The following is a 56137-nucleotide window of genomic DNA, read 5'->3' as shown; positions in this document are numbered from 1 at the left end:
TGGCGGGAGTGGTTGTAGAGCGACCCGTAGCCGAGCGCCACGGCGGCGAGGTCTCCCCATGCGAAGTAGTAATCGAAGAGGCGCGTCTTATCAAGGAGTCTCTGCTCGTCCGCTCCAGTGAGCACGATCACCGGGCAGACCTCGATCACCTCGCCGGCAAAAAGATCCCTGCGGGCGAAGACTCCCCGCCCGCGGCTGTTCGATGAGCCGACATACACGGTCTCTGGAGGATAGACGGCCCTCCCCGTCCCCACAGCACTATCGGTCATGGTATCGCTGCAACGCACAGAGGTGGGCTCCCTTTGGGCAAAAAAGGATACGGCCCCTCCGCCCTGAGAGATGGAAATGCCGGCCGGATCCTCCGGAAAAAGCAACACAAAGCCACCTGCGCGGATGGAGGGGTTTGCCCCTCCCGGAGCGGAAGGAGCAAGCGAAAAGATGTTGTATTCTCACAACCCCACAGACTCATCAGGAGGAAGAAACAATCGGGGATGTCATCGTAGCACGCGACCTCTTGAAGCAATTCGAGGACCTCGTCGCGGTCGACCGTATCACCTTCCAGGTCAGGGAAGGAGAGGTCTTCGGGTTTCTCGGCCCGAACGGGGCGGGGAAGACGACGACCATGAAGATGATCCAGTGCATCTCCCCAAAGACCGGCGGCACCCTGGAGGTCCTTGGCATGGACGTGGAAACCCACCAGCGGGAGATCAAGAGCCGGCTCGGCGTGGTGCCGCAGGAGACCAATCTCGACCCGGACTTCTCGGCCTACCGGAACCTGCTGGTCTACTCCCGCTACTTCGGCATCCCGCAGCGGGAAGCGGAGAAGCGGGCGGAAGAACTCCTCGCGTTCATGCAGCTCGAGGAGAAGCGGGACGTCCTGATCGACAAACTCTCGGGCGGGATGAAACGGCGGCTGATCATCGCCCGGGCCCTGATCAACGAACCGGAACTGCTCATCCTCGACGAGCCCACCATCGGGCTCGACCCGCAGGCGCGGCACCTGATCTGGGAGAAACTCCGGAGCCTCCAGGCCGAAGGAAACACCCTCGTCCTCACCACACACTACCTGGACGAAGCGGAACGCCTCTGCGACCGGCTGGTGATCATGGACCACGGTAAGATCCTCGTCGAGGGTGCCCCGGCAGACCTCATCCGGGAGCATGCCGGAAACGACGTCGTCGAGGTCGAGCGGACGGAGAAGGTGGTCACCCGCCTCGACGAACTCGGCGTGAACTACGATCTCGCCGGCGACGTGCTCCAGATCTTCACGGACCGTCCAAACGACGTGGCACGCGAACTGCTCGAGGTCTGCCGGCACGAAGCGGCGGTGACGGTCCGCCCGGCAACCCTCGAGGACGTCTTCCTGCGGCTGACCGGCCGAAGCCTGCGGGAGTGAGCGAGCATGATCGACATCACCGCGAGGGTACAGAGCGTCTGGCGGAGGAACTGGGACGCCTTCCTCAGGACCTACCGGGTAAACTTCATCCCGCCCTTTATCGAGCCGGTCCTCTACCTTCTGGCCCTGGGATTCGGGCTCGGGACCTACATCGAGGCGGTCGACGGGATACCCTACCCCGTCTTCATCGCACCGGCCCTCGTCTCAATATCGGTGATGTACTCCGCCTTCTTCGAGTGCACCTACTCGTCGTTCGTCCGGATGTACTACCAGAAGACGTTTGATGCGATCATCGCGACGCCGGTCAGCATCGACGAGGTGATCGCCGGGGAGATGCTCTGGGGCGCCACCCGGGGGATGATCTACGCAACGCTGATGCTCCCGGTGCTCCTTCTCTTCGGCGTCGTCGCCATGCCCTCGTCCCTGCTCCTCATCCCCTTCGCCTACCTTGCAGGCCTCCTCTTTGCGGGCATCGCAATGTGCTTCACGGCGATAACGCCGAGCATCGACGCGCTGAACTACCCATCGTTCCTCTTCATCACCCCGATGTTCCTCTTCTCGGGGACGTTTTTTCCCCTTGACCTCTTACCGCAGCCGATCCAGTACTTTGCCCTCGCCGCCCTCCCGCTCACGCACGTTGTCGGCATCAATCGGGCGATCACGCTCTCGGCGTTTACGTCGGTGAACCTCTTCAGCCTCGCCTGGATCGCGGTGGCGACCGTCTTCTTCTTCGTCCTCGCGATCAGGCTGATGAGAAGGCGGCTTATCGTATGACACGTCCGTGGAGCAAATGATGTTACGGGCTATTCGCTCGAGGCGCGGACGTCTTATGCAAAAAAAGGGTTAGAATCTGGGTTTTCTGTGCTTCGGGAGGCAGTCGCGGCAGTAGACTGGCCGACCCTCCGTTGGCTTGAAAGGAACTTCGCACTCTTTGCCGCAGTCGGAACAGACCGCCTTGTGGAACTCGCGGGGACGGTCCTCAAACGAACGGGGACCCCTGCGAGGATATCTCTCTTCCATTGGAATTTCACTCACTTTTGGAAACAGTATTCATACTGGCTACTCAGAACCGGGGTTTCCTGTGCTTCGGGAGGCAGTCGAGGCAGTAGACTGGCCGACCCTCCGTTGGCTTGAAAGGAACTTCGCACTCTTTGCCGCAGTCGGAACAGACCGCCTTGTGGAACTCGCGGGGACGGTCCTCAAACGAACGGGGGCCCCTGCGGGGGTATCTCTCTTCCATATACTTCAACCATGCAGATAATCTGCACATACACAACTACCTGCCTGCATATATAGGTGCGTCTCACGATCCCATGAACGCAGAGCAGCACGGAACTCCTGCTTCCCGCCACACACCATCCAGTGCGGGCCCCCTCCCCCGGGTGCGTGCCCGGGCTTTCGGGGGAGAGAAATTCCTCTGCAGTGCGGCCATTGACCACCGCAGGGAGAACTGTGGCACAACCCTTTTATCGATACTATCCTACCGAATGATCATCCAACTATGGCACATGATACTCGATCTCTTTTGCAGCCCGGCATAACACCGATCCTGTTCCGGAAACACAACCGGGGGAGTGACCCAGCATGACCGAGGACAGCCACACAGACGAGCCCCCCGATAGCAGGCGCAAGGGAAAGCGCCGGGACAGGAAGTCTATTGGTCCAGTCCCGAACCTTGAAGAGCATGTGAAATCCGACTGGTGGAGGGGTATCTTCAACCGGCTTTACTTAAAGACCGATGGGGATGTCGTCGACGATCCGCAGATCACCGAACGAGAGATTGACCGGATAGCCCGGATCCTGCACCTTCAGCCGGACGAGAAGATCCTCGACCTCTGCTGTGGCCAGGGGAGGCACACCCTCGAACTCGTGCGCAGGGGCTACAACGCCGAAGGCCTCGACCAGTCGCACTACCTGATCCAGCGGGCCCGGTCGACCGCGAAGAAGGAGGGGCTCTCCGTCCGGTTCCGGGAGGGGGACGCCCGCCGACTCCCGTACCGCACCGACACCTACGACGTCGTCCTCGTCCTCGGGAACAGCTTCGGCTACTTCGATTCCGTCGAGGAAGACCTGCGGATCCTCACCGAGCTCCGACGTATCCTCAAACCCTGGGGGCGGGTGCTCCTGGACGTTGCCGACGGCGAGTACTTGAAAGAGCACTTCCTGGCGAGGTCGTGGGAGTGGATCGACGATACGATGTTCGTCTGCCGCGAACGGTCGCTCTCGCTCGACGAACAGCGCCTGATATCCCGGGAGGTGATCACCGACGTCGAGAAGGGCGTCGTGGCCGACCAGTTCTACGCCGAACGTCTCTACACCCCCGAAGCGCTCCGGCGGCTCCTTGAGAAGGCGGGGTTTTCCGGGATCGCCTTCCATGAGATCGCGACCGAGTCGCAACGGAACCAGGACCTCGGCATGATGGAACGCCGCCACATCGTCACCGCGGTCGTCAGGAAGGAGTGGTCGCCAGTGAAGGCGAGAGGGCAGGCGAAGACGAAACACGTCGCGGTGATGCTCGGCGACCCGGCCAGGCCCGACGCCCTGAAACCCTCCTGCGCCTTCGACGACGACGACTTCTACACCATCGACCAGATGAAGGCGGCTCTCCGGGAACTCTCCGGCTACCGGTTCACCTTCCTGTGCAAACACGACACGCTGATCCAGGACCTTCCGAAACTGAGGGGAAAGGTCGACTACGTCTTCAACCTCTGCGACGAGGGGTTCAACAACGACCCGAGGAAAGAACTCCACGTGCCGGCGCTTCTCGAGATGTTCGATATCCCGTACACGGGATCCGGGCCGCAGTCGCTCGCGTTCTGCTACGACAAATCGCTCGTGCGCGGCATCGCGAAAGAGATGGGAATCCCGGTGCCGGACGCCTGCTTCATCACCCCGGGCGACCGTACCTACGACGTCGGCATGAAACTCCCGGCGATCGTCAAGCCGAACGCAGGCGACTCCTCCTACGGCATCACGCAAAAGAGCATCGCCCACACCATCGAGGAACTCTCCGACGTCATCAGCACGCTCCGGACGACACTCGGGTACGACCGCTCGCTCCTCGTCGAGGAGTTTCTCACCGGAAAGGACATCAGCGTCGGCATCATCGGCAACCCCCCCGGATACAGCATGGTGCTGCCTGTCATCGAGGAGGATTACTCCGCGCTGCCCCCAGAACTCCCCCGCATCTGCGGCTACGAAGCGAAGTGGCTCCCTGACTCGCCGTACTGGAAGATCGTATCGAAGCCGGCGGATCTCCCCGAAGAGACCGAGAAGGTGATCGTGCGGTGCTGCCTCGCCCTCTTCGAGCGCCTGGAATGCCGCGACTACTGCCGGTTCGACTGGCGCCTGGACGAGCACGGCAACCCGAAACTCCTCGAGGTCAACCCGAACCCCGGGTGGTGCTGGGACGGCCACCTCGCAAAGATGGCGAAGTACGCGGGCCTGTCGTACCCCGAGATGCTCCGGCGTATCCTCAAAGCCGCGGAGGAGCGATTCGGCATGGAGCCGGAGAGGGATATGCGGGAGACCGGCAAGGAACCTCTTCCGTTCGACTTCAGCCGGCAGACGGCCTGACCCGTCCACTTTTTTCGGCGAGCAGGAACGGCCCGGATCCTCACGAATGCATTTATTCCAAAAGGGCTATTGTCTCCCGCAGATGGCGGTGCCGGAGAGAGATTCTGCCTTCGCGAGGTACGCCCGGGAGGCCGGAGACGCTCGCAAGAGACGTGGAGGACGAGATCGCACGCGAGGAGCAGCGGCAATCAGCCCTCCTCGCCTGCGACGGCCGGCTCCACGTCACCGGGCTCTTCATCCTCGCCGCGGTGCTCGTGAACCTTCTCTTCCTGCTCCTTCTCCCCCGGTACATGCTCTACTGGATCGCATCGAGTTTCATCCTTTACATGGTGAATCCCTTTATCCTGATGATCCCAACCGGGGGTCCGAAAACGGCCTTCCCGGACTGGACGGCGATTGTGGAGTTTCTCGGGTCGATCCGCGGTGCGGGGTGGATATCCTTTCTTGCGGCCGGAGACGCGAGGGTCTACTGGAAGGTCTTCTGGGACACCTTCTTCATCAACTGTCAGCCCCTCGCCGCTGGGTTCGGGCTGGTATTCGGCATCAACGTCATTTTCGCACTCTTCGGCGGGTACATGGCCGGGTCGCTCAGGCCCGGGGCGGCGGCACTGATCGTGCTCCAGTCCCTTGCAATCATCCTCTTCTATGCCGGCATCCTCTACGTCAGGCCCTACACGACGAGTTTCTTCCTCTCGCTCGACGGCATGTGGACGACCCTGCAGGAGAAGGTCCGGGCCGGGTGGCGGGCGGCGATGCGGGTCATCCTCCTCGTCGCCGCCCTGGGGGCCGTGAGCGGGGCCCTCGCCGTATCGGCGATGCTCCTCCCCGGGATGACGTTCTCGACGTTCCTCGCCTCGGCCGATCTCGCCCTCGGATGGGACCTCCTGCCGCTCGCAGCCGTATTCGTTTCACAGGTCGTCATCGTCAGGTACCTGCAGGGGGCGTACAGCCGGGAACTCTTCATGCAGGTCGGCGACTATAAGATCCATGTCTGGCGGGACGGAATCCTGCGCCGGCTCGCCGCATTCCCAAAAACCCCGGAGGTGATCCCGACAGAGGAGCGTCTTGCGGATCTCGTGGCAAACCTGGCGCAGATGCACGGCGACTACCGGCGGATGAAGGCATACACTTCGGAGTATCACAGCATCTTCGGTTTCTTTCCGGTCTACCTCGTCCTGCCCGACGTCGGCCTTATCCTTGACCGGAACCGTGATGCGCCGCGGAAATCCGTGCAGGAACCCGGCGGCAAGGTGCGCACGGACCCGGCCGACCGGACTTCGGGGTATGCATGAGTGCCGCCACCCCGCCGGTACCCATCAGTATATAATATCCTCTGTCGCATAGATCTTATTATATGGCCGATGAGTATCGGACCGCGACGGTCCAGGGCAGGGATGTTCCTTACGATCCGGAGCAGTTGCGCAAGATCAGCGAGCACCCCTGTTACTCCGAGAAGGCGTGCCACGCTTTTGGGCGGTGCCACGTCCCCGTCGCCCCGAAGTGCAACATCCAGTGCAACTACTGCATACGGGACTTTGACTGCGTGAACGAGAGCCGGCCGGGCGTGACGAGCAGGGTCCTCTCCCCGGAGGAGGCGCTCGATCTCGTCAGGAACGTCGTCAAGGAGTACCCCTACGTGAAGGTGGTCGGCATTGCGGGGCCGGGAGAACCGCTCGCAAACCCGGAGACGTTCGAGGCGCTCAAGCTGATCCACGAGGAGTTCCCGCACCTGATCATGTGCATCAGCACAAATGGCCTCATGCTCCCGGAATCGATTGAGGAACTCGCAAAGTACGACGTCGGGAACGTTACGGTCACGCTCAACGCCGTCGATCCTGCTGTCGGCGAGAAGATCTACTCCTGGGTCGAGTACGACGGGAAGAAGTACCACGGGCGTGAGGCGGCAGAACTCCTCCTCTCCCAGCAGATGAAGGGGATCGAGATGGCGGTTGCAAAGAAGATGTTCGTCAAGATCAACACCGTCTACATCCCCGGGATCAACGACGAGCACATCCCCGAGATCGCGAAGAAGGTCGGGGAGATGGGAGCGTTCACCTTCAACGTCATCCCGCTCATCCCGCAGTACAAGTTCGCCGGCATCACCCCCCCAACACCGAAGGAGAAGCGGGAGATGCAGGATCAGTGCGCCCCGTACATCAAGCAGATGCGCCACTGCGCACGTTGTCGGGCGGACGCGATCGGGAAACTGGGCCAGGACGTTCAGTCCTGCGTCTACCAGCAGATGAAGGATGAGAAGGTGGAATAACCTACTTTTTACCTGCCGGTGCTCCCGGCCATGACAACACTCACGCTCGGACCGGATCAGCCGTTCGACCTCGACCTGACGCTCTCCTGCGGGCAGGCGTTCCGCTGGGAGAAGGCGGACGGGTGGTGGCGGGGCGTCGCCGACGGCCGGGCCGTCCGGATACGGCAGGACGAAAACAGGCTCACGTTTGAAGGGGCGGACGCGGGGTTCGTCCGCAACTACTTCCGGCTCGACCAGGACCTTCTGGCCATTCTCTCGTCGATCAATCACGATCCGGCGATCGCTGCCGCGATCCGGGATTGCCGGGGTCTGCGTCTCGTCAGGCAATCACCGTGGGAGTGCCTGGTCTCCTACATCTGCGCCACGAACACGAATATCCCGGCGGTGAAGCGGCGGGCCGCGCTGATGGCGGAGCGCTGCGGAAGGCCGTTAGACGGGCCATTCGGCAGGGCGTATGCGTTCCCGGACCCGGAAGCGTTCGGCGCAGTCTCCCACGCGGATCTGTGGGACTGCAAACTCGGTTACCGGACGGATTACGTCTGCGAGGCAGCCGCATATGCAACAGAGCACCCGGACTGGGCGGAGCGGGTGGCCGCCCTTCCGTTCGAGGAGGCGCGGCAGGCGCTAATGCAGTTCAAGGGTGTCGGGCCGAAAGCGGCAGACTGCGTGCTGCTCTTTGCGTTCGGGTTCTTCGAGGCGTTCCCGGTCGATGTCTGGATACGCCGGATCGTGGGGGAGACCTACCTCTCCGATCTTACCGGCAAAAACTGCACCCCGGCGGAGTACGACCGGATCCGGCGGTTTGCACGGGACTACTTCGGGGAGTATGCCGGATACGCGCAGGAGTACCTCTACTGCGCCCGGGGCCCGGCACGCCGGGCGCAGTGATGCTCACTTGTTCCCGTTGCGGATACGCTCCCGGACGAGCAAGGCTCCCACAAGCAAGATGAGGATGGCGAGGCCGATGGCGACGATGGTGACGAGGGCAATGGGCACTCCGCACACCATGATCACGGGCGAGGCAATCCCGATGGCGACCTGTTTTTCGGGAGGCACAAACGTCCTGTTGTCAGAATCCTGGTGCCGGGAGAGCGGCACACTGTAGAGATGCGCCCTCGTCTCCGGGGGCATGTTCTCCAGGAATTCGGGGCAGATCCTCTCATAGTATTCCCCTACGGATGCGTTCCGCTCAAGCATCTGCTCATATATCTCGGAGTGCGACTCGTTGAACGAGTACTCGATGGCGGTCTCCCCTGCGGCCGATCCCGGCAAAAGTGCGGCAACCGCGAGCAGTGCCAGGAACAGCACGTAGCCTTGTTTCTTCATGGTCGTCATCAGAGGGGCTGGAAGTCCGGCGGCCCCCCGCAATGACCAGTGATTGGCGCCCGGGGCATAAGACCATTGTGGGGCCCCGGCCCGGCAAAGCTCGCGATAAACCCGTTATCCCGCATGCTGAGCACTTCCTCCGGCGCACCGTCGGCCACCACCCGCCCTTCCTCAATGAGGCAGATGCGGTTCCCGAGTTCCAGGGCGTCGCCAAGGTTGTGGGTGACGACGATGCAGGGGATGCCGGCGTTCCTTATCCGGTCGTGGAGTTCTTTCCGCATCGCTCCTTGAGCCCGCATATCGACGGCGGCAAGCGGTTCGTCGAGGAGGAGGATGTCCGGGTCGAGCACCAGCGCCCGTGCGAGGGCCACCCGCTGCCGCTGCCCGCCCGAGAGTCTGCCGACGTTGACGTCCGAAAGATCGGCGAGGTTCATCGCAGCAAGCTGGTTCGCCACGGAAGAGGCGATCTCCGGCCGCGGGACCTTCCGGCACCGGAGGCCGAACGCCACGTTCTCAAAGACGGTCATGTGCGGGAAGAGCGCGTAGGACTGGAAGAGGTGGCCGATCTTGCGGCTCTCGGCAGGGACGTCGATCCGCTCCTCGCTTGAGTAGAGTGTCCTCTCCCCGAGCACGATCTCCCCCGCGTCAGGCGTGAGGATGCCGGAGATCAGGTTCAGCACCGTGGACTTGCCCGCCCCGTTCTCCCCGATCAGGACGAGCGTCTCTCCCTGCCTGACCGAGAGCGTGACGTCGAGGGTAAAGTCGCGGAGGTGCCGGACGGCACGGACGGAGAGCATCAGAGTCTCCTCCGGGTCATGATCTTCACCGAAGCGATCACCCCAAACGATATCGCGACCAGGATGATCGCGAGGCTGATCGCGGCATCGAGGTCGCCCTGCATCGTCGTATAGATGGCAAGCGGCATCGTCTGCGTCCGGCCCTGGAAGTTCCCGGCAAACATGATCGTGGCGCCGAACTCCCCGAGCGCCCGGGCAAACGAGAGTATCGCACCGGAGACGAGCCCGCCCCATGCAAGCGGGATGGTGACCCGGAGGGCGACGGTCGCCGGGGTTGCCCCGAGCGTCCGCGCCGCATCCTCGTAGAGGCGGTCGACCGCCTCGAAACTCGCTCTCGCCTGCCGGATGTAGAACGGCGAGGCCACAAAGACCTGTGCGAGGATCACCGCAACTGTGGTGAAAGCGATGGAGATGCCGAAGTGGTCGAGGTACTGCCCGACCACGCCCCGGCGGCCGAAGGCCATCAGCAGCGCGATGCCCGCCACCGCCGGCGGCAGGACGATGGGAAGGTCGGTGAGCGTATCGACGATCGCTCTCCCAGGGTAGTCGTGCCGGGCATTCACCAGGGCAAGAGGCGTTCCGAAGATGACCACGATCGCCGTGCTCACCGCCGCGGTGACGAGTGAGAGGGAGAGCGCGTCGAGCACCACCGGTTCGGCGAGCGACCGGAGGAACGCCTCAGGCGATATGCGCAGGAAGAGCGAGGCGACCGGCAGCGTGACGAAGAGGAGGAAGAGGGCGACGAGGGCGGCAACGAGGGGGGTGAGACCCGCCCTCGAGACTCGCGCCAGGCCGCCTTCGCGCCGGGTCACCTCAGGACTCTGCCGGAATGGGGTCGAATCCATACTCCGTCAGGATGGCGCTGCCGTCCGGGCCCCGGACGAACGCTATGAAGGACTCCGCTTCGGTCTTGTGTAGCGACTCCGCAAGGATGCCGAGCGGATACGTGGCCATGACATTATACTCCGCCGGAACCTCGATCCGGGACACCTTCTCGAGGTCGTCCTTCGAGACGTCCGATTTGTAGACGAACGCCGCGTCCGCCTCCCCGAGCGTCAATTTGGGCACCACGGAACTCACCGCAGTCTCCTCGGAGATGACGTTGTTCATCACGGCCTCCCGGTATGCCTCGCCGTATGCGGGATCGGCAGCCATCTTATCGAGCACCTGCCGGGTGTAGTCGCCGAAGGGGACGTCTTTGGTGCCGATGACAATCTTCGTGCCCGGGTTTGCCAGGTCGGGAAGACCCGTGATCCCGGCCGGATTGTCGACCGGGACGATCAGGGCCATGCTGTTCCCGAGGAAGACCGCCACGGTATCGTCATCCATGAGCCCGCCGTCCTGGAGGGCCTTCATGTGCTTTTCGCTCGCGGAGACGAAGATATCGGGGTTCGCTCCCTGCTCGATCTGGGTGCGGAGGGCCTGCGATCCGTCGAAGACCAGGTCGATCCTGACGTTTTCGTTCTGTGCCTCGTAGGCTTTGCCGATATCCGTAAAGGCTCCCGTGAGCGACGCGGCCGTAAAGACGGTCAGAGTTGTCTCTCCCGGAGTTTCTTCTGTGGTCGTGCATCCCGCAACCAGGAGGCCGGCGATGATCACGAGGGTCAGGGCAACAAGGGTTGCCGTGGTAGGTACTTTCATACTAATGACACCTTGCTATAGAGGATTGCGGCACGGGATATTTAATTTAGCTTATTTTGGACCCAAATTAAGGATATTTGATTTACGCGCCCGGCGAGTATAAAAACATGTTGTGCTGCCGGCTGCCGGAACGGACGATAAAAGAGTTCGAGAAGGCTCTGCCGGGCGGTCGGGCGAGAACCGGCCGGCACCCCGGCTGTGCCGGTCACGCGGAGGTGGAGCGATAGGTCCGGATCAGGTACGCCGCCGCTTCACTTCATCCAGGAGCTCGCGGCGGACTCCCTCGATACGCTCGTTCACCATCCGGGCAAGGGGTTCTTCCCCGGAAACATCGTAACGTGGAGTCTCCCGGCATCGCATCTCTTCGAGCGTCCTCGCCTTCGTCAGCTCCCCGATGACGGACTGGGCCATATTCGAGTACTCGCCGCTGTCGACCTTCTCCTTCAGCCACCGGTAGAGATGGCCCGGGAGCCGCACACCCACCTGCTTGCTTGAGACGTTATCGGGAGACTCCATCTTCCTATTCAGGTATCCCGGCAGGACAATTATATTATACCGTTTTTATTTTTCCAATCAGATACCTATAGATACCGATAGGTATCATTTAAGCAGTAGGAGCCCCTATAGGGGTGCATGAGACAGAGCAAGCCGACCGGGCGGTACCTGCCCGGCGATCGCAGGCGGACCCAAAAGATATGGGAGTGTGGCATCCCGTGGAGAGACAACCGCACTGTAACCAGGGGGACGGGCGTGTGCGCGGGTTAAGCGTGGCTGAAAAGACGATGTGCCCGCCGTGCGACACCGGTGATACCGGAGTGGATGGATCTGCCCCCTGCCCATTCTGCGGGTGCCGGGACCACGTCAAGGAGATCATGACCGCCAACCCGCGGGTCCATACCGTCCATCAATGCCTCAAATGCGGCCACTGGTTCGACGACCGGGGGCCGGCATGCCCCCGGTGCGGCTCCCCGGGGGAACTCCTGGGGAATGTCGACGCTCCCGGGTGCGGCATGTATGCGCAGTACCGCTGCTGCGAGTGCGGCCACGGGTTCATATTACGAATGAATTGTGACGGAGACACCTGTCAGACCTGACGGCGTATCGGTCCCGGCCCTTCCGTTTTTCCCACCCCGGATATTGCACAGGGATTTGTATTAAAAAAAGTGGATTTACGTCCCGATCGTCCAGCTGCTCATGTAGGTTTCCTGCTCGGGCGTCAGCCGGTCGATAGAGAGGCCGAGCGCGTCGAGTTTCAGCCGCGCCACGGCCTCGTCGATGACGGACGGGACGTCGTGTACGCCGGGAGCGAGTTCGCGGCCGTGCTTCGCGATGAACTCGGCGGAGAGCGCCTGGACCGCGAAGCTCAGGTCCATGACCTCGACGGGGTGGCCCATGCCTTTCGGCGTCGCGAGGTTCACGAGCCTTCCTTCGGCAAGGACGTGAACGGCTTTGCGGCCGAGAACGTAGGTGTCGACACCGTCCCGGTGGACGACGGAGTCCGCGTGCGATTCGAGCCAGTCGACGTCGATCTCCACGTTGAAATGGCCGGCGTTCGCGAGGATTGCCCCGTCCTTCATCTTCGGGAAGTGCCGCTCCGTGAGGATGCTCGTATTGCCGGTGGTGGTGACGAAGATATCGCCGAGGCGTGCCGCGTCATCCATCGTCATGACGTCGAACCCGTCCATATGCGCCTGCAACGCTCTTCTGGGGTCGACCTCGGTCACGATGACGCGGGCGCCGAGGCTCCGGGCCTTCTGGGCAAGCCCCCGGCCGCAGTAGCCGTAGCCGGCGACGACGAACCTCTTCCCGGCGATGAGGATGTTCGTCGTGATCATGATCGACGCAAGCGAACTCTCCCCGGTGCCGTGAACGTTGTCGAAGAAGTGCTTCATCGGGGTGTCGTTGACGGCGATGACCGGGAACCTGAGCGCCCCCTCCTGTGCCATCGCGCGGAGCCGGTGGATGCCGGTCGTGGTCTCCTCGCACCCGCCGATGACCGAGTCCAGCACCTCCTGCCGCTCGGTGTGGATGCGGTGGATCAGGTCCATGCCGTCATCGACGGTGATCGCGGGATGGGCGTCGAGCACCCGGTCGATGGCCGCGTAGTACTCCTCAACGCTGGCTCCCCGGCGGGCATAGGAGTGAATCCGCTCCCGGGTATCGAGCGCCATCGCGACGTCGTCCTGGGTCGAGAGGGGGTTGCACCCCGTGATGTGCACCTCGGCGCCACCCGCGGCGAACGTCTCGACCAGCACCGCGGTCTTCGCCTCGACGTGCAGGGCCATGCCGATAGTCATCCCGGAAAACGGCTTCTCCTCGACGAAACGCTTCCGAATGGACGAGAGTACCGGCATGTACTGCCGCGCCCATGCAATTTTTAGATCTCCAGACTCCATAAAAACCACCAGACCGTTTATCCCGCCCGGATATTCTCCGGTTTGTCTGTAAAGGTGTCTTTCGTGAGTACTTAAAAGTAGGGGAGCAGCACGGGCTCCAGGGGATCCGGTTCGCCCGAGGGTATGTGCAACCTCTATTGACGGAGATCCTCCAAGGAGCCCCGGAGTGTTCAGCCATTTTCCAGTCGCAAAAATCGGAAACGGATTTCCACCGGATATCGCCATTGGGGGAGGGGCTGACGGGGAGGGGGGAGCATCCCCCCTCCCCTGTCTCCAACCCGCTCCTCCTGTGTTCGTGCTCCGGTTCCAACGAAACTTCGCAAGTCGGAAACGCTACGCGTTTTCTCCTGCTCCTGCCCTTCGGCCAGTCGCATAGGCAAACCCTCATCACCTCCGCCTCAAAACCACTACACATGGTTCTGACCAAGCGGATCATCCCCTGCCTTGACCTCAAGGACGGGCGGGTGGTCAAGGGCACGCACTTCGTCGGCCTGCGCGACGCGGGCGATCCCGTGGAACTCGCCCAGCGCTACAACGAGCAGGGCGCGGACGAGGTGGTCTTCCTCGACATCACCGCCACCAGGGAAGACCGGGGCACCATCATCGACGTCGTGCAGCGGGCGGCCGACCAGCTCTTCCTCCCGCTCACCGTCGGCGGCGGCATCCGGACCATCGAGGATATGAAGCAGATCCTCCGGGCGGGCGCGGACAAGGTGAGCATCAACTCGAGCGCCGTCGCCGACCCGAACCTGATCTCGCAGGGCGCGGAGCGATTCGGCACCCAGTGCGTCGTCGTCGCCGTCGATGTCCGGCGCAACTACGAGACGGCACCGGGAAAAACGCCCATAACACTCGCCGACGGCCAGGAGTGCTGGTACGAGGTCGTGACCCACGGCGGGAGCCGGGGCACGGGGCTTGACGCCGTCGCCTGGGCGAGAGAGGCGGAGGAGCGCGGGGCGGGCGAGATCCTGCTCACCAGCATGGAGGCCGACGGGACGAAGGAGGGGTTCGATATCCCGATCACGAGAGCGGTCTCGGAGACGGTCGGCATCCCGGTGGTCGCGAGCGGCGGCGTGGGGACGCTCGAGCACTTTTACGGGGGGTTCACGGAAGGAAAGGCCGACGCCTGCCTTGCGGCAAGCGTCTTCCACTACGGCGAGTTCACCGTCCGCCAGGTCAAGGAGTACCTGGCAGGGCGGGGTATCCCGGTACGGCTGTAAGATCGAGCGCGAACGCCGCGACCGAATGCTCGAGGTCGAACGCCCCGAGAACGGCGGGGTGGATCTCCCCGAACACCCCCACTATTTTTCCGTCGACGACGATATCCCCGCGGCGGCCGTCGAGGAACGCCGGATCGGCCGACTCGACGACCGTGTAGGAGAGCGAGAGCTCGCGGCAGAGGACGTCCGCCGCCGCGTATGCCTCGGAGAAGTCGGCCGCCGGGTGGATACTGACCGCCGCGACCTTCGGGTAGGTGACGCAGTCCTCGACCACGTCGCCCACGGTAAAGAGCCGCTGCGGGAGTTCGCGGTGCTTGTTCGCAAGAAGCATCTCCATCAGCAGGGGGAGGAGGTCGGTCCTGACCACCGTCTGCTCCTCGCTGATCGGGTGGAGCAGCCGCAGGGTTCCGGGCGCGGGCTCCCGCTGCATGTTCGCATACAGCACCCGGTCGTTTGAGAGGGTGAACGGGATCGCCTCGAGGTACCCAAGACCGGTCATCACCGACCGGACCGCTCCCGTGATGGCACTGATCGGGTGCTCCTGTGCGACCGTGGAGGTCGCCGGGAGGGCGGCATCGAAGTTCTCGATGCCGTAGGCGATCGCCACGTCCTCGAAGATATCCCAGTCGTGGAGGATGTCCGAGCGGTAGCAGGGGACGAGGATCCGGACCCTTGAAGCGCCGTCGGGCTCGGCGTCAAAGCGCATCCGGCGAAGGAGCCGCGACATCTCCTCTGCCGTGAGGGGGAGGCCGAGGAGGCGGGAGCACTCCCCGACCGAGACCACCCGCTCTGCGGGGGCGAGCGTCGGCATCTCCTCGCCCTCGACGGTGACGGTCTCGATCGTCGCCCCGGCCTCGGCGAGCGCCGTGCAGATGATGTTCACCGCCGTCATCACCGCCTTTCTGTCGGTGCCGGTGCAGTCGAGCAGGATGTTCTTCGTCGCCGCCGTGACCCGCGTCAGCTCGCCGTTGATGATCGGCGGGAAGGAGAGCACCCGGTTCTCGGCATCGACGATCAGCGGGAACTTATCGAAGTTCTCCACCAGGTGGGCGTAGTCCCGGCCCTTCGGGTGGTCGGCGAGCATCTCCTCCATCGTCATCTCCCGCTCGAAGTCCAGCGGGACGAAGGAGCGGTTCCGGGGCGAGGCGACGTAGCGGAAGGGAGGTTTGACCGTATCGAGGTCGTGGACGCCGATCGCCACCTTGCCCCGCCCGCGCCCGACCGCCCAGTGGAGGGCTTCCTGGAGTGCCATCAGGCTCTCGATCCCCTCTTCGTCGAGGGCGACGTTCCGGATCACGGCCGAGCCGAGGAACGGCCGGATATCGGCAAGGTTCGGGTCGACCGAGAAGGTGATCCCGGAGGGGCGGACGGTGTAGTTCGGAAGCCCTTCCTCGATACCGAGGAACCCGCGCATCGCCCGGGCGACACCCTCGGGCGAGTAGAGGTCGGGACGGTTCGGGAAGAACTCGACGTCCACGTGGTCTTCCTCGATCCTCTCGATGTCGGCCCCGATCATCGGAACGCGGTCGATGATCGTCTGCCGGTCGGTGCCGGCCAGCCGTTCCAGGTACCGGTAAGGTAACGTGATTATTGCCATATTACCGCCTCCCGCCGTAGGTGGGCGTATCCCGGACCCACTCGACGTCGCTCCGGTAGAGCTGCCGGAGATCCCGCAGCCCGAGCCGGAGCATCGCCACCCGGCTGATCCCGAGACCCCACGCGAGCACCGGGTGCTCGATCCCGAAGGGCTCGGTCACCTCCTGGCGGAAGATGCCCGACCCGCCGAGTTCCACCCAGCCAAGCCCGTCGACGTAGACCTCCGGCTCCACGGAGGGCTCGGTGTAGGGGAAATAGCCTGGCCGGAACCGGACCTTCTCAAAGCCCATCTTGGCGTAGAACTCCTTTAAGAAACCGAGGAGGTGGCGTAAATTGACGTCTTCGTCCATGACGATCCCCTCGAGCTGTTCGAACTCCGCGAGGTGGGTGGGATCGATCGCCTCCCGCCGGTAGACCCGGCCGATGCAGAACGCCCTGACCGGCGGCTTCGGGTGCGCGGCGAGGTGCTGGATGGAGAGGCTTGTCGTGTGCGTCCGGAGCACGCACTGCTCCGCCTTCTCGGCGCTCCAGGTGCCTCCCCATCCGGTCGAGGAGGTTCCACCGCCGTGCTCGTGCATATCGCGGACGCGCTCGTAGCCCGCCGGGAGCGGCCGGCGCTCGCCGAGGAAGAAGGTGTCCTGCATCTCCCGCGCCGGGTGGTCCTGCGGCTGGAAGAGGGCGTCGAAGTTCCAGAACGAACTCTGGACGATCCCGCCCGACATCTCCTCGAACCCCATATCGAAGAGGATGCGGCGCATCTCGTCGATGATGCGCTGGTAGGGATGCACCTTTCCGGGATAGGCGCGCCTCGGGAGTTTCGTGACGTCGTAGCGCCGGAGGGGGAGAGACTTCCACTCACCGGAGAGGATCTGCTCGCGGGTGAGCGTCCCCGCCTCTTCCCGCAGGTCGAGGCCCTGGCTGAGGAGTTCGCGGCCGCGAGGCGTGATCGAGACGGTGTAGGCGACGGTCTCCTCCTCCTCGACGAGCCCGCGTTTCGCGAGATCGGCGACTCCTCCGCCGTCGGCGATCTCGCCGTTCTCGGCGAGCCGGGCGAACGCGGCTTCGTCGGGGCCCGGGGCGGTCTTACCGGTCTTTGTCACGACCCCGTCACGGATCGCGATCCAGCCTTTTTTGCGCATCCAGCCGATGGCGATCTTTGCGAGCGGATGGCTCTGGAGATCCCGCATCGGGATTGTCTCCTCAAAACTCTCGAGCAACTGCCGCTCGGGAAGGCCCTTTCCCATGTAGGCCCGTCCCTCTTCTGTCGGGACGTACCGACGGGCGACGTGTTTTTCCACGTCCACGAGCCCCCGCTCGCCGGCAAGGTTCGCATACTGCACCACCGCCTCCCGGCGGGTATCCATCTTCTCCGCAAGCACGGCCGTATCGGCCGTCCCTATCGATCCCAGAACAACCAGGAGCTTTTTTTCGTTCAGCGTCAGTTCCACTCTCACACTTCCTCTGCAAGGTGCTCGACCGCATCCATCCTATCTCGTAAATCCTTGAGGAACGCATTCACGCGCTCCAGCGTCTCTTTCTTGCACTGCCCGCAGGTGAGTTCGCCGCTCTCGCACCGGCGGGCGAGATCGGCGAGTTCCACGTCGTCCTCGAGCATGTGGAAGAGGTTCAAGAGGTAGACCGAGCAGGCGTCCGGCTCGCCCCCGAGACGCTTCTGCTCCTCGAGCGTCATCCGCCCGCCGGTCTTCGCCGCCATGACCTTCTTCCTGACCGACTTTTCGGACTCGTAGAACCCGAACGAACTCTCGGGCGCGCTGCTCGACATCTTCCCACCCTGGAGCCCGGGCATGAAGATGTGGTAGGTCGACGAGGGGAGGTAGAACCCGAACCCGCCGTGAGCGATCTCGATCTCGCGGACGGCATCCTCGACCCGGTCCAGCGGAAGGCCCCTGACGTCCACGTGGCCCGCGTACTTCTTCGAGCCGGGGAAAGCCCGATGTACGGCCTCGAGAGCTGCTTCGGGAGCGTTCTTCGACCGGACGCTGATATGGTCGCCGCGGTCCTCGACCGTGAACTGCCTGAGTTTGTAGGCCACGTCCCGGGTGAGCCGGAGATGGGGGTCCTGGTCGAGGCCGACCGGGACGATTGTTGGTGCGGGGCCGGCGTCGAGCTGCGGGAAGAGGATGTCGGCCACCTGGGTGATGACGCTCATCGCGTGGGAGAGCGAAGTATCGGGCCCGAACCCGTAGATCGCCGTCATCTCGGAGAAGTTCACCTTCGTGGACGCCTCGAACGCGAGATCCTTCAAGCGGTCGTTCTTGCTCTGGTAGTAGGTCGTGCCCTCAAATCCCAGGGCGTAGAGGGCCTTGAGATACTCCTTCCCGTACTCGCGGCACTTCTCCCACGAGATGCCGCGGACCGCGTGCGCCTCCCGGTCGGCGACGGCGACGTAGCCGTTCCCGCCCTGCTGGACGTGCCAGACGACCTCCTTCATGACCATCAGGTGCCCGAGATGCGGGAGGCCTGAGGGCATGAACCCGGTCAGCACGTGAAACGGGGTTTTGTTCCGGATGGCGTCGGCGACCAGGCTGTAATCCCGGTGCCCGACGACGATACCCCTGCGCATAAACTGCGGTACCTCGGGAAGCCTTCGTGCGACCTCACCGATCGGCTCGATGCCGAACTCGGCAAAGAGTCTATCCACATCGACGGTCTGGTTATTCGACCACGGGTTCATTTCGGAATGCATGTGCTGTCGCTCACAGTTTTATTCGGGCGAATTCGACGTATCTGATATCGGTGTTATATATGCAGGCAAACAACATCTTCTTTTTGACGCTGTGAGCAAGCCTGACCGAGCGGGAGACGGCGCTCATCGGCGTGGAGGTTCCGGACGCAACGGCGTGGACAAGCATCTCCGAGTGGCTCTTCTTCCCGGAGTAGACGCGAAAATGGTGGCCGAACTTGTACCCTGTTCTCGGGATGTAGCCTTTCTCCCGGAGGTCTGAGAAGACCCGTTCTTTTTCACGGATCTCAACGTCCTTTCCTGCCGCCGCATCGAGGAACTGCTCTGCACTCATCGGCTCCCCGTCCCGCGTGATTGAGAGGCAGCGTTTGCGCATGAGATAGATCGACTCGACCGGGCGGAGCAGCAGCCTCTGGGAGTCCAGTCTCTTGCCGTACCAGTCCTCCTCGAGCGAGGTTCCCGGTGGCAGGTGAGCCAGCGCGTAGGTCCCGAAGAGCGAAGCCTCCATCGGTGCTTCGCACCCAGCTGGCTCCTCGACGGCAGGGAGATCCTGCACCCGCACCTCGTAGTAGGTCAGCTCGTCCTCGTCGTCCACGACCGCGAGGAGGTACTGCTTGCGCATGTTGACCGCAGCGACCACGTCCTGGCTTAACCGGTCGAAGTCGACGATGTCGCGCTCGGAAAGAACCCGGATCAGGTACCGGGACTTCCCCGCGCCGGGCTTGTGGCCGCGGCGAAAGACGCGAAAGTCCTGCGGGCCGGGCTGGATAACGTATCCCCGCTCGCGGATGTCGCGGTAGACGAGATACCTGCGGACAAAGTTCGGCTGGCCGGCAAAGAGGCCGAGCAGGGTGTCAAAGTCGAAATCCCTCACGTCGATCTTGCTCCTTTCCATAAGGTAGAGCGCCTCTTCGGGGGAGAGCCGGAGGCCGGCCCCCTCCAGCCTCCCGTAGCCACCCTGCTCGTAGAGTGTGCGTCCTTCGCCCTTAAGACGCACCCAGGTTCCGTCGAATGTCGCCAACACGTGCTAGAGCTATAGGGAGTTCACGTTCATTAATGGATTGCTGGAGATGAACCACCACGCTTTTTGCATGCCGCATCGCACCAGTGATCGATTCCATGACGAAAGGATACCGAGCTATCTGGCGCCCGGAGATGATCCTCGCAGCAATGCTCATCGTGGTGGTGCTGCCGGCAGGGGTCGTCTCTGCGAGCGAGACCTCTCCGGAGGTCGCCTGGAACGTGACGTTCACGCCGGAGAATATCAGCAAGTTCGATGCCGTTGCGCCGACCGCGGACGGCGGTTTCATTGCTCTCGGCTCCACCCTCACGCAGATGGTCGGGGGCAGGGAAGACCTGCTGCTCGTAAAGACCGATGGTCAGGGGAACGAAGAATGGACCGTGAGAATACCCGACATGGCACCGGCCTCGGTTGCAGAGACGGGGGACGGGGGGTACATCGTCGGCGCCTACACCATGTCCAGAACGGTGGTTGATCAGAGCCTCACATCCCAGGGCACCTCGTTCCTGATCAAGACAGATGCCACCGGAGATGAGGAGTGGCGACAGGTCCTCCCGGGGGAGAAGGTCTCAACCGTCCGCCCGACCGCCGACGGAGGCTACGCCGTCATCGGGTGGCTCTGGGACCCCCCCGAATCAGCGAACGATACGACGGCAGTCATCACAAAGACCGACGGTGACGCAACGCCCATCTGGAACCGGACGTTCCCCGGCATCTCCGCAAACGCAGGGTTCGTGACTGCTGACGGAGGCTACATTATCGGGGGCACGACATCGCCCTTCAACAACGACATCGGTGACGCCTTCCTCATCCGCCTCGACGCCGACGGCAACACGCTCTGGCACGAGAATTACCAGGCCCCGGTCGTCTATGACATCGAAGAGACCGATGACGGGCGGTTCGTCTACTCGGGCAACTACTGGTACGGCCTCGTCGACAGAGAAGGAGAGGAGGTCTGGCTCAGGAATATGGAGGGGCTCTCCGGGTACGCCGTCGCCCTGCAGCCCGCCGGCGGATACATGATCGCAGGCACGGATCACAGGAGTGGGGAAGGCTTCGCCCTCGGGATCGATGCAGATGGGACGATCCAGTGGAACATGACCTTCCCCGCTACGGGTATCTATGCAGCCAGCAGCGCCCCCGGTGGCTACACCCTTGCGGGCATCCGGCACCTCTCGCCCGATACCAGCGTTGCATGGCTGGCCGGCCTCGCAGAGACGACGGAACCGGCCCCAACGGCGGCACCGGGATTCGGCACAGTGGTCGCCGGGGCGGCGCTCCTCCTCCTGCTCGCGGGAAGGAAGCGGAGAGGGTAAACCCCTCACTCATTTACATTTTTTCAGGGCCCCTCCTTCCGGAAGTAGAGAAGGGCCCCCGCCCCCACGAGGATGAGGGCAAGCAGGCCGGGGATGAGGTGCGCATAGGGAAGATCCGGCACGGTTCCAGACTGCGGGCCGGTTTCGGCCGCGACCACCTGCGCCGCGCTGGCATCGGGCACTTCGATGAAGAGCGCGTATGGGTTGAAGTGAGAGGCAACGGCTGTAACACTCCGGATCTCAGGGTGGACGGTGGTCGGAACCTCCTCCCAGGCTCCCATAGACCGGTCGTACCGCTGCACCACGAGCCCGCTGCCGTTGTAGACGGCATCCCACTGCTCCTCCGTAAAGTTGAACGAGAGAGTCACCGGCGGAGAGAAGGCGGCTCCTTCCGGCCCCGCAAGCCAGGCATACCCGGTAAACGCGTATGCGCCAACGCCGGGCACCGCGGGCACGTCGGCTGCATCGAGCGACACAAGGGTCACCGCGCGAAGTGGGTTTCCGGCGGCATCGACCGCCCTGACGCCTTCCGCAATCGTGAGGGTCGCAATATCGTCGGCGGAACCGAGCAGGACGACCCGCTCCACGAGGCCAGCCTCTCCGATCTGCAGTCGGCCGGGGCCAGCGTCATCAGGGATGGTGTTCGGCACCGGAGTTGGCGTCGGGCTGGGTTTCGGCGTGTTCCAGCCCGGATCGACCCATGCAGAGCTACCGCCACCTCCTCCGCCGCCACCGCCCGACGACTTCTGCGTCGGTTTGGACGTTGGCGTAGGTGTCGGCGTCACGTTGACCGTTGGAGTCGGAGTCGGAGTCGGGGTCGGGGTCACGTTGACTGTTGGAGTCGGAGTAGGAGTCGGCGTTGGAGTAGGAGTCGGCGTTGGAGTAGGAGTCGGCGTTGGAGTAGGAGTAGGGGAATGAACGGTTATGTACCCGGGCTCTGCCGCCGTGCTGCTTCCGGCGGCATTCTCTGTGGTCAGGGTGACGTTATAGGCGCCCGCGTTCACGTAGGTGTGCTCCGGGTTCTGCTCCGAAGAAGTCCCGCCGTCGCCGAAGACCCAGGCCCACGTTTCAGGCTCACCGGCGGAGGTATCCGTGAACCTGACGGTGAGCGGCGCGGTTCCGTTCCTGGTGTCGGCCGAAAACGAGGCCTCGAGTCGCTCATAGACGGTGATGTAGCCGTACTCCGTGTGCGTCGCGCTGGCTCCCGCGTTGTCACAGGTCAGGGAGACGTTGTAAACACCGGGACGATCGTAACGGTGACGCGTGTCCCGGTGTGTCGATGTCTCGCCATCACCGAAGTCCCAGAGCCAGGCTGTCGCGTAGTTCGGGGAATCGCCGTAAAACAAGACTGTGAGGGGCGCAGGCCCCGACAATGGCACCGCCCGGAAGCTGATAACCGGCGGTTCCGGGGGACTTACATGAATGAGATCGGTCTTCGTGACGGTGTCGGACCCGAACTCGTTATGCACCGTGAGCGAGACGGTGTAGTTCCCCGGGACCTCGTAGAAGTGCCACATATACTGCGAGGTCGAGATGTTCCCGTCGCCGAAGTCCCATTCCCAGGCGTCCGGGTCGCCGGCCGACTGGTCGATGAACCGGACGATGAGCACCGCCCCTCCTTCGGTTGGGTCCGCCGAGAACTCCGCCACCGGAGCCCCTCCGCTGAAGTAGGTGAAGGCGTAGATGTCCGAACCCCCGCCACGGCCGTTCTGCCAGACGACCCGATCACCGCTGACGGCAGGATAGAGCTGTTCGATCCCGGAAGGAATGACCGGCATCTGCTTATCCTTCCCGAGAGAGAGGTCGCAGATGTAAACGTTCCAGGTCCCCTCCCGCTTGTCCTCCCAGGCGATGAGGTCTCCGTCGATCGAGGGGGAGACCTGAGCGGCAGGGTCGTCGGTGATCCTCTGCTCTCCGGCGGCAGGATTGTCGAGATCGAAGAGGTAGATGTCGGGAGCTCCATTCCGGTAGTCCTCCCAGACGATCCGGCTCCCCGATATCGACGGGTAGGTCTGCCGCCAGTTATCCTGCGTAATCGGCTGCTTATCCCCGTTCCAGATATCGTACAGCCAGATATCTCCATTCCCGGCGCTCTCCTCCCAGACGACATACCTCTCCGAGAGCGCGGGCTTCCATTCGGTCACCGGCGAGCAGGAGAGGAAGGTCTCGCTGCCGGTCTCGATAGTATAAAGGCAGATATCCGTGCTCCCGCCCCGGGCATCGTACCAGACAACATGCTCCCCGTGAACGATGGGCATCCACTGGTCGGCCGGGTCGTCGGTGAGCGCCGTCGTCACGCCGGTCGATATCTCGAAGAAGCAGATATCCGGGCTCATGTTCCGGTTCTCCTCCCAGACGACGTAATCCCCCGAGACGGACGGGTACCTCTGCCCCGTCCCCTCGCCCGCAACCCTCTGGCCTCCGCTGCCGGGGCTGCTCGAATAGTAGATCGACTTTCCGTTCCTGCCGTCCTCCCAGACGACCGTGCTCCCGTCGATATCGGGGTGCTCCTGCGATCCTCCATCGATACAGATCGAAATTATATCCCCCGGGGCCCTCTCCCCGGCCAGGGCCGGTGATGCCAGCAATCCGATAACAATGACGGTACAGGCAACAATCAGCGCTTTAGATTCAGCCATTCTTGTATCACCACGATGAGAACGCCCCCTTCGTCCCATACGATGGTGTCTGTACGCGCGCCGGGGAAACGGAACTCCCCCGCCGGCGTACAAACGGAGATCCTGTGGAATTCCGGAGAATTACCGGGACTCCTCAGGATAAAGGGTTCGCGCGTTGCAGGATAGAATTGCCAATATAAATATCTTACTATAAATGCAGGCGGACTGAGAGGGGATGCCAGATTATTATAAAAATTGTGAAATATAGTCCGCCCCGGGCGCCAGCGCAGCATACCCGGCAGCACGATCTCGCCGGAGCAACGTCCCGGGGCGATCACGCACCCGCAAGTTCACGGACCTTCGCGATATTTCCGGTATCGTCCCGCCGCTCGTCCACCGGCGTCTCACAGATCAGGGGGAGGCTCCGGACAACCGGGTGGCGGAGGATATGCCGGAACCCCTCCTCACCGATAGAACCGAGCCCGATGTGCTCGTGCCGGTCAAGCCCGCTCCCGAGATCGCCTTTGCAGTCGTTGAGATGAACGACCCGGAGGCGGGATAGATCGATCTGGTCATCGAGCTCCCCTAAGACCGCATCGACCCCTTCCGGGGTCCTGAGGTCATAGCCGGCAGCGAACGCGTGGCAGGTATCGAAACAGATTCCGACTCGTTCTTTCGCATTGATCCCGTCCATGATCCGCGAGAGGTCATCGACGGTCGTCCCCACGCTGTTCTTCTCCCCGGCGGTGTTCTCGAGGAGGAGCATCACGCCGCTCTCCCCGGCGTCTTCAAACGCCCGGTTGATGGCGGCAACGACCCGCTCCTGCCCCGCTTCCATCCCGGCGCCGCGGTGGTGCCCGAGGTGGGTCACCAGGTAAGGTATCCCGAGGAGAGAGCACCGCCGGAGTTCCCCGGCAAGCGCCGCGACCGATTTTTCGTAGATCTCGGCATCGGGCGAGGCCGGGTTCGGGAGGTAGGGCATGTGGTCGACGACCGGGGCGATGCCCGACGAACTCACCGCCGCCCTGAAGGCCTCGGCCAGGTCCGGGTCGAGATCTTTTACCTTCCAGCCGCGGGGGTTTCGGGAGAAGATCTGAAACGTATCGCAGCCCGCGTCAAGGGCCCGCCCGACCGCACGATCGATCGAACCGGCGATGGAGACGTGGCATCCTACCAGCACCATAGCGTAACTCTCGACCCCAAATCGCTTAGGCCTTCCCCCGCCCGACCTCGCGAAGCACCGCCGTCCCGAACTCCCGGGTCCCGGCGGCGCCGCCGAGGTCGCGAGTGCGGATGCCTGCGCGGAGCACCCGGTCGACGGCCTCCTCCACAACCGCCGCGGATGCGGGGTCGCCGAGGTGTTCGAGCAGCATCGCAGCGCTCCTGATGGCCGCGATCGGGTTCGCAATGTTTTTGCCTGCGATGTCGGGAGCGCTCCCGTGCACGGGCTCGAAGAGGGCGTGCCGGTCTCCGATATTGGCGCTCGGGAGTAGCCCAAGCCCCCCCACCAGGTAGGCAGCGGCGTCGGAGAGGATGTCACCGAACATGTTGGTCGTCACAACCACGTCGTAGCGGTCGGGGTGCATAAGGAGGTCGAGGCAGAGCGCGTCAATGTAGCAGAGCGTGCAGGGAACTCCCGCCCGGGTGGCCTCTGTCGTGCAGGCCTCGACGAAGAGGCAGTCCGACTTTAACACGTTCGCCTTGTTGCCGACAGTGAGGTGATGGCGGGACTTCGCGAGGGTGCAGGCGTATCGGGCTATCCGCGCACTCCCCCGCCGGGAGACGACCCGAACGGTGCAGGCACGGTCGGCCTGGGTCCACTCGATGCCGGAGTAGAGTCCTTCGGTGTTCTCCCGGACGATGACGACGTCGACCCCCTCGCCCCGGATTGGGCGGACATTCGCGTAGAGATCGAGCGCGTGGCGGATCTGGAGGAGAACGCTCCGGTAGCCGGGATCCGGCGGCGTCGTGACGGCTCCGAAGAGGACGGCGTCCGCCGACCGGAGATCGGCGATCGTCCCCTCCCCACAGGCGCTCCCGGTCCGCTCCCACCGGCCGTATCCTACCTCGACGTCGAAGAACTCGATATCCGGGCGCACGGCCGCGAGGATATCGCGGGCGACCGGAACGACTTCGTGCCCGATGCCGTCGCCTTCAACGACCGCGACCTTCACCATTCTGTCTCCTCCACGCGGTTGCGACCTGTCTTGCCGCCTCCGCGATCTCCCACGACGACGCTCCCCAGTGGACTATACCGCCGAACAGGCCGTTCCTGAGACCGATGCCGGCACGCTCGCTCCGGCAGCACCGGGCGATGAAAGGCTCGGCCGCCACAACCTCGAGGGGGCAGATGTTCTCCACGCTAACCCCTTCCCCGTAACACTCCCGCACCAGTTCCCGCGCCGTCAGGCAGCCGGCGATGCGGTCACCTGGTCGGAGCGGGTCCGCATCAAGGGTGCGGGGGAAACCGGCCGCACGGCAGGGATAAACATCGGCCTTGATCTCCCGGATATCCCGGACGTGGTGCTCGAAGACGACCTCGAGGTCGCCGAAGAGCCCGGTCCTCTCAAGGTCACCAAGCGTGGCCGAGAGGTGGGGGCGGGGCGGGGTGATATCATAGACGTGGATGCGGAGGAACCCGGAGAGGTCCGGATCGAGCACGAACGTGGTCTGCTCGCCGTGACCGGTGAATATGGTGCAACGGTACCCGGACCGCATCGCCTCCTGTACCAAGAATGTTCGATCCTGAACGTTCACGCGATCCGGGTAGCGGTAGACATCGTCGCCGGCGGCGAGCACCCGGGTCGAGAGGACGCTCCGCATCAGGCCGGTTCCGTTCGGATCGGTCTTCACCTCGATGACCTCTGTGCCGTCGGCGGTCTTCCGAACCAGGTAGCGCGAGAGGAAGTAGGCTTTATTGCCACACGGGGCGCCGTTCACGGACCCGACAAACTTGCAATGGGGAGGGAAGATCATCAGCACGACCTCCAGTAGGGGGCCAGTCCTCCGGCCCGGAGGATGGCAACCATCTTTGGGGAGAGCGGGCGGGCAGGATAGCGCTCCCCGTCCACCTCCACCCACCCGGCATCGAGGTCGAAGGCGATGCGGGCGCCGTCGGTGCAGGCGACAGAGGCCTCGATCACCGGCAGGCCGACGTTGACGGCGTTCCGGAAGAAGATTCGGGCGAACGACTCCGCGACGACCCCGACAACCCCCGCCTCGCGGAGGGCGACCACCGCCTGCTCGCGGGACGACCCGCAGCCCATGTTCCTCCCGGCGACGATGACCGAACCCCTGAGACGGCCGGCGAGCGCCGGGTCCAGATCCTCGAAGGCGTGCTCCGCCCAGACCGAGCGGTCTTTCGTCCGGAGGTAACGGCCCGCGATGATAAGGTCGGTGTCGATGTCGCGCCCGAGACAGACCGCCGGCCCAACTCCTTGCATCATGCCACCTCCGGCACGGTGATCTCCCCGGCTATGGCGCTCGCTGCGGCGGTGGCGACCGACGAAAGGTAAATTTCGCCGCCCACGCCCATCCGGTTCTTGAAGTTCCGGTTGGCGGTGGAGAGGCAGACCTCTCCCTCCCCGAGCACGCCGGCATGTGCCCCGAGGCACGGCCCGCACCCGGGCGGCGCCACCATGCACCCCGCATCCACGATATCGGCGAGGACGCCGGTGGCAATCGCCCGGGAAAGCACTGCACGCGAGGCGGGGACGACCACGGTGCGGACGGCCACTTTTTTGCCCCGGACATTGCGGGCGAACAGGGCAAGGTCTTCATAGCGGCCGTTCGTGCAGGTCCCGACGAAGACCTGGTCGAGGTGCGTGCCTGCAACCTCCTCCGCCTCCCTGACGGTGTCCACCCGGTGCGGGACCGCGACGAGAGGCACGATGCCGCCGAGATCGATATCAACGGTCCGCTCATAGCAGCAGTCCTCCGGCACCTGGGGCGAGGGCGCAACCCCGTAGTCCACGAGGTAGCGGACGGTGACCGGATCGGCGTAGAACATACCCGTCTTCGCCCCTGTCTCGACCGCCATGTTGCAGAGGGTCAGCCGCCCGTCCATGGATATTCCTGCCGCCCCGTCGCCCGCGAACTCCAGCGCCCGGTAAGTCGCTCCCTCCATCCCGAGTTTCGCAACGTAGGCGAGGGCGACATCCTTCGGTTCCGCGGCGCCGGAGAGCCTGCCGGAGAGGTTGACTGCGATCGTCTCCGGGACACGGAACCACGTGGCTCCCGACGCCCAGACCGCCGCCATATCGGTCGCGCCCACACCGGTGGCAAACGCGCCGAAGGCGCCGAGGGTGCAGGTATGGGAGTCAGCGCCCACGACAATCGTGCCGGGCAGGACGACCCCTTCGCTCATCACCTGGTGGCAGATCCCCCCGCCGGCATCCGAGAGCGCGATCCCCGACACCCGGGCATACTCGCGGAGCTCGGCCTGGAGCGTCGCCGTCGTGCCGGTATTCGCCGGCACGATGTGGTCGAAGATAAGACGCAGCCGCTCAGGGTGCGGGAGCCGCTCCACCCCCATCTCCCGAAGCGCCTCCCGTGCGAGGACGCCGGTCCCGTCATGGGCAAAGGCGATATCGACCTCCCGGTCCACGTACTCCCCCGCCGGCGCGCCGAGGATCTGCTCCGAGAGCGTGCTCACTGGACGATCCCCTCCTTTGCCGCTCGCAGAAGGGTGCAGAGCACCTCACGGGTGACGCTGCACTTCCCCTCACTCTTTTGCTTGACCTGTTCGAGCACCCACCGCGCCTCCCCGTCAGAGAGGTCGAACCCATAGGCCTTCGCGACATGCTCAAGCGCCCGCCTCCCCGTATGCTTCCCGAGGATGAACCGCCGCTCGCTGCCTACCATCTCCGGGGCGATGTACTCGTAGGTCAAGGGATCACAGAGGATAGCAGCGATGTGGATCCCGCTCTCGTGGGCGAAGGCGTTCTCGCCGACGACCGGCCGGGTACGCTCCGGGGCCACGCCTGAGCACCGGGCGACCAGGCGTGAGATATCCTGCAGGCGGGAGAGGTCGTAGCGGTCGACGCCGCCCTTCATCCGCAGGGCGACGAGCACCTGTTCAAGCGCCGCGTTGCCGGCACGCTCGCCGATGCCGTTGACGGTGGTGTGGAGCTGGAACGCCCCGGCGGCCGCGGCCGTGATGGTATTGGCCGCCGCGAACCCGAGATCGTTATGGCAGTGGATGCAGAGCGGGAGGGGGGCCGCTTCAAGGAGACGGGAGACGACCGCGTGGATCTCAAGCGGGGTGAGGCAGCCGACGGTATCTGCGAAACTGACGAGGTTCGCGCCGCGCTCGACCCCCCGGGCATACATCTCCGAGAGAAACGCCGGGTCGGTCCGCGAGGCGTCCTCGGCAGCGAACCGCACCTGGACACCGTGGTCGGCGGCGAACTCCACCATATCGAGAGCACCGTCGAGCACCTCTTCGCGGGGCTTGCGGTACTTGTGGCGGATGTGGAGGTCTGAGGTCGCAAAGAATATGCTGACCATGTCCACGTCGCAGTCGAGCGCCGCCTCGATATCGGGCTTGAGCGCCCGTGCCAGGCAGCAGACCCGTGCGTCGAGATCACTCCGGGCGATGGCCGCAACGCACTCCTTCTCCGCCGCGGAGACCACCGGGAAACCGGCCTCGATCACCTCCACGCCGATCTCGTCGAGCGATCGGGCGATCGCCATCTTCTCATCAAGGGTAAACGAGACGCCGGGAGTCTGCTCCCCGTCTCGCAGCGTTACATCACAGATCTCGATATGCCACGGTTTCATGGTTCTCACCTTCTGGGCAGGTGCCTTCGATAACCACCGTCCGGGGCCCGCCCTCAGGAGGAACAAGGGCCCGGCGAAGCGCCGCGGTGTCGTCTGCAGCGCAGATGACCGGATCCGCCCAGGCGGTGTAGCGAAGGATGTCAGGGACGGGGTGACCGCCGGTCATCCCCATCCGGTTGTTCGCAAAGACGATACAGAGGAGCGGGAGTTTGCGTTCGTAAACGTCGATGAGGGCGTTCAGGCCCGAGTGCAGGAGCGCGTAGTCGCCGGTGAGCGCGACGCCGGGACCGGTCGCAGCCACGGCAACCGACGAGCCGAGGCCGTAGGTGGCGACGCCGATGCTATAAGGAGGGTTCATCGCGAGGATCGCGCACCCGGCGTCGCAGGCCGCCCGGAGTTTGCGTTCGCGGAGGATGGCAAGGGCGGAGTGGAACGGGCAGTTCCGGCAGAACGTCCGCGAGTACCCGCGGGAGGAGAACCGTTCCGGCTCCCCGGCGGGCTCAGGCGGGGTAAGCAGCCGGTGCTCCCGGAGGAACGGGCGGCTGATCTCGGGGATCGAGGCGAGCGCGTCCGGGGCCACCGCAGGGGGCGGGTAGGCGGTGACGATGCGCGGCGTCCCTCCGGTAACGCGGTTCAGCGGCGAGGTGCGCGACCAGACAAACATCGCCGCGGTCCGGCGGTCGGCTGTCAGCGCCCGACCGGCCATCGTGAGTCCCGGATCCGCGAGGCTTCCCTCCCGACGCCGCCGGGGAACGGGGACGTCCGGCACATCCGCATCCAGGAGGTCAGGCGTGACCCTGATAATGGCAACACGGGAGAAGGTCTCCGAAGCCTCGAACGCCGCCTCGACTGCCGGGCCGAGCGTCTCGGTATCAGGTTCCAGCACCGGGACCCGGGCCACCTCGCCGTAGTAGCGGGAGTCCTGCACGACGTCCGATCCGGCCGCGCGCACATCGTCACCGGCAACGATAACGACGCCCGCCCGAAGGCCCTGAGCGGTGGCGTGCACCAGCGGGTCCGCACAGGCGTTGAGGCCGACGTGCTTGACCACCACGGCAGCCCTCCTCCCGGAGAGCGAGTCGCCGAGGGCGTACTCGAGGGCAACCTTCTCGTTTACGGTGATTCCGGCCCCGACCCGGGCGGCAACCTCCGATACCGGGTAGCCGGGGACGGTATAGCAGCGGTCTGCTGACCGGAGGAGGGCCTGTGCGAGCGCCCCGGTGCCCTTCATGTGTCCCTCCCCGGCACCAGATCGCACCCGGTACATGCCGCACACATCGTTAGCGCCCGGCAGGGGTCGAGCCCCGCCCGCCGGAGAATCTTCTTGTGAACCTCACAGAGCCTGAGAAGTCGGTCGGCGGACGGCCGGGGCATGTCCGCAAGAGACGCCGCCGGGGTGAGGGGGCGGAGGACCGGGACGACCCCGATCGCAGCGAGGTCTCCCATGATCCGCTCCAGGTCTTTGTTGGTCTCCCCGAGGCCGACGATGACGTTCGAGAAGACCCTGCCCCGCCCGAAGAGCGCGACGGAGGACGAGAGCGCCTCCCAGACTCCCTCCCAGGAGAGGCCGGGACACATCTCCGAGAAGAGTTCGGGAGTCGCTGCCTCGATGTTGAATTTTACCTCGGCGACGCCGAGAGCGTGAAGCCTTGCCGGAGTTTCGGGGCAGGGGTAGATCGAGACCCCGATGGGTAGCTCGAAGGAGCGGAGGGCTGCAACGACCTCGAGGACGTAGGCCTCCTCCTCCTCGATCGAGGAGGCGACACCGCTCGTGATCGCGATGGCGTCGATCCGGTCGGCGACGCTCTCGATCATCCGGACGATCTCGGCGATCTCCTTCCGCCGACCGGGGAGAGACGGCACCGGGCAGTAGCGGCAACGAAAGATGCATGTCCCGCTGACCGTGATGTAGGCCTGGCGGGGGCAGTGGAGGGCAGCGGGCTCAAGGCGGCCGGAGACCACGTCGTCGTCGATGAAGAGGTCTGCCTCGCCGCCCCCCCGGTGGACGACCTCGATAGAACATTTCTCATCGATGCCGGCCCGGACACGCCGACCGGTGACGGGAGAGAAAAAGAGTGAGCCGGATGTCCCGGCTGAAGGGCCGGCGGCGGAACGGGATACGTATTCATCTGCAGGCTCGCCGGAGAGGCGAACCGAACCAGCCTCAAGCAGCCGGGCTTTCAGCCGGACCCATTCCATAACGCCAGTGCCTCCTCATACCGCGTGGCAAACGGGATCGCCGCAACCGCTCCGATCGCGCCCCGGCCATCCATGATGATGGAGAGCCGCGGATCGTCGAGGGCGGCAAGGTCGCCGGGCGAGACCTCGCCCCGCTTTACGCGTCCGCCGAACTCTTCGAGCGGCGAAGGATCGAACCCCCACCAGACCGCCATTCCGGTCTCGTCCGAGAGCGTGTACTCTTCCAGGTAATCGTGGTAGTGCCGGATCAGTCCAACGGGATCGGAGGTGGCGAACTCGCAGGCAATGGCGACGCAGTTCTTGGTCCGGTAGGGGACAGGATAGAGCTGAACGATGGTGTGAGAGAGGTAGCGTGAACGGGCGTCTTCGACGGCCCGTGCGATGTTGTGGGCCAGCGTCCAGGTGGCGCCCTCCTCCGGGGTATCGGTGTCGTCGATGCCGACGATCACCCTCTCAAGCCGGGGGAGCCAGATCGTCGAGCCCGCGAGACGCCCGCCGCCGGCAGGGTCGCTCTTGCACCGGACGACACCCGCAGCTTCGGCGCGGCAGATGGATGCCCCCACGCCCCCGCCGCCGAGCCCACGGTAGGTGACGGCGATCTCGTCCCCTTCGACGGCTACACCGGCGATCCCCGCCGGAAAGACCGAGCCCTCGAGCGCGAGGTCGGCGCTGCCGGTCGAGAGGAGGTAGCGGTTGGTCGACCCCACGGTGCGGACGGAGCGGACGAGCGGGCTCTGCGCATAGTGGCGCTTGACCCACATCGCGCCGCCAGTGCAGTCGAAGAACTCGATGAGCTCAACCTGCCCGGCGCTCTCGTCGGCCACCGCCACGATCTGTGGATACCGTATCGTGTACGGGTCAGAGAGTTTCTCCATAGAGACCTGCCGCTTCAACGCCCTTGTTCCCCCAGAGAACGGCGCCCAGTGCTCCTATCCGCCCTTTCCGGCCGGTCGAGTCGATGAACCGGATACCCATCCGTGCCGCCTCCGCCTCCGCGTCGTCGACCGTCAGGAGTTCGGTCTTGACCCTTTTCGCGTAGGGTGATTCCTCAGAAAACGCAATCCCGCGGTAGACGGCGATGCCGGTATCGTTGCTGACCGCTTCGGACTCGACAAAGTCGCGGACGTATTCGAGGAGTTCGTCCACCTTTCCCGGGCGGACGGCGAAGTTCAGGGCGGACCCGACGCAGTTGGTGGTCTTCTTCGGGACCGCCGGGTTGAGCTGCACGAGGCGCATGTCCAGGTACTCGACCCCCGGGATTGTGCAGGCTTCGGCGCATTTGAGCGCGAGCACCCACGTGGCACCCTCCTCACGGGTGTCGGTGTCGTCGATCCCGATCGTTACCTTCTCATAGAGCGGCGATACAATCCGCACCCGGCAGGTCCGGGCGCCGCCGATCTTGAGATCGTCTTCGGAGGGGTACTCGGCCCGGAGCACCCCCGGCGCCTGCGGCAGGCATGCGGCGACGCCGACGCCCGCCCCTGCAATCCCGGACCAGGTCGTCACCACTTCATCCCCGACAACCTCGACCCCCTCGAGTGCCTGGCCGCCGATCTCCTGGCCGGCAGCCCCGAAGTTCGCGGGGGATACACCCAGACGGGCAACCATCGTCATCGTCGTGCCCTCGACGTGGCAGGACTGAATTGCACCTCTCGCCCGCACCCGATTCGCCGCATCCCACTCGATGGTCCCCCGGGCCCGGCAATGCTCGCGGATCTCTGCGAGACCGGCGTTCTGGTCGACCATGGTGAGGAATTTCATCGAGAACAACGGCCCGAACCGGGCCCTGACTTCATCAGGCGTGAGCGTAATCATGATGTCACCGAAATAATCGTTAACAAAATTATCGTTGATAACGATATTTAAGAGGATCGATCGTGAGGGAACGGGTGAGCCAGAGCGGGCTTTGGCAGGGGATGAGGGGGGAAGGGGGGGTTTTACACGCGGTTGAGGGGAGCCGGGGCGGGGGGTGATTGAGTGTGAGGGCGGTTCTTTCATAGTGGGGATCGACTGGGTGGTGGAAGTGCCGGGAGGGGGACCCGGGGAGCAAGCAGATTTGCATTTCAGACGATTAGTCTATCGTGTCCTCACCAGTTGCAAGCCCCACCCACGGCTTTCCAGTGGACTGCGCACCTCCGCACCTCCGGTGCTCGTGCTCCGTTCCTGCCAGAACATCGCTTATCGCCATGACTGCCCCCCTGGGGGCGGGCCGAAGGCCGGGCGAGGTGCGACGGACGGGACGTCCGGAGTTCGAGAAGACCACGGGTCTTCGAGTGGGGGCTACAGATGTCCTTTTTCCGAGAAACAGGGGAGGGGGGATGCTCCCCCCTCCCCACCTGACGGTGGTCGAACTCCGTTCCTGCGGAACGTCGTCCTCCCCGTCAGCCCCACCCCCAGTGGCGATATCCCCACGGTCCACAGTATGGGGAGATCCCGAAAAAGAACAGAATCCCAACTCGCTCCCGGGACACGGCTTCCCACCGGCTATCGCCATGACTGCCCCCGCCCCTCGGGGCGGGGGAGGAGCGCGAAGCGCGGGCGGGGTGGGGGCTACAAAGGGAGGATCTTACGCAATAGAGACAGGGGAAGGTGGAGGCCCCCTTTCGAAGAACTTCGCTTGCCCTCCGCACCCTTCGGGTGCTCGAACTCCGGTTCTTCGCACCTTCGGTGCTCACGCTCCTGCCGGGACGGCAGTCGCGCTCCGAACCGTCGCACTCCCCGTCAGCCCCTCAAAGAACTTCGTTCTTCTCATGCTCCTGCCCCCGCACCTAACGGTGCTCCAGCTCCGTTCCTCCGGAACATCGCACCTTTGGCCAGTCGCACTCCCCAATTGCGATATCCGATGGAAAGCCGTGGAAGGGCAAGTGATAGACAGAATATTCCAGGTTCTCGACAGTTGAAGGAGTTCGAAGCGTGATAGAGGGAAGTCTTCAGCAGCCCACACCGTCAACAGCACGAGCAAACACTCAGCAACCCGAGCGACCGCACCACAAAAAAAGAGATTTAGAGATACTCAGCCAGGACGTCCTTCAGTTCGAACTTGAACGGCCCAAGGCTGCCGCCGAAGTTCCCGGCGCTGATGAACTTCACGCCCGGCACCTTGGTTGCCGCACGGATGCCCTCGGCCATCGCGGTCCTGATCGAGTCCTCGTCGACGCCGTCGATGACGAGCTCGTAGATTGCCTTGACACCCTCGGGGACCTTGCTGTTCTCGACCTTGTCGCGGAGCGTCGGGCAGTAGGCCTCGTTCGTGCTTGCGCCCATGAACTTGTACTTCTTGCTCCCGACCTTCGAGCCGCTCGCGACAATGCCGCCGGGGAAGGGCGTAATGACACCACAGACACCGCTGATGGCGTCGACCGCCGCCTGGGCAGCCGTGAGAGCGGCCATCTGATTCTCCCCCATGATGAAGAAGTTGCCGCCTGCAACACCCTTGACGGCGCCGAACTCTTCCTCACCGATATACTCGCCCTCCATGATCGGGATGGCCCAGACCGTTCTGCCGCCGACCTCGCGCTTCTCCTCGTATCCGTCGCCGAAGAAGTGCAGCTTGACCGGGAGCTTCTCCGGGACCTCGGCAACGACGTCGGCGAGACCGTCGAAGACTGCCGTCGTCGGGGCGGTGAGAATGCACTCGGCGAGGCGCTCCACAACCTGTTCTTTGAGTTTCTTCTTGCTGGCACAGATCATGATCGCGTAGCCGGGGCGGCCGTCGGGGGTCTCATCGGGAGAGACGAAGCAGTCGATACCCGCCTCTGCCGGACATCCGATGGTAGAGGTGGCAAAGCCGACGGCCTCCACTGCTGCCTTGTATGCCCACTCCTCGGTGACGGCGGTGATTATGGGCCGTGCCACCCAGGTCGGGAACGCTTCTGCATAGGTATCATCAATAGTAACGCCATTCAGTTCCATGGACAGGATACACCTCGTTTGCTACAATGTTACGATGTGGACAGAATAAGGTTTCTTTTTTTCCCGGCGGCGCGACGGGCCGGCGCCAGAACGTCATAGCAGTCAGAACCGCGCGGCCTCCCTCCGGGCCCTATCCACCCACCGATACTCACCATCACAACGGGTAAACGTAAAAAGAACCGGCGAGGGAAACCAGGGACGCCTCGGGTCATTCCTGTTGCGCCTTCCTGGCGCGAAATGGCAATATATCCCGACCCTGTGGCAAGGGGTCGGGTTAATGTGTGTTCCGGGGCAGGTTCACCCGGCCGGCAGGACAGTCATGAATGCGGCACGGGGATCGCGGGCACACAATCGGGAGGGATCTCCCGGGTGAGCCAGGGCGTTCGTCACAGAGGAAGAAGAATCAAGGGATACAGAAACGGTTACCCCTCAAACCGCGCAACAGGTGAGGTGGCCCTGCCTGCGGAGTGGGAGGGATTACACCCCTCTTGCAAGGCAATCGGGCCCGCTCTCAACGCTGCCGGCCCATATTGGCCACCGATTTTCATCAAAATCCCTGATCAATAATTTAAGGTTTTCCATTTGTCGATACCCCCGGAAGTGCGTTTGGCGGCGAGATTTTGAACATCGAGTTAACATAACAACTGTTTTAATTTATAAAATTTGACGAATAATCATAGTTCTGAAATATAAGACTGCCGGATTTCAGAAAGTTTATGTATATTCTTTGACAATTCTTTTTATATCGATTTTTAATCGATCAGATCTGGTGCGTGATACCATGGCATTTGCATTGCACATCAATATGGAACGATGTACAGGCTGCAATAACTGCGTGGTGGCATGTCCGGTCGACGCTCTCGAGCTCTACACCGAAGATCCGGTGACAAAGGAGAAGATCTACAAGGTCAAAGACGGCAAAGCCGTCATCCTTGATTTCAACTCCGAGCTCTGCGCCGGTTGCGGCGTATGCGTCCAGGCATGCCCCTATGGGGTTATCAAGCTTGCAGGACCGTGGGAGAGCCGGGCGAAGGCCCGAAAAGTGGAAGCCTAGGAGTGATACTAGAATATGGCATTGTTTCCAAAGTATTCCAAAAAGCGGGAAGGACAGAACGTCGTCATGGAGCAGAGGCTCCTGAAAGCCGTTAACAACCTGATCCTTAACGCAGAGACGTGCACTGGCTGCGGCATCTGTGTCGACGCCTGCCCCGAAGAGGCAATTGTGCTCGGACCTGTCGGTGCGACACGCCGCGGGGCAATCGACTACGCAGAACCTGTCGACGTCGACCCTGAGAAGTGTTCGTACTGTGGCGTCTGTGTCATTATGTGCCCCTTCAATGCGATGACGCTCAAGGTTGACGGGGAGGAGAGGCTCCCGATCCTCGAGAAGGAGGGATTCCCCACCTACGACATGGTTACTGTAATCGACGAAGAAAAGTGCGACAGATGCACCATCTGCGAGGAAGTCTGCCCGAGAGACGCCATCAACCGTGATGTCCCCGCATTCGAAGGCAGCGACGAGGCCGGCAAACCACGCCAGGCTGCACTGCAGACCAAGACAACGTTCAACGTCGATACCGAGAAGTGTGACGTCTGCGGCATCTGCGGCGATCTCTGCCCGAGCATCACCGTCATCCGCAACGCCCCGAACCCTGAGACCGGCAAGATCGAAGGGGAGGTCAAGTGGGAAGAGGCCACCTGCGATGGGTGCATGATCTGCGTCGAGGCCTGCCCCCAGGAGTGCATCACCCTCGAACGCGAGATCATCAGCGACAAGCTGCCCGGCAAGGTCGATATCGAGCAGGACAACTGCTGCACCTGTACCTGGTGCGTCCAGACCTGCCCCCAGGAGGCAATCACCGTTGAGAAGATCTTCGAGGGAGATATCGAGATCAACCCCGAGAAGTGTCCCGGCGGCTGTTCGACCTGTGTCGAGGTCTGCCCCTGCAACGCGCTCTACCTGCCCACCCCCGTCCCTGCAAAGGAGATGAAGGGTGAGGTCGAGGCTAACATCGCCATCAACAAAGACTTCTGTATCCTCTGCGGTGCTTGCGTCAACGCCTGCCCGAGCGAGGATGCGATCATCCTGCGGCGGACGGGTATCCGGATGCAGGACAAGGAGACGGATCTCTTCAAGCAGATCAAGGAGAAGCTGCTCGCCCCGAGGACGTCGAAGGTCAAAGAGACCGCCCCCGGAGAGGTCGAGGTCAAAGTTCTGGGAGAAGCAGAAGAGGCATGAGGGATAGCCAATGGCAGTGAAGAAAGACTATAAGGACCAGAATCTCGCTGAGAAACTCCGGGACAGGAAGTACTACGCTCCTGACAGCAACCCCGAGTTCCTCAAAGAAGTTGAGAAGATCGGGCAGACGCCTGCACACATGTGCTACCAGTGCGGCACCTGCACCGGTTCGTGCCCCTCGGCACCCCGGAGTTCGTACCGTATCCGGCAGTTCATGCGCAAGGCAGTCCTCGGTCTCGAGGAAGAGTGCCTCACAGACCCAGACCTCTGGCTCTGCACGACCTGCTACAGCTGCACCGACCGGTGCCCCCGCGACCTCGCGCCGACCGACGCGATCATGGCGATGCGGAACCTGGCGTTCAAGCGCGACATCATTCCGCGCAACTTCCTCCAGACCGTCCAGCTGATCTACAAGTCGGGCCACGGTGTCCCGAACAACGACGCGAACCGCGCGGCCAGAAAGAAACTCGGCCTCGAGGAAGAGCCTGAGACGACGCACAAGTACCCCGAGTACCTGCCTGGTATCAGAAAGATCCTCGACCACTACAGGCTGAAAGAGAACGCGGACAGAATTCTCGCGGAGGGAGAGTGAAACCATGAGCGGAAACAATCACCAGTATGCATTCTTCCTCGGGTGCATCGCCCCGAACCGGTACCCCGGCATCGAGGCGGCGGCCATCAAGACCAGTGAGAGAGTCGGCATCGACCTCCTGCCCCTGAAGGGCGCAAGCTGCTGCCCGGCACCGGGTGCGTTCGGTTCGATCGACTTAAACGTCTGGTACGCGATGGCGGCCCGGAATGTCGTCCTCGCCGAACAGATGGGCATGGACATCACCCTCATCTGCAACGGGTGCTACAAGTCGATTTACGAGGTCAACGAGAAACTGAAGCACAACGACGAGCTCCGCGACGGAGTCAACGAGGTGCTCAAAGAGATCGACATGGAGTTCAAAGGGACCGTCGACGTCTGGCACCTCGCCGAGCTCTACTACGACCCCAAGATCGTGGGCATCGACAAGATTGCCGAGAGCGTTACGCGCCCCCTGACCGGCGCCAAGATCGCCGTCCACTACGGCTGCCACCTGATGAAGCCCGGCAAGGAGCGGCACTTTGGTGACACCGAGAACCCGATGTGGATCGAAGAACTCGTCGCCGCACTCGGCGCCGAGCCGGTCCAGTACCGCAACAAGATGCAGTGCTGCGGTGCCGGCGGCGGTGTCCGTGGGTACGACCTGACACACGCACTCGATATCACGAACGAGAAGATGATCAACCTGCAGGAAGTGGGCGCGGATGCGCTGACCGAGGTCTGTCCGTTCTGCCAGCTCCAGTACGACAGAGGACAGGTCGAGATCCAGGATAAATTCGGCATCACCTGGGGCCTCCCGGTCCTGCACTACAACGAACTCCTGGGACTGGCTCAGGGCATGAGCCCGGACGAGCTTGCACTCGACCTTCATGCCATCGATGTTGAGCCGTTCCTGAAGAAGATCCTGTGAGGTGCAAATACATGGCAGAAGTCAAAAAGAACGAAGAGCCAAGAATTGGCGTTTTTGTGTGCCACTGTGGTACCAATATTGCGGGCTCCATCGACGTTAAGGAGGTAATGGAGTACGCCAGGACGCTCCCGAACGTCATCGTCGCCGATGACTACCAGTACATGTGCTCGACCCCCGGCCAGAACAAGATCGCGGAGGCAATCGACGAGCAGAAACTAACCGGAGTCGTCGTGGCGGCCTGTTCTCCCCGTCTGCACGAGCCCACGTTCCGCAACGCGACCAAAGCGGGCGGCTTGAACCCCTTCCGGTTCGAGATGGCAAACATCCGCGAGCAGAACTCGTGGGTGCACATGCACCAGCCCGGAGAGGCCACTGCAAAGGCAAAGGACGCAGTCCGGATCGCCGTAGCAAAGGCTTCCCTGCTTGAGGACCTCGTCCCGAAGAGCGTACCCGTCGAGAAGGCGGCGATGGTCGTCGGCGGCGGTGTCGGCGGCATGCAGGCGGCGCTCGACCTTGCGAACGCAGGCATCAAGACCTACCTCGTGGAGAAGAGCCCCACGATCGGCGGCAGAATGTCCCAGCTCGACAAGACCTTCCCGACGCTTGACTGCTCGCAGTGTATCCTTACACCGAAGATGGTGGACGTTTACCGCAACGAAGGCATCGAGCTCCTCACCTACACTGAGGTCGAGGCGGTCGAGGGCTACATCGGCAACTTCGACGTGACCCTCCGGAAGAAGGCGCGCGGCGTCCTCACTCCAGAAGAGGCGGAAGCCCGTGGCATCGTCGGCGGCGGCTGTACCGGCTGCGGCGACTGTGCCGAAGTCTGTCCGGTCATCAAGCCGAACCCGTTCGAGCTCGGCATGGCGCCGAGAAAGGCGATCTACATCTACCACCCACAGGTCTCCCCGCTGATCTACACCGTCGACTTCGACGCCTGCGTCAAGTGCGGCCTCTGTGTCGAGTCATGCGGTGATAAGAAGGCGATCGACCTCGAGGCAAAGGACGAGTTCATGACCGTCAAGGTTGGTACCGTCGTCCTCGCTCTGGGATACGATATCTTCCCCATCGAGAAGAAGTTCGAGTGGGGCTACAAGAACTACGACAACGTCATCACGTCGCTCGAGTTCGAGCGCCTGATCTGTGCGTCCGGCCCGACCGGCGGCCACCTCGTCCGCCCGAGCGACGGCGAGACCCCGAAGAAGGTCGCGTTCGTCCTCTGTGCGGGCTCCCGTGACAACACCGGCGTCGGCAAGCCCTACTGCTCGCGGTTCTGCTGCATGTACTCGCTCAAGCACGCCCACCAGATCATCGAGAAGATCCCCGGCGTGGTGCCCTACATCTTCTACATGGACATCAGGTCCTTTGGGAAGATGTACGAGGAGTTCTACTACCGCATCCAGGACGAGGGTGCGAAGTTCATCCGCGGCAGGGTCGCAAACATCCTCGAAGACCCGGTGACCAAGAACCTCCACGTCAACGCGGAGGATACGCTCCTCGGCCGGCCCCTCGACGTCGAAGTCGACATGGTCGTGCTCGCGGCAGCCATCGAGCCCTCCGCCGAGACCGAGAAGACGCGGAGACTCTTCGGTGTCTCCTGCTCGCAGGACGGATGGCTCCTTGAGGCCCACCCGAAGCTGAACCCGTGCGGCACCACCACTGCTGGCGTCTACCTCGCCGGTGTCTGCCAGGGACCGAAGGACATTCCCGACACGGTCGCCCAGGCGGAGGGTGCAGCATCCGCGGCATCCATCCCGATCCACAGGGGAGAGGTGGAGCTCGAGCCCTACTTCGCCCAGTGTATCGAGGAGAAGTGTGCCGGGTGCGGAATGTGTGTCAACCTGTGCCCCTACAGCGCCCTCTCGCTCGTCGAGAAGGACGGCCGCACGGTCATGCAGGTCACCGAAGCCAAGTGCAAGGGCTGCGGCACCTGCGGCGGGTTCTGCCCCGGCGGTGCAATCTGGATGCAGCACTTCGCAACCCCGCAGATCGTCGCACAGATCGATGCGTTCCTCCTGGGAGGTGAACAGTAAATGGCAGACGAAAACTGGAAACCCAAGATCATCGCCATCATCTGCAACTGGTGTTCCTACGCAGGTGCAGACCTTGCCGGCGGCGCCCGTATTCAATATCCGCCCGATATCCGTGCCATCCGTGTGATGTGCACAGGCCGGGTCGATCCCCTCTTCATCCTGAAGGCATTCCAGGACGGGGCGGACGGCGTGCTGGTCTCAGGCTGTCACTTCGGCGACTGCCACTACCTTGAGGGCAACTTTAAGGCAGCCAAGAGGATGTTCCTCTTGAAGAGTGTCCTCAAGAACATCGGCCTTGACGACAAGCGTCTCAGGATGACCTTCGTCTCCGCATCCGAGGGTGCAAAGTGGGGCACGGTCATGGAGGACGTCGTCAAGACCATCAACGAGCTCGGTCCAAGCCCGCTCAAAGAGTTTGCCAGATAAATACCTTAGACAGGGGATGAATAAGAATGGCAATCAGAGTGAATTTGATCACGGGTCGGACCATCCAGCAGGGGGTGTCAATGGAGGCGGGGAAGGAAAAACCCGCCTACACCGCCGCCTGCGGGATTATCGAGCTCGACCCGGCGGACTTTAAGAAGCTGGGAGCTTACCGCAGCACGAACGTACGCGTCACGAGCGAGTACGGCAATGTCGTTGTCAAGGCGGTCGATGCAACCCAGGGCCCTCACCCCGGTGTAGCATATATACCGATGGGGCCCTGGGCGAACATGGTGGTCAACCCGAACACCTACTCGACCGGTATGCCAACGTTTAAGGGTACACCAGTCACGGTGGAGGTCGCCAAAAACGAACCCGTCCTCAGCTCACTGGAACTGGTGCGCAAGGGATGCAGGGGTGAGCTAGCATGACAAAGACGGTAACCGACGTAATCTGTCCGTTCTGCGGAACGCTCTGCGACGACCTTGAAGTCGTCGTCAGTGACGACGGCAAGGAACTCCTCGAGGTCTACAACGCGTGCGCCATCGGCGCCGAGAAGTTTCTCCACTCCCAGGCAAAGGACAGGATCACCCGCCCCCGTATGCGGCAGGACGACGGCTCCTGGAAAGAGATCTCCTACGATGAGGCGATCGAGTATACCGCCCGGATGCTCACCGACGCAAAGAAGCCCCTGATGTACGGCTGGAGTTCCACGAACTGTGAGGCCCAGTCCGTCGGGTCCGAGATCGGTGAGGCCGTCGGCGCGGTCATGGACAACACGGCGACCGTCTGCCACGGGACATCCCTCATCGCGGTGCAGGATATCGGGATTCCGAGCTGCACGCTGGGTGAGATCAAGAACCGGGCCGACCGGATCCTCTTCTGGGGATGCAACCCGGCGCACGCCCACCCGCGGCACATGTCCCGGTACTCGATCTTCCCCCGCGGCTTCTTCACCGGCAAGGGCCACACGGGACGCAAGATGATCGTCGTCGACCCCCGTCCCACCGATACCGCGAGCCTTGCAGACATCCACCTGCAGATCGAGCAGGGGCGCGACTACGAACTCCTCGACGCGCTCCGCGTGGCGTTCAAGGGCGAGAAACTCCCGGACGTCGTCGCGGGAATCCCGAAGGAGAAGATCTACGAGGTCGCCGAGACGCTCAAGAGCGGCCGATTCGCGATCATCTTCTTCGGCATGGGTGTGACCCAGTCGCTCGGGAAGAACCACAACATCGACGAAGCTATCGCGGTCACCCGTGACTTGAACGAGTACACGAAAGCAGCCATCATGCCGATGCGCGGGCACTACAACGTCACCGGCTCCGGCCAGGTCTGGGGCTGGCTGTTCGGGTTCCCCTACGCGGTGGACCTCTCCCGCGGCTTCGCCCGCTACAACCCCGGCGAGACGACTTCCAACGACCTGCTCCGCAGGGACGAAGTGGACGCCGTCTTCGTGCTCGGCAGCGACCCCGGTGCGCATTTCCCGTTCAGCTCGGTCAAGAAGATCTACAACCGCCCGTCGGTTGCGATCGACCCGCACGAGACCCCGACCACCGAGGTCTGCAAGGTCCACGTCCCGGTCGCCTTTGTCGGCGTCGAGATTGGTGGATGCGCATACCGGATGGACAACGTACCGATTGAGACCAGAAAGGTCGTCGAGCCCCCGGAGGGCATGATGACCGATGAAGAGTTCCTGAAACGCGTTCTTACGCGGGTCAAGGAGATCCAGGGGGTGTAAACGATGGCAGAGTATCTCATTAAGAACGGGTTCGTCTTCGACCCGGTTCTCGGGATCAAGGGCGATAAGGCCGACGTCGCCATCAAGGACGGCAAGATCGTCGAGACCACGGCGGTCACGAACCCGAAGGTCATCGATGCCGCAGGCAAGACCGTCATGGCCGGCGGGGTCGATATCCACGCCCACGTCGCCGGCCCGAAGGTGAACATCGGCCGCAACTTCCGCCCGGAGGACAAACTCTTCACCTACAAGCCCAAAAACGGTATCGAGCGGATGCAGGGCGGGTTCTCGGTCCCGACAACGATCCGAACCGGCTACAACTACGCCCGCATGGGCTACACCACGGTGATGGAAGCGGCCATGCCGCCGCTCTACGCCCGGCACACCCACGAGGAGATGCGGGACACCCCGATCCTCGACCAGGGGGCCTACCCGGTCTTCGGGAACAACTGGTTCGTGCTCGAGTATCTCAAGAACCACGAGATCGAGAACACCGCCGCCTACATCGCCTGGCTGCTTCGCGTCACGAAGGGCTACGCCGTCAAGGTCGTCAACCCCGGCGGCACCGAAGCCTGGGGATGGGGCCTGAACTGCGAGAACGTGCACGACCCGGTCCCTTACTTTGACATCACCCCGGCCCAGATCGTGAAGGGCCTCATCGAGGCGAACGAGTACCTCGGTCTCCCGCACTCGATGCACGTTCACGCGAACAACCTCGGGAACCCCGGCAACTACACGACGACGCTCGATACGTTCCAGCTCTCCGAGGGCATCAAGCCCAACAGCAAGTTCGGCCGCGACCAGGTGATGCACCATACCCACGTCCAGTTCCACTCCTACGGCGGTGACAACTGGGGCAATATGGAGTCCAAGGCAAAGGAGATCATGGACTACGTGAACTCGCACGACAACATCACCATCGACATGGGTCAGGTGACACTCGACGAGACCACGACCATGACCGCCGACGGACCGTTCGAGCACCACCTCACCGAGCTGAACCACTTAAAGTGGGCGAACGCCGACGTGGAACTCGAGACCGCCGCAGGGATCGTGCCCTACCTCTACAGCCCGAACATCAAGGTCTGCGGCATCCAGTGGTGCATCGGCCTCGAACTTGCGCTGCTCGCAAAAGACCCGATGCGCATCTTCATCACCACCGACCATCCGAACGCCGGGCCATTCATTCGCTACCCGCGGGTCATGAAGTGGCTCATGAGCCAGGAGGCACGTGAGCAGCAGATCGACGCCTTCAAGCACAAGGACAAGGTCATCGACGCGACCAATATCGCCGGCATCGACCGCGAACTCGACCTCTACGAGATCGCCCAGATGACCCGGGCCGGACCGGCAAAATCGCTCGGCCTCGCGCACATGTACGGCGGGCTTGCGCCCGGCCTCGAAGCGGATGTTGCCGTCTACGACTTCAACCCGAACGAGCCCTACGCACCCGACGACATCGAGACGGCGTTCTTGAACGCGGAGCACCTCTTCAAGACCGGCGTCCAGGTCGTCAAAGACCACGAGATCGCCTCGAACGGCAACAAGCGGACCCTCTGGGTGAACGCGAAGGTCAACGAGAACCCGCAGGTGATGCGTGACGTCAAGGAGAAGTTCCTCCGTTACTACACCGTCACCTTAAACAACTACGAGGTTGCCGGCCACCACTATATGCCGAACCCGTACGTGATCGAGGTGGACGCCACACAGTGAGGTGAGAGAAGGATGGAAACCGTTACACTCACCATAAAGAACCAGCCCGACCTGTATCTTGAGGCTGACAACATCACCCCCGATGCGTTCGCCGGGAAGAAGGCAGATGAGATCGCCGACCTTCACGTTTACGTAGGCAGGGAGCAGTACCGGCTCGGAGACTTCTTCGAAGTCTCCGGCAATGCCGGGGCAACCCCGGAAGAGACGAAGGTTGTCGTCAACGGCGACCTCTCCCGGGTCAAGTACATCGGCATGAAGATGACCGACGGCGAGGTCGTCGTCAACGGCAACGCCGATATGTACGTCGGCGCCTGGATGCAGGGCGGCAAGCTCACGGTGAACGGGAACGTTGACGCCTTTGCCGGGACCGGTATGAAGGGCGGCGAGATCGTCGTCAACGGCAACGCCGGGAACTACCTCGGTGCCGCATACCGTGGGGACTGGCGCGGCATGGCCGGCGGAAAGATCACCGTTACCGGCAATGCCGGCAGCGATCTCGGCACCTTCATGACCGGCGGCGAGATCGTCGTCGGCGGCGATGTGGATGTCCATGTTGCCACCCATGCCGAGGGTGGAAAGATCGTCATCAAGGGCAATGCAAAGAGCCGCCTCGGGGGCCAGATGGTGGAAGGCGAGATCTATGTCCTTGGCAACATCGACGTTATGATGCCCGGCTTCGCATACCGTGAGGATGTTGATGTCGAGATGGACGGCATCAAAGGACGGTTTGCTCTCTACGAGGGTGACCTCGGAGAGCGCCACCGAAAGAGGAAAGGTCAGCTGATTTACGCGAAACTCTACCAGCAGATCAGGGCCTGAACCCCTCATTTTTTTGCCGCGCACAAGAAATGATGCCGATCACAGGAGAGAGGATGTGATCGGCGCACGAATAGTAACACTAAGTAGCACGATTTTGCATAATTCATATTACTCAGAAAGAGGTGTGATACTTTTGGTATCCTGTGCGATTGACTGTTATTCGGCAGATATTTAATATTGCACTTCAGATATATATCCAATCATAGGCATAAATAGCAATGCTTATATCATCAGAGAAGGTTACTATCTTTTTGTCCCACGAGGACGTGCAGTAGTCACCATCAGCCACAGTCAGCGATACTTTTAGCGTTCACTACACATTCACGGATTGTATGCACTTAAAGAGGGTAATGGAGGAAAATTATGGCAAAATACAAGGAAACTATTGACCTGTACGATGATGCAGGCAAGCAGTTGAAGAGTGGTGTGCCGCTTGAGAAGATCAGCCCGCTGGTCAACCCGGCGACCCGGAAACTCATCGATCTGACCAAGAGGACAATTGCAGTCAACCTCGGAGGCGTTCAGGAAGGCCTGAAGGCCGGAAAGGTAGCGAAGGGACAGGTCCTCGGACGTGAGCTCAATCTCGACATTGTCGGGAACAAGGATGCCATCATCGGTAAGATCAAGGAGATGGTCCAGGTCGAGGAAGGCGACGACACCAACATCCGTGAGTTCGGCGGCGGCAAACTGATCCTCGTTGAGGTCCCGAAGACCCGTCTCGAGGCGGCATCCACTTACGATGCAGCAATCACCTCGGTCGCATCCGCGGCAACCTACGCGATCATCGAGCAGTTCGACATCGGCATGTTCGATGCGGCTATGGTCAAGGCCGCACTCTGGGGTTCCTACCCGCACACGATGGATCTTTCCGGTGCCAACGTCACGTCCATCCTGTCGATCCCCCAGAACAACGAAGGTCTCGGCTACGCGCTCCGTAACATCCCGGTCAACCACGCCGTGATGATCACCGGCAAGAACGCGATGCAGGGTGCCGCACTCTCGTCCACCTTCGAGCAGGCAGGAATGTTTGAGATGGGTAACGCCATCGGACCGTTCGAGCGCGCCCATCTGCTCACTTACGCTTACCAGGGCCTGAACGCGAACAATCTGGTCTACGACCTAGTCAAGAAGAACGGAGCATCCGGAACCATCGGTACGGTCGTCCAGAGCCTGGTCGAGCGCGCCGTTGAAGACAAGGTCATCACCCCCGGCAAGAAGGGCGGGTACTTCCAGTTCTACGACACGAAGGACCCCATGCTCTGGAACGCCTACGCCGCTGCGGGAACCATGGCAGCCACCATGGTCAACTGTGGTGCCGGACGGTTCGCCCAGGCAGTCTCCTCGACGCTCCTCTACTTCAACGACCTGCTTGAACACGAGACCGGCCTGCCCGGCTGTGACTACGGCCGTGTCATGGGTGTAGCCGTCGGGTTCTCGTTCTTCAGCCACTCGATCTACGGCGGTGGCGGCCCCGGTGTCTTCAACGGCAACCACGTCGTGACCAGGCACGCCGCAGGCGTGGCTATCCCGTGCGTGGTCGCTGCGGCGGCACTCGACGCCGGAACACAGATGTTCTCGCCGGAGAGCACCTCTAAGGTCTACGGCGACACATTCGGCCAGGTTGACGTCTTCAACAAGCCGATCCAGCAGATCGCACAGGGTGTGTAAATAACACAGGATACCAATGACTGAAGCCATATACCCTCAGGTTCGAATCGTTTCTGCGCGATTCCTCAGACCCGATACAGTGGAACAACTCCTGAACAGGCTAGTTCAGGTCAGCGGGATTCTTCGGATGTCCCTCAACGGACCAAACCTTCCCGCCACCGTTCCTTACGGCCCGGCACGGGGGAAACCCAACCCCCACCCGGACCGTAAAGTCATCCATGTCGGAGACCAGGATGTCCAGCTCCAGGTACAGGTCGGAACAATTATCCTGGAGCTTGAGGACGAGTCGTACATTACGGCCATAGGAGAAGCAGTCGATGAAGTCTTTGCCGATAAGGACTTCTCCTGCGTCGTCCAGCAGGGACGATATATGAAGTCCCGGCCGACAGTGTCCGACTATGCGAAGTACGGACCTGACGCTGACAGAGAAATTCTCGGGCTTGTCGATCCCAGAAAGAAAGACGGGCCTGTTATCATTCAGGGAACCAAGTAAGATGCCAATCGGAAGAGTAACCCAGGTTGTCGACTGCCGCGAGAGCATGGGGATGGGAAAAGGAGGCGGTCTTGCCCAGCGGGGCACCATCTCTGAGGCCAGGTCCCCGGATGTGATCGTGATTGGAATGTCCCCCGGCCGCAGGCACGTGACAAAGCCTGTCTGCGACATCACCTCCGGTCTCCGGAGGGAGGGGACGGAGTTCTCCGTGACCACGCTTGTCCTCAACGCAGGAAGCGGTGTTCCGGCCGACTCTCCCGTCGCGGGCCACGTTCTCGGAGCCTATTTCGGACTGACGGAGAAAGAGATCGTCCAGATCGAACAGCACAAGGTCGCGATCCTGCACCACGGGAATGTCCGCTCCCATGTGGTGCAGAAGGTCCGGTTTATCCTTGAGCATGTGAACATCAGGGCAATCGTTGTCTCGCAAGTCCCCATCGACTTCGAGGATCTCGCAAAAGAGGGAGTCAGGACAGCGGCGGTTATGCCGCCGCCCGACCGGGTGAAGACGAAAGGCATGGTAATGGATATCGTCAGCGGCGTGACACGCGGTCAGACGCCAGGCAGGGGTAAACTGGCAGAAGTCATTCGTGCCGTTATGAAAGTGCTAAAAAGCCCAACATGAAGGTGAAAGAAAACATGGCATACAAGCCCCAATACGGACCGGGTACATCTAATGTCGCCGAGAACCGGCGCAAGCAGATGAACCCCAGCCAGAAGCTTGAAAAGATGCGTGATGTGACAGATGAGGACATCGTGCTGATTCTCGGCCACAGGGCGCCGGGAGCCGCCTATCCGACGGCTCACCCGCCGCTCGCCGAGCAGCAGGAGCCCGACTGCCCCATCAGGAAGATTGTAACCCCGACGGACGGTGCAAAGGCCGGCGACCGTGTCCGCTACATTCAGTTCGCGGACTCGATGTTCTTCGCCCCCTGCCACCCCTACCAGCGGACCTACACCGAGTGCTACCGCTTCCGCGGTATCGACCCCGGTACGCTCTCCGGCCGTCAGATTGTCGAGTGCCGCGAGCGCGACCTGGAGAAGTACTCCAAGGAACTCCTCGAGACCGAACTCCTCGACCCGGCCCGGACCGGCATCCGCGGTGCGACCGTGCACGGTCACTCGCTCCGTCTTGCCGAGAACGGCATGATGTTCGACATGCTCCAGAGGAGTGTCCTTGGCGAGGATGGCATCGTCCGCTACGTCAAGAACCAGATCGGCGAGCCCCTCGACCGTGCGGTTGCCATCGGCAAGCCGCTCGATGAGAAGTGGCTCAAGGCCCACACGACGATCTTCCACTCCCTTGGCGGCACCGCCTACCGTGACGACGCCGAGTACATCGAATACGTCCAGCGGATCCACTCGCTGCGGACAAAGTACGGATTCATGCCCAAGGAGTGATGAGTTATGGCAAAGATTGAGAGAACCCAGAAGCTGTTCCTGAAATCCCTCAAGGAGAAGTTCCAGGGACAGGATCCCCAGTCCGAAACGGCTGAATACTACTCGTTCAACGGCTACCACCAGTCCCCCCGCAAGGAGGAGTTCGTAAAGGCGAGCCGTGCCGTCGAGATGGACCGCGGCATCTCCATGTACGACCCCGTGCGCTGCCACCTTGGCGGTATCCCGCTCGGCCAGCGCCAGCTGATGACCTACGAGGTCTCCGGCACCGGTGTCTTCGTCGAGGGTGACGACCTGCACTTCGTCAACAACGCTGCGATGCAGCAGATGTGGGACGATATCCGCAGGACCGTCATCGTCAACATGGACCTTGCCCACCAGACCCTGCAGAAGCGTCTCGGCAAGGAAGTTACTCCCGAGACGATTAACGAGTACCTCCACGTGCTGAACCACGCCATGCCCGGCGCGGCCGTCGTTCAGGAGCACATGGTCGAGACCCACCCCGGCCTCGTCGACGACTGTTACGTCAAGGTCTTCACCGGCGACCAGGAACTCGCCGACGACCTCGAGCCCCAGTTCGTCCTCGACGTCGAGAAACTCTTCCCGGCGAAGCAGGCCGAAGCGCTCTCCGCTGCCGTAGGAAAGTCCCTCTGGCAGGCGATCCACATCCCGACCACGGTCTCCAGGACCTGTGACGGTGGAACGACCTCCCGGTGGTCTGCAATGCAGATCGGCATGTCCTTCATCGGTGCCTACCGCATGTGCGCCGGCGAAGCAGCCGTCGCCGACCTCTCCTACGCCGCGAAGCACGCAGGCGTCGTCCAGATGGCGTCCCACCTGCCCGCCCGGCGTGCCCGTGGTCCGAACGAGCCCGGTGGCATCATGTTCGGTGTCTTCTCCGATATCGTCCAGGCGAACCGGAAGTACCCCAACGACCCCGCAAAGGCCTCCCTTGAGGTCGTCGGCGCCGGAACCATGCTGTTCGACCAGATCTGGCTCGGCTCCTACATGTCCGGTGGTGTCGGCTTCACGCAGTACGCGACCGCGGCCTACACCGACAACATCCTCGACGAGTTCACCTACTACGGTATGGACTACATCAAGGACAAGTACAAGGTCGACTGGAAGAACCCGAGCCCGGACGACAGGGTCAAGCCGACCCAGGATATCGTCAACGACATCTCGACCGAGGTCGCCCTCAACGGCATGGAGCAGTACGAGCAGTTCCCGACCATGATGGAGGACCACTTCGGCGGGTCCCAGCGTGCCGGCGTGCTTGCCGCCGCCTGCGGTCTGTCGACCTCCATCGCGACCGGCAACTCGAACGCCGGCTTAAACGGCTGGTACCTCTGCATGCTCCTGCACAAGGACGGATGGTCGCGTCTCGGCTTCTTCGGCTACGACCTGCAGGACCAGTGTGGTTCCGCGAACACGCTCTCCGTCCGTGGCGACGAGGGTGCGATCGGCGAGGTCCGTGGTCCGAACTACCCGAACTACGCGATGAACGTCGGTCACCAGGGCGAGTACGCCGCCATCACCGGCGGTGCCCACTACGGCCGCGGCGACGCGTTCTGCTTCGACCCGCGGATCAAGATCTGCTTCGCCGACCCGGCGCTGAAGTTCGACTTCGCCGAGCCCCGCCGCGAGTTCGCGAAGGGTGCCATCCGCGAGTTCATGCCCGCCGGCGAGCGTTCGCTCATCATCCCGGCCCGGTAATCCCAACTCAACTTTTTTTTCCCTAGCGTAACTTAACATGCCTAAAAAGGGTATTTTAGCCGAATTTTAACGTTTCGTTGCGATAACGGCGTAACTTTTCGAAACCTTTAATTAAGTCATAAACAACTGTTAATTGAACCAAAAAGGTTTTGAACTCATACTCTGGTGCCATGAGCACCGGAGGAGGATGCTGAATGGAAGAGATCGTATTTGGCATCGGCATTACCGCATTGGCAGGTGCTCTTGCAACCGTCGCCGGCGCTGCGGAAGACACTGAGTCTGATATCGGATCACAGGGTGACCCGAACTCTCAGGTTCAGCTGGCTCCGCAGATGGGATATATTCACCGCATCTTTAACAAGGCAGTTGCCGGTGAACCCCCCGCGTATGGCTTATGGGTTGCTCTGGGTGCAGGCCTTGCCTGGGCATTCATGGCGATGCAGATAAACCCGATACTTGCAATTGTGCTCGGGAGCGCTCTCGCGGTCTTCGTGCAGGGCGTCTATGCGACAACCGCATACCTCGGCCGTACTGCAAGTCTCGCCAAATTTGGACAGCCGGTCTACATCGATATTCTGAAGTCGATGACGACCGTAACAATGGCGCACGCGTTCGTAGCTATCTTCACCACCGTCGCGATGTGTCATCTGATGATCGCCGCGCTCGGTCACCCCTTCCCGCTCCCGCTGCTGGGTCTCGTATGGGGTATCGCGCTCGGTGCAGCCGGGTCTGCAACCGGTAACCCGTTCTATGGAAAGGAGCGGCAGTACCAGGAGCAGAAGTTTGGAGCAGGTGTTCCTATCTCCGCATCCGGCAATATCGTCCGCTACGCCGAGGCCGGCCAGCGGAACTCACTCGACAACGGTTTCTTCAGCGCCAAACTCGGTGGCCCCGCATCCGGGATCTGTTTTGGCCTGATCGTCTTCTTCGAACTCTGGCGTACCGTGGTCTTTGAAGAACTCAACGTCTGGGGACCGATCATCGTCGGTATCGTCGTTATCCTGGTCTTTGCCATCATCGACCGTTACATCGAGGTCTGGGCAAGGAAGAACTTCGGGCCCTACACGGCTCCTGAGGCTCCTGAGGAGGCATCATCATGAGCGCACTCGGTGGACCCGCACAGACTGGAGGTGTCCAGCCCCCGACGGCAATGGGCCTCGTTCTCAGCATCGTTCTTATCGTCGTCGCGCTTGCGCTCGCCTTCTTCCTCGTGCAGATGGCCGGAGTGATCGCTCTCGTCGGCATCATCATCGGCGGCGTCCTGATCGCGTTCGGCGTCCACTTCGTCCCCGTCGGCGGTGCTCCCGCTGCAATGGGACAGGCGCCCGGTATCGCGACCGGTGTCGCGATGCTTGCCGCCGGTGCCGGCCTTGCCGGACTCTTCGGTGGCGCATGGGCCGCCCCCTTCGGACTGGTCATCGCCCTCGCCGGCGGTGCTATCGGCGGTGGGCTGCTTATGGCAATCACCTGTACGATGGTCAACGTCATCTACATCTTCGGTATGGGTATCCCGTCCGCTTCAGGTAAGGTCGATAAGGACCCGATCACCGGCGACACCTTCCCCGAGTACAAGAGCCAGGGTACCGAGGGGCACGGCCTCCCGTTCATCTCCTGGGTCGGCGGCGTCATCGGCGGCGCACTCGGTGGTCTTGGCGGAACGCTCATCTACCTCGAGCTCCTCGACATCTACCAGGCGCAGCTGCCCGTAATCCTGGACGCAGCGGTCGAACAGATCGCGCCCGTCGCCATCTCGCTTGCCGGTATCTTCGCGGTCGGTATGTTCCTGATGAACGCCGTGCTTGCCGCGTACAACATCACCGGTACGATCGAGGGACCGCACGACCCCAAGTTCAAGAGGTTCCCGAGAGCAGTCATCGCGGCCGCTGCGGCATCCGCTGTTGCAGGCTTCTTCGCGATCGCGCTGCTCGAACTGGTGGGGGTATTCTAAATGTCAGTAAAAATTGAAGTCGGAGCAGGCGGCATCCCGCACAACCAGATCCTGATCTACGGACTTGTGGGATCGCTCATCCTCATCTACCTGACACACCTGAACACGGTCACCAACACCCAGTACTTCTCGTTCTTCGGCGGGCTTGCCGCCGTCGCAGCGCTCATCTGGGGTACCGATACGATCAAGCACCTCTGCAGTTACGGTCTCGGTACCGGTGTCCCGTCGGCGGGTATGATCGCCCTCGGGTCCGGTGTCATCGCCGCGATCTTCGGAGCCACAACCGGCATCTTAGCACCCATCGTGACGGTCATCATCGCCGCGATCATCGGTGCGGTCGCCGGACTGATGGCAAACCATGTGGTCCGGATGGACATCCCGGTCATGATCGTCTCGCTGATCGAGCTTGCAGTCGTCGGTGCGATGACGGTGCTCGGCCTCTCGGCCATGGCCTGCGGAACGTTCGAATTCATCGGCATGATCACCGGCACGGTCGTCTTCCTCGGATTCGCCGTAGAAGCCTACGGAGCCTCCCTCATCGGCGGCAGCATCATCGCCGTGATCTTCATGCTCGGCGCCATCGCCATCCAGCACTCCTTCAACGCCTGTCTCGGGCCGGGGGAGCAACAGGACCGGACACTCATGCTCGCCGCGGAGTGCGGATTTCTCTCCATGATCACCGTTGCGATCATCTCGTTCGCGTTCATTGGACTCCTTGCCGCTTTCGTCTCGCTGCTGATCTCGGCCATCGGGTGGATCTACACCTACATGCAGTACATCGAGCTCTCGAAGCGTGACGCCTACGCATGGCTCGACGCTCAGCCGATCCTGGAGCCCAAAGAGGGAGGTGCCTAAATGGCATACATTCAGGTACTGCCCGAGTACGGACTGGTCGTCGACCCGATGGTCGGCATCGTCACCACCGCGGGTGTCTCGTACACCCCCGTGATCGAGCAGGTAGCGGAACTCGAGAAGATTACCGACGACCTGGTCGGCATGCTCTCCGGACAGGGCAACTTCCTGGCATCGTTCCCGAACAGGGAGGGGGTCCTCAACATCGCCGGAGGCGTGACCGCATTCTGGTACGGCATGGCAGTCGGCCTTCTGGTCGCCGGTGTCGTTGTATTAGGAGTGCTGTGAGGTGAAGAACATGGTTGAAAAGAAATCACCGGCCAGTGGATGGCCGATTGCACAGGGCGACTTCCACACGGGAGATGCGCAGAGCTGCGTCGCCGTCATCACCATGGGATCCCACCTCGACGAACAGGGCATCTGCGATGCCGGAGCGGCAATCGCCGGATCCTGTAAGACCGAGAACCTCGGCCTTGAGAAAGTCATCGCAAACGTCATCTCCAACCCCAACATCAGGTTCATCCTCTGCTGCGGTACGGAGGTCAAGGGACACCTGTCCGGGCAGAGCTTCATTGCCCTGCACGCAGGCGGTGTTTCCGGCGGCAAGATCGTCGGAGCCCAGGGTGCCATCCCGTTCATCGAGAACCTCTCCGATGAAGCGATCACGCGCTTCCAGGAACAGGTCGAGATAGTCAACATCATGGAAAGCGAAGACATGGGGACCATCAAGGCCAAGATCGATGAACTCAAGGCCAAAGACCCCGGTGCCTTCGGCGCGGAACCCATGATCGTCGAGGTAAAGGAAGCAGGCGGTGCGGCAGAGGAAGTTACCGGCGAGGTACAGCCGCTCTCCGGCGAACTGGCACTGATACACGCACGGATGAAAGTCATCGAGCGGATGGTCACCGACATCGGCTACCGCAACAAGTTTGCCGCCGGTGTCTACTCGGGCAAGATCGAGGGCCTCATGATCGGCCTGATCGTCTCGTTCGTGATCCTGGGGTTCATCTTGCTGGGGTGAGATAAATGGCAGAAGAAGTTACACAGGCAGGCCCCATCCGGATGACAGCGATCAACAACATGATGGGCGCCATCCGGTACAAGGCACAGATCCTTGCCCGCACGACCAAACTCGAGTCAGGTATCATGGGCATGGGAATCGTCGGGTTCGCAGTCGGACTTGTCATCGTCCTGCTCTTTATCCTGGTTCCAGCACTGCTGCTGGGGGCGATCTAACATGGCTGAAAAGAAATCACCGGCCAGTGGATGGCCGATTGCACAGGGCGACTTCCACACGGGAGATGCGCAGAGCTGCGTCGCCGTCATCACCATGGGATCCCACCTCGACGAACAGGGCATCTGCGATGCCGGAGCGGCAATCGCCGGATCCTGTAAGACCGAGAACCTCGGCCTTGAGAAAGTCATCGCAAACGTCATCTCCAACCCCAACATCAGGTTCATCCTCTGCTGCGGTACGGAGGTCAAGGGACACCTGTCCGGGCAGAGCTTCATTGCCCTGCACGCAGGCGGTGTTTCCGGCGGCAAGATCGTCGGAGCCCAGGGTGCCATCCCGTTCATCGAGAACCTCTCCGATGAAGCGATCACGCGCTTCCAGGAACAGGTCGAGATAGTCAACATCATGGAAAGCGAAGACATGGGGACCATCAAGGCCAAGATCGATGAACTCAAGGCCAAAGACCCCGGTGCCTTCGGCGCGGAACCCATGATCGTCGAGGTAAAGGAAGCAGGCGGCGCCGGCGTGGAAGTTGCCGCTGCAGGCGCAAACCCGCAATACCTTGAGATCGAGGAGCGGCTCAACGCTATCGAGGA

Annotated in this window: 56 protein-coding genes (2 of these 56 running past the window's edge); 31 read left to right on the top strand and 25 right to left on the bottom strand. The window is 62.4% G+C overall.

Features of this window, described 5'->3' with window-relative positions; translation table 11 throughout:
• Positions 1–287: the 5' portion of an SET domain-containing protein gene (locus HL657_RS04380; protein WP_317295596.1), read on the bottom strand. 151 nt of this gene lie to the left of the window's left edge; only the first 287 of its 438 coding nucleotides appear in the window; its start codon is at positions 285–287; its stop codon lies off the left edge, out of view.
• Between the two features lie 227 nt (positions 288–514).
• Between HL657_RS04380 and HL657_RS04375 the strand changes: the two genes are divergently transcribed.
• Together HL657_RS04375 and HL657_RS04370 are read left to right on the top strand one after the other, a co-directional pair.
• Positions 515–1396, top strand: coding sequence for an ABC transporter ATP-binding protein (locus HL657_RS04375; protein ID WP_317295595.1), 882 nt, complete (start codon positions 515–517; stop codon positions 1394–1396).
• Between the two features lie 6 nt (positions 1397–1402).
• On the top strand, positions 1403–2170 hold the full coding sequence (locus HL657_RS04370) for an ABC transporter permease (protein WP_317295594.1): 768 nt from the start codon (positions 1403–1405) through the stop codon (positions 2168–2170).
• A gap of 69 nt (positions 2171–2239) precedes the next feature.
• Here HL657_RS04370 and HL657_RS04365 read toward each other — a convergent pair whose 3' ends face one another.
• Together HL657_RS04365 and HL657_RS04360 are read right to left on the bottom strand one after the other, a co-directional pair.
• On the bottom strand, positions 2240–2416 hold the full coding sequence (locus HL657_RS04365; protein ID WP_317295593.1) for a CxxC-x17-CxxC domain-containing protein: 177 nt from the start codon (positions 2414–2416) through the stop codon (positions 2240–2242).
• 43 nt (positions 2417–2459) lie between these two features.
• Complete coding sequence (locus tag HL657_RS04360; RefSeq protein WP_317295592.1) at positions 2460–2636, bottom strand: CxxC-x17-CxxC domain-containing protein; 177 nt, start codon at positions 2634–2636, stop codon at positions 2460–2462.
• A gap of 344 nt (positions 2637–2980) precedes the next feature.
• Between HL657_RS04360 and HL657_RS04355 the strand changes: the two genes are divergently transcribed.
• The 4 genes from HL657_RS04355 to HL657_RS04340 all read left to right on the top strand — a co-directional run bounded on the left by HL657_RS04355 (position 2981) and on the right by HL657_RS04340 (position 8126).
• A complete protein-coding gene (locus HL657_RS04355; RefSeq protein ID WP_317295591.1) occupies positions 2981–4972 on the top strand; it encodes a methyltransferase domain-containing protein in 1992 nt (663 codons plus the stop codon).
• 152 nt (positions 4973–5124) lie between these two features.
• Complete coding sequence (locus HL657_RS04350; RefSeq protein ID WP_317295590.1) at positions 5125–6264, top strand: hypothetical protein; 1140 nt, start codon at positions 5125–5127, stop codon at positions 6262–6264.
• A gap of 62 nt (positions 6265–6326) precedes the next feature.
• Entirely contained in the window at positions 6327–7238 is a 912-nt protein-coding gene (gene nifB, locus HL657_RS04345; RefSeq protein ID WP_317295589.1) for a nitrogenase cofactor biosynthesis protein NifB, read from the top strand.
• Positions 7239–7268: 30 nt separating this feature from the next.
• Entirely contained in the window at positions 7269–8126 is an 858-nt protein-coding gene (locus tag HL657_RS04340) for a DNA-3-methyladenine glycosylase family protein (protein WP_317295588.1), read from the top strand.
• Positions 8127–8129: 3 nt separating this feature from the next.
• On the opposite strand, the gene HL657_RS04335 is transcribed toward HL657_RS04340, so the two are convergent.
• The 5 genes from HL657_RS04335 to HL657_RS04315 form a co-directional block, all read right to left on the bottom strand.
• Positions 8130–8564 (bottom strand): hypothetical protein, encoded by a 435-nt coding sequence (locus tag HL657_RS04335; RefSeq protein WP_317295587.1) that lies wholly within the window; start codon positions 8562–8564, stop codon positions 8130–8132.
• Positions 8565–8572: 8 nt separating this feature from the next.
• Positions 8573–9361, bottom strand: a complete 789-nt coding sequence (locus HL657_RS04330) for an ABC transporter ATP-binding protein (RefSeq protein WP_317295586.1) — start codon at positions 9359–9361, stop codon at positions 8573–8575.
• Positions 9361–10206 carry an ABC transporter permease gene (locus HL657_RS04325; protein WP_317295585.1) on the bottom strand — a complete coding sequence of 282 codons (846 nt, stop codon included), beginning with the start codon at positions 10204–10206 and terminating at the stop codon, positions 9361–9363. Before HL657_RS04325 ends, HL657_RS04330 begins: the two co-directional genes overlap by 1 nt.
• Positions 10175–11002 (bottom strand): molybdate ABC transporter substrate-binding protein, encoded by an 828-nt coding sequence (gene modA, locus HL657_RS04320; protein WP_317295584.1) that lies wholly within the window; start codon positions 11000–11002, stop codon positions 10175–10177. Before modA ends, HL657_RS04325 begins: the two co-directional genes overlap by 32 nt.
• A gap of 234 nt (positions 11003–11236) precedes the next feature.
• On the bottom strand, positions 11237–11518 hold the full coding sequence (locus HL657_RS04315) for a hypothetical protein (RefSeq protein ID WP_317295583.1): 282 nt from the start codon (positions 11516–11518) through the stop codon (positions 11237–11239).
• 299 nt (positions 11519–11817) lie between these two features.
• Between HL657_RS04315 and HL657_RS04310 the strand changes: the two genes are divergently transcribed.
• Positions 11818–12096: a hypothetical protein gene (locus tag HL657_RS04310; RefSeq protein WP_317295582.1), complete on the top strand. Its 279-nt coding sequence runs from the start codon at positions 11818–11820 to the stop codon at positions 12094–12096.
• A gap of 75 nt (positions 12097–12171) precedes the next feature.
• On the opposite strand, the gene HL657_RS04305 is transcribed toward HL657_RS04310, so the two are convergent.
• Positions 12172–13398 carry an adenosylhomocysteinase gene (locus HL657_RS04305; RefSeq protein ID WP_317295581.1) on the bottom strand — a complete coding sequence of 409 codons (1227 nt, stop codon included), beginning with the start codon at positions 13396–13398 and terminating at the stop codon, positions 12172–12174.
• Positions 13399–13811: 413 nt separating this feature from the next.
• On the opposite strand from HL657_RS04305, the gene hisF reads away from it, so the two are divergent.
• Positions 13812–14618 carry an imidazole glycerol phosphate synthase subunit HisF gene (hisF, locus tag HL657_RS04300; protein WP_317295580.1) on the top strand — a complete coding sequence of 269 codons (807 nt, stop codon included), beginning with the start codon at positions 13812–13814 and terminating at the stop codon, positions 14616–14618.
• Here hisF and pheT read toward each other — a convergent pair.
• Genes pheT through endA form a run of 4 tightly spaced genes read right to left on the bottom strand, consistent with a single transcriptional unit; the run spans position 14575 to position 19942 of the window.
• A complete protein-coding gene (gene pheT, locus HL657_RS04295) occupies positions 14575–16215 on the bottom strand; it encodes a phenylalanine--tRNA ligase subunit beta (protein WP_317295579.1) in 1641 nt (546 codons plus the stop codon). The two genes, hisF and pheT, sit on opposite strands and share 44 nt — an antisense overlap.
• Position 16216: 1 nt before the next feature.
• Positions 16217–17662 carry a phenylalanine--tRNA ligase subunit alpha gene (gene pheS, locus HL657_RS04290; RefSeq protein WP_317295578.1) on the bottom strand — a complete coding sequence of 482 codons (1446 nt, stop codon included), beginning with the start codon at positions 17660–17662 and terminating at the stop codon, positions 16217–16219.
• Between the two features lie 2 nt (positions 17663–17664).
• Complete coding sequence (locus tag HL657_RS04285; protein ID WP_317295577.1) at positions 17665–18921, bottom strand: tryptophan--tRNA ligase; 1257 nt, start codon at positions 18919–18921, stop codon at positions 17665–17667.
• A 10-nt stretch (positions 18922–18931) separates the two neighbouring features.
• Positions 18932–19942, bottom strand: coding sequence for a tRNA-intron lyase (gene endA / locus HL657_RS04280; protein WP_317295576.1), 1011 nt, complete (start codon positions 19940–19942; stop codon positions 18932–18934).
• A gap of 95 nt (positions 19943–20037) precedes the next feature.
• Here endA and HL657_RS04275 point away from each other — a divergent pair, with 95 nt between their 5' ends.
• On the top strand, positions 20038–21255 hold the full coding sequence (locus HL657_RS04275) for a hypothetical protein (protein ID WP_317295575.1): 1218 nt from the start codon (positions 20038–20040) through the stop codon (positions 21253–21255).
• A gap of 23 nt (positions 21256–21278) precedes the next feature.
• Here the strand turns inward: HL657_RS04275 and HL657_RS04270 are convergent, their stop codons facing one another.
• The 12 genes from HL657_RS04270 to fhcD all read right to left on the bottom strand — a co-directional run bounded on the left by HL657_RS04270 (position 21279) and on the right by fhcD (position 35765).
• Positions 21279–23894 carry a PKD domain-containing protein gene (locus HL657_RS04270; RefSeq protein WP_317295574.1) on the bottom strand — a complete coding sequence of 872 codons (2616 nt, stop codon included), beginning with the start codon at positions 23892–23894 and terminating at the stop codon, positions 21279–21281.
• A gap of 313 nt (positions 23895–24207) precedes the next feature.
• Positions 24208–25056, bottom strand: coding sequence for a deoxyribonuclease IV (locus HL657_RS04265; RefSeq protein ID WP_317295573.1), 849 nt, complete (start codon positions 25054–25056; stop codon positions 24208–24210).
• Between the two features lie 25 nt (positions 25057–25081).
• The gene (locus HL657_RS04260; protein WP_317295572.1) at positions 25082–26050 is read right to left on the bottom strand and encodes an isocitrate/isopropylmalate dehydrogenase family protein; all 969 of its coding nucleotides are present in this window, start codon (positions 26048–26050) and stop codon (positions 25082–25084) included.
• Positions 26028–26849, bottom strand: a complete 822-nt coding sequence (locus HL657_RS04255; protein WP_317295571.1) for a DUF7714 family protein — start codon at positions 26847–26849, stop codon at positions 26028–26030. Before HL657_RS04255 ends, HL657_RS04260 begins: the two co-directional genes overlap by 23 nt.
• Positions 26849–27316, bottom strand: a complete 468-nt coding sequence (locus HL657_RS04250) for a LeuD/DmdB family oxidoreductase small subunit (RefSeq protein ID WP_317295620.1) — start codon at positions 27314–27316, stop codon at positions 26849–26851. Before HL657_RS04250 ends, HL657_RS04255 begins: the two co-directional genes overlap by 1 nt.
• A complete protein-coding gene (locus HL657_RS04245) occupies positions 27316–28527 on the bottom strand; it encodes a 3-isopropylmalate dehydratase large subunit (RefSeq protein WP_317295570.1) in 1212 nt (403 codons plus the stop codon). Before HL657_RS04245 ends, HL657_RS04250 begins: the two co-directional genes overlap by 1 nt.
• Positions 28524–29654 carry a homocitrate synthase family protein gene (locus HL657_RS04240; RefSeq protein WP_317295569.1) on the bottom strand — a complete coding sequence of 377 codons (1131 nt, stop codon included), beginning with the start codon at positions 29652–29654 and terminating at the stop codon, positions 28524–28526. The genes HL657_RS04245 and HL657_RS04240 overlap by 4 nt, the downstream gene beginning before the upstream one ends.
• Positions 29626–30885 carry a thiamine pyrophosphate-dependent enzyme gene (locus HL657_RS04235; RefSeq protein ID WP_317295568.1) on the bottom strand — a complete coding sequence of 420 codons (1260 nt, stop codon included), beginning with the start codon at positions 30883–30885 and terminating at the stop codon, positions 29626–29628. The genes HL657_RS04240 and HL657_RS04235 overlap by 29 nt, the downstream gene beginning before the upstream one ends.
• Positions 30882–31853 carry a radical SAM protein gene (locus tag HL657_RS04230; protein WP_317295567.1) on the bottom strand — a complete coding sequence of 324 codons (972 nt, stop codon included), beginning with the start codon at positions 31851–31853 and terminating at the stop codon, positions 30882–30884. The genes HL657_RS04235 and HL657_RS04230 overlap by 4 nt, the downstream gene beginning before the upstream one ends.
• Positions 31835–32728, bottom strand: coding sequence for a methanogenesis marker protein 11 (mmp11, locus tag HL657_RS04225; protein ID WP_317295566.1), 894 nt, complete (start codon positions 32726–32728; stop codon positions 31835–31837). Before mmp11 ends, HL657_RS04230 begins: the two co-directional genes overlap by 19 nt.
• Entirely contained in the window at positions 32712–33668 is a 957-nt protein-coding gene (locus HL657_RS04220) for a tRNA(Ile)(2)-agmatinylcytidine synthase (RefSeq protein ID WP_317295565.1), read from the bottom strand. The genes mmp11 and HL657_RS04220 overlap by 17 nt, the downstream gene beginning before the upstream one ends.
• A 1188-nt stretch (positions 33669–34856) precedes the next feature.
• Positions 34857–35765: a formylmethanofuran--tetrahydromethanopterin N-formyltransferase gene (gene fhcD / locus HL657_RS04215; RefSeq protein WP_317295564.1), complete on the bottom strand. Its 909-nt coding sequence runs from the start codon at positions 35763–35765 to the stop codon at positions 34857–34859.
• 781 nt (positions 35766–36546) lie between these two features.
• Between fhcD and HL657_RS04210 the strand changes: the two genes are divergently transcribed.
• From HL657_RS04210 to mtrA (HL657_RS04105), 22 genes are all read left to right on the top strand, one after another.
• Positions 36547–36819, top strand: coding sequence for an indolepyruvate ferredoxin oxidoreductase subunit alpha (locus tag HL657_RS04210; protein ID WP_214019326.1), 273 nt, complete (start codon positions 36547–36549; stop codon positions 36817–36819).
• Positions 36820–36834: 15 nt separating this feature from the next.
• Positions 36835–38004: a 4Fe-4S binding protein gene (locus HL657_RS04205; protein WP_317295563.1), complete on the top strand. Its 1170-nt coding sequence runs from the start codon at positions 36835–36837 to the stop codon at positions 38002–38004.
• A 10-nt stretch (positions 38005–38014) separates the two neighbouring features.
• Positions 38015–38596, top strand: coding sequence for a CoB--CoM heterodisulfide reductase subunit C (gene hdrC / locus HL657_RS04200; RefSeq protein ID WP_317295562.1), 582 nt, complete (start codon positions 38015–38017; stop codon positions 38594–38596).
• A gap of 4 nt (positions 38597–38600) precedes the next feature.
• On the top strand, positions 38601–39503 hold the full coding sequence (hdrB, locus tag HL657_RS04195; protein WP_317295561.1) for a CoB--CoM heterodisulfide reductase subunit B: 903 nt from the start codon (positions 38601–38603) through the stop codon (positions 39501–39503).
• A gap of 11 nt (positions 39504–39514) precedes the next feature.
• Positions 39515–41536, top strand: coding sequence for a CoB--CoM heterodisulfide reductase iron-sulfur subunit A family protein (locus HL657_RS04190; RefSeq protein ID WP_317295560.1), 2022 nt, complete (start codon positions 39515–39517; stop codon positions 41534–41536).
• Positions 41537–41962, top strand: a complete 426-nt coding sequence (locus tag HL657_RS04185; protein ID WP_317295559.1) for a hydrogenase iron-sulfur subunit — start codon at positions 41537–41539, stop codon at positions 41960–41962.
• 26 nt (positions 41963–41988) lie between these two features.
• On the top strand, positions 41989–42390 hold the full coding sequence (locus tag HL657_RS04180) for a molybdopterin dinucleotide binding domain-containing protein (RefSeq protein ID WP_317295558.1): 402 nt from the start codon (positions 41989–41991) through the stop codon (positions 42388–42390).
• Complete coding sequence (locus HL657_RS04175) at positions 42387–43700, top strand: formylmethanofuran dehydrogenase subunit B (protein WP_317295557.1); 1314 nt, start codon at positions 42387–42389, stop codon at positions 43698–43700. Before HL657_RS04180 ends, HL657_RS04175 begins: the two co-directional genes overlap by 4 nt.
• 3 nt (positions 43701–43703) lie before the next feature.
• Complete coding sequence (locus tag HL657_RS04170; protein WP_317295556.1) at positions 43704–45413, top strand: formylmethanofuran dehydrogenase subunit A; 1710 nt, start codon at positions 43704–43706, stop codon at positions 45411–45413.
• Positions 45414–45425: 12 nt separating this feature from the next.
• On the top strand, positions 45426–46232 hold the full coding sequence (locus HL657_RS04165) for a formylmethanofuran dehydrogenase subunit C (RefSeq protein WP_317295555.1): 807 nt from the start codon (positions 45426–45428) through the stop codon (positions 46230–46232).
• Positions 46233–46595: 363 nt separating this feature from the next.
• On the top strand, positions 46596–47900 hold the full coding sequence (mcrB, locus tag HL657_RS04160) for a coenzyme-B sulfoethylthiotransferase subunit beta (RefSeq protein ID WP_317295554.1): 1305 nt from the start codon (positions 46596–46598) through the stop codon (positions 47898–47900).
• A 16-nt stretch (positions 47901–47916) separates the two neighbouring features.
• A complete protein-coding gene (gene mcrD, locus HL657_RS04155) occupies positions 47917–48393 on the top strand; it encodes a methyl-coenzyme M reductase operon protein D (RefSeq protein WP_317295553.1) in 477 nt (158 codons plus the stop codon).
• 1 nt (position 48394) lies between these two features.
• A complete protein-coding gene (gene mcrC / locus HL657_RS04150) occupies positions 48395–49018 on the top strand; it encodes a methyl-coenzyme M reductase I operon protein C (protein WP_317295552.1) in 624 nt (207 codons plus the stop codon).
• Positions 49019–49032: 14 nt separating this feature from the next.
• The gene (gene mcrG, locus HL657_RS04145) at positions 49033–49794 is read left to right on the top strand and encodes a coenzyme-B sulfoethylthiotransferase subunit gamma (RefSeq protein ID WP_317295551.1); all 762 of its coding nucleotides are present in this window, start codon (positions 49033–49035) and stop codon (positions 49792–49794) included.
• 6 nt (positions 49795–49800) lie between these two features.
• Complete coding sequence (gene mcrA / locus HL657_RS04140; RefSeq protein WP_317295550.1) at positions 49801–51507, top strand: coenzyme-B sulfoethylthiotransferase subunit alpha; 1707 nt, start codon at positions 49801–49803, stop codon at positions 51505–51507.
• Positions 51508–51701: 194 nt separating this feature from the next.
• The gene (mtrE, locus tag HL657_RS04135) at positions 51702–52607 is read left to right on the top strand and encodes a tetrahydromethanopterin S-methyltransferase subunit E (protein WP_317295549.1); all 906 of its coding nucleotides are present in this window, start codon (positions 51702–51704) and stop codon (positions 52605–52607) included.
• Positions 52604–53455, top strand: a complete 852-nt coding sequence (gene mtrD, locus HL657_RS04130) for a tetrahydromethanopterin S-methyltransferase subunit D (RefSeq protein ID WP_317295548.1) — start codon at positions 52604–52606, stop codon at positions 53453–53455. The genes mtrE and mtrD overlap by 4 nt, the downstream gene beginning before the upstream one ends.
• Complete coding sequence (mtrC, locus tag HL657_RS04125) at positions 53456–54310, top strand: tetrahydromethanopterin S-methyltransferase subunit MtrC (RefSeq protein WP_317295547.1); 855 nt, start codon at positions 53456–53458, stop codon at positions 54308–54310.
• Positions 54311–54595: a tetrahydromethanopterin S-methyltransferase subunit MtrB gene (gene mtrB, locus HL657_RS04120; protein WP_317295546.1), complete on the top strand. Its 285-nt coding sequence runs from the start codon at positions 54311–54313 to the stop codon at positions 54593–54595.
• 10 nt (positions 54596–54605) lie between these two features.
• Positions 54606–55328 carry a tetrahydromethanopterin S-methyltransferase subunit A gene (gene mtrA, locus HL657_RS04115; protein ID WP_317295545.1) on the top strand — a complete coding sequence of 241 codons (723 nt, stop codon included), beginning with the start codon at positions 54606–54608 and terminating at the stop codon, positions 55326–55328.
• 5 nt (positions 55329–55333) lie between these two features.
• Positions 55334–55543 carry a tetrahydromethanopterin S-methyltransferase subunit F gene (locus HL657_RS04110; RefSeq protein ID WP_317295544.1) on the top strand — a complete coding sequence of 70 codons (210 nt, stop codon included), beginning with the start codon at positions 55334–55336 and terminating at the stop codon, positions 55541–55543.
• A gap of 1 nt (position 55544) precedes the next feature.
• Positions 55545–56137 carry the 5' portion of a tetrahydromethanopterin S-methyltransferase subunit A gene (gene mtrA / locus HL657_RS04105; protein WP_317295543.1) on the top strand. 148 nt of this gene lie beyond the right edge of the window, so the window shows 593 of its 741 coding nt (coding positions 1–593); it begins with the start codon at positions 55545–55547; the stop codon falls past the right edge of the window.

The sequence above is a fragment of the Methanoculleus nereidis genome (assembly GCF_032944295.1).
In the GTDB taxonomy this organism is placed as follows: domain Archaea; phylum Halobacteriota; class Methanomicrobia; order Methanomicrobiales; family Methanoculleaceae; genus Methanoculleus; species Methanoculleus nereidis.
The sequence above is the reverse complement of the archived record's forward strand: the minus strand, read 5'-3'. Positions and strand labels throughout refer to the sequence as shown.

What these genes read in the sequence shown, in the direction of transcription:
- HL657_RS04370 (WP_317295594.1), top strand. Translation starts at nt 1,403, where the DNA reads ATGATCGACATCACCGCGAGGGTACAGAGCGTCTGGCGGAGGAACTGG.
- HL657_RS04365 (WP_317295593.1), bottom strand. Translation starts at nt 2,416, where the DNA reads ATGGAAGAGAGATATCCTCGCAGGGGTCCCCGTTCGTTTGAGGACCGT.
- HL657_RS04360 (WP_317295592.1), bottom strand. Translation starts at nt 2,636, where the DNA reads ATGGAAGAGAGATACCCCCGCAGGGGCCCCCGTTCGTTTGAGGACCGT.
- HL657_RS04355 (WP_317295591.1), top strand. Translation starts at nt 2,981, where the DNA reads ATGACCGAGGACAGCCACACAGACGAGCCCCCCGATAGCAGGCGCAAG.
- nifB (WP_317295589.1), top strand. Translation starts at nt 6,327, where the DNA reads ATGGCCGATGAGTATCGGACCGCGACGGTCCAGGGCAGGGATGTTCCT.
- HL657_RS04340 (WP_317295588.1), top strand. Translation starts at nt 7,269, where the DNA reads ATGACAACACTCACGCTCGGACCGGATCAGCCGTTCGACCTCGACCTG.
- HL657_RS04335 (WP_317295587.1), bottom strand. Translation starts at nt 8,564, where the DNA reads ATGAAGAAACAAGGCTACGTGCTGTTCCTGGCACTGCTCGCGGTTGCC.
- HL657_RS04330 (WP_317295586.1), bottom strand. Translation starts at nt 9,361, where the DNA reads ATGCTCTCCGTCCGTGCCGTCCGGCACCTCCGCGACTTTACCCTCGAC.
- HL657_RS04325 (WP_317295585.1), bottom strand. Translation starts at nt 10,206, where the DNA reads ATGGATTCGACCCCATTCCGGCAGAGTCCTGAGGTGACCCGGCGCGAA.
- modA (WP_317295584.1), bottom strand. Translation starts at nt 11,002, where the DNA reads ATGAAAGTACCTACCACGGCAACCCTTGTTGCCCTGACCCTCGTGATC.
- HL657_RS04315 (WP_317295583.1), bottom strand. Translation starts at nt 11,518, where the DNA reads ATGGAGTCTCCCGATAACGTCTCAAGCAAGCAGGTGGGTGTGCGGCTC.
- HL657_RS04305 (WP_317295581.1), bottom strand. Translation starts at nt 13,398, where the DNA reads ATGGAGTCTGGAGATCTAAAAATTGCATGGGCGCGGCAGTACATGCCG.
- hisF (WP_317295580.1), top strand. Translation starts at nt 13,812, where the DNA reads ATGGTTCTGACCAAGCGGATCATCCCCTGCCTTGACCTCAAGGACGGG.
- pheT (WP_317295579.1), bottom strand. Translation starts at nt 16,215, where the DNA reads ATGGCAATAATCACGTTACCTTACCGGTACCTGGAACGGCTGGCCGGC.
- HL657_RS04285 (WP_317295577.1), bottom strand. Translation starts at nt 18,921, where the DNA reads ATGCATTCCGAAATGAACCCGTGGTCGAATAACCAGACCGTCGATGTG.
- HL657_RS04275 (WP_317295575.1), top strand. Translation starts at nt 20,038, where the DNA reads ATGACGAAAGGATACCGAGCTATCTGGCGCCCGGAGATGATCCTCGCA.
- HL657_RS04270 (WP_317295574.1), bottom strand. Translation starts at nt 23,894, where the DNA reads ATGGCTGAATCTAAAGCGCTGATTGTTGCCTGTACCGTCATTGTTATC.
- HL657_RS04265 (WP_317295573.1), bottom strand. Translation starts at nt 25,056, where the DNA reads ATGGTGCTGGTAGGATGCCACGTCTCCATCGCCGGTTCGATCGATCGT.
- HL657_RS04260 (WP_317295572.1), bottom strand. Translation starts at nt 26,050, where the DNA reads ATGGTGAAGGTCGCGGTCGTTGAAGGCGACGGCATCGGGCACGAAGTC.
- HL657_RS04255 (WP_317295571.1), bottom strand. Translation starts at nt 26,849, where the DNA reads ATGATCTTCCCTCCCCATTGCAAGTTTGTCGGGTCCGTGAACGGCGCC.
- HL657_RS04250 (WP_317295620.1), bottom strand. Translation starts at nt 27,316, where the DNA reads ATGCAAGGAGTTGGGCCGGCGGTCTGTCTCGGGCGCGACATCGACACC.
- HL657_RS04240 (WP_317295569.1), bottom strand. Translation starts at nt 29,654, where the DNA reads ATGAAACCGTGGCATATCGAGATCTGTGATGTAACGCTGCGAGACGGG.
- HL657_RS04235 (WP_317295568.1), bottom strand. Translation starts at nt 30,885, where the DNA reads ATGAAGGGCACCGGGGCGCTCGCACAGGCCCTCCTCCGGTCAGCAGAC.
- HL657_RS04230 (WP_317295567.1), bottom strand. Translation starts at nt 31,853, where the DNA reads ATGGAATGGGTCCGGCTGAAAGCCCGGCTGCTTGAGGCTGGTTCGGTT.
- mmp11 (WP_317295566.1), bottom strand. Translation starts at nt 32,728, where the DNA reads ATGGAGAAACTCTCTGACCCGTACACGATACGGTATCCACAGATCGTG.
- HL657_RS04220 (WP_317295565.1), bottom strand. Translation starts at nt 33,668, where the DNA reads ATGATTACGCTCACGCCTGATGAAGTCAGGGCCCGGTTCGGGCCGTTG.
- fhcD (WP_317295564.1), bottom strand. Translation starts at nt 35,765, where the DNA reads ATGGAACTGAATGGCGTTACTATTGATGATACCTATGCAGAAGCGTTC.
- HL657_RS04210 (WP_214019326.1), top strand. Translation starts at nt 36,547, where the DNA reads ATGGCATTTGCATTGCACATCAATATGGAACGATGTACAGGCTGCAAT.
- HL657_RS04205 (WP_317295563.1), top strand. Translation starts at nt 36,835, where the DNA reads ATGGCATTGTTTCCAAAGTATTCCAAAAAGCGGGAAGGACAGAACGTC.
- hdrC (WP_317295562.1), top strand. Translation starts at nt 38,015, where the DNA reads ATGGCAGTGAAGAAAGACTATAAGGACCAGAATCTCGCTGAGAAACTC.
- hdrB (WP_317295561.1), top strand. Translation starts at nt 38,601, where the DNA reads ATGAGCGGAAACAATCACCAGTATGCATTCTTCCTCGGGTGCATCGCC.
- HL657_RS04190 (WP_317295560.1), top strand. Translation starts at nt 39,515, where the DNA reads ATGGCAGAAGTCAAAAAGAACGAAGAGCCAAGAATTGGCGTTTTTGTG.
- HL657_RS04185 (WP_317295559.1), top strand. Translation starts at nt 41,537, where the DNA reads ATGGCAGACGAAAACTGGAAACCCAAGATCATCGCCATCATCTGCAAC.
- HL657_RS04180 (WP_317295558.1), top strand. Translation starts at nt 41,989, where the DNA reads ATGGCAATCAGAGTGAATTTGATCACGGGTCGGACCATCCAGCAGGGG.
- HL657_RS04175 (WP_317295557.1), top strand. Translation starts at nt 42,387, where the DNA reads ATGACAAAGACGGTAACCGACGTAATCTGTCCGTTCTGCGGAACGCTC.
- HL657_RS04170 (WP_317295556.1), top strand. Translation starts at nt 43,704, where the DNA reads ATGGCAGAGTATCTCATTAAGAACGGGTTCGTCTTCGACCCGGTTCTC.
- HL657_RS04165 (WP_317295555.1), top strand. Translation starts at nt 45,426, where the DNA reads ATGGAAACCGTTACACTCACCATAAAGAACCAGCCCGACCTGTATCTT.
- mcrB (WP_317295554.1), top strand. Translation starts at nt 46,596, where the DNA reads ATGGCAAAATACAAGGAAACTATTGACCTGTACGATGATGCAGGCAAG.
- mcrD (WP_317295553.1), top strand. Translation starts at nt 47,917, where the DNA reads ATGACTGAAGCCATATACCCTCAGGTTCGAATCGTTTCTGCGCGATTC.
- mcrC (WP_317295552.1), top strand. Translation starts at nt 48,395, where the DNA reads ATGCCAATCGGAAGAGTAACCCAGGTTGTCGACTGCCGCGAGAGCATG.
- mcrG (WP_317295551.1), top strand. Translation starts at nt 49,033, where the DNA reads ATGGCATACAAGCCCCAATACGGACCGGGTACATCTAATGTCGCCGAG.
- mcrA (WP_317295550.1), top strand. Translation starts at nt 49,801, where the DNA reads ATGGCAAAGATTGAGAGAACCCAGAAGCTGTTCCTGAAATCCCTCAAG.
- mtrE (WP_317295549.1), top strand. Translation starts at nt 51,702, where the DNA reads ATGGAAGAGATCGTATTTGGCATCGGCATTACCGCATTGGCAGGTGCT.
- mtrD (WP_317295548.1), top strand. Translation starts at nt 52,604, where the DNA reads ATGAGCGCACTCGGTGGACCCGCACAGACTGGAGGTGTCCAGCCCCCG.
- mtrC (WP_317295547.1), top strand. Translation starts at nt 53,456, where the DNA reads ATGTCAGTAAAAATTGAAGTCGGAGCAGGCGGCATCCCGCACAACCAG.
- mtrB (WP_317295546.1), top strand. Translation starts at nt 54,311, where the DNA reads ATGGCATACATTCAGGTACTGCCCGAGTACGGACTGGTCGTCGACCCG.
- mtrA (WP_317295545.1), top strand. Translation starts at nt 54,606, where the DNA reads ATGGTTGAAAAGAAATCACCGGCCAGTGGATGGCCGATTGCACAGGGC.
- HL657_RS04110 (WP_317295544.1), top strand. Translation starts at nt 55,334, where the DNA reads ATGGCAGAAGAAGTTACACAGGCAGGCCCCATCCGGATGACAGCGATC.